General features: G+C 51.2%; 51 protein-coding genes (1 of these 51 only partly in view). 37 read left to right on the top strand and 14 right to left on the bottom strand.

Going from position 1 to position 57,671, the window contains the following annotated elements:
• On the bottom strand, positions 1-602 hold the start of the coding sequence (locus tag B2067_RS15070; protein ID WP_301388983.1) for an ABC transporter ATP-binding protein. Its footprint begins 1,240 nt before the window's first position; the window shows 602 of its 1,842 coding nt (coding positions 1-602); the start codon lies at positions 600-602; the stop codon falls past the left edge of the window.
• Between the two features lie 246 nt (positions 603-848).
• Here B2067_RS15070 and B2067_RS15065 point away from each other — a divergent pair, with 246 nt between their 5' ends.
• Complete coding sequence (locus B2067_RS15065) at positions 849-2,012, top strand: type III PLP-dependent enzyme (RefSeq protein WP_076513758.1); 1,164 nt, start codon at positions 849-851, stop codon at positions 2,010-2,012.
• Between the two features lie 348 nt (positions 2,013-2,360).
• Here B2067_RS15065 and B2067_RS15060 read toward each other — a convergent pair whose 3' ends face one another.
• Together B2067_RS15060 and B2067_RS15055 are read right to left on the bottom strand one after the other, a co-directional pair.
• Positions 2,361-3,671 (bottom strand): RsmB/NOP family class I SAM-dependent RNA methyltransferase, encoded by a 1,311-nt coding sequence (locus tag B2067_RS15060; protein WP_301388982.1) that lies wholly within the window; start codon positions 3,669-3,671, stop codon positions 2,361-2,363.
• A gap of 48 nt (positions 3,672-3,719) precedes the next feature.
• Positions 3,720-4,745: an AraC family transcriptional regulator gene (locus B2067_RS15055; RefSeq protein WP_297533252.1), complete on the bottom strand. Its 1,026-nt coding sequence runs from the start codon at positions 4,743-4,745 to the stop codon at positions 3,720-3,722.
• A 158-nt stretch (positions 4,746-4,903) separates the two neighbouring features.
• Between B2067_RS15055 and B2067_RS15050 the strand changes: the two genes are divergently transcribed.
• Both B2067_RS15050 and tmpT read left to right on the top strand, forming a co-directional pair.
• Complete coding sequence (locus tag B2067_RS15050; protein ID WP_068442415.1) at positions 4,904-5,746, top strand: metal-dependent hydrolase; 843 nt, start codon at positions 4,904-4,906, stop codon at positions 5,744-5,746.
• Positions 5,747-5,848: 102 nt separating this feature from the next.
• Positions 5,849-6,517, top strand: a complete 669-nt coding sequence (gene tmpT, locus B2067_RS15045) for a thiopurine S-methyltransferase (protein WP_301388981.1) — start codon at positions 5,849-5,851, stop codon at positions 6,515-6,517.
• Here the strand turns inward: tmpT and tsaA are convergent.
• The gene (gene tsaA / locus B2067_RS15040) at positions 6,501-7,193 is read right to left on the bottom strand and encodes a tRNA (N6-threonylcarbamoyladenosine(37)-N6)-methyltransferase TrmO (protein WP_301388980.1); all 693 of its coding nucleotides are present in this window, start codon (positions 7,191-7,193) and stop codon (positions 6,501-6,503) included. The genes tmpT and tsaA overlap by 17 nt on opposite strands.
• 175 nt (positions 7,194-7,368) lie before the next feature.
• Between tsaA and B2067_RS15035 the strand changes: the two genes are divergently transcribed.
• From B2067_RS15035 to B2067_RS14990, 10 genes are all read left to right on the top strand, one after another.
• Positions 7,369-8,409: a DUF2333 family protein gene (locus tag B2067_RS15035; protein ID WP_414716544.1), complete on the top strand. Its 1,041-nt coding sequence runs from the start codon at positions 7,369-7,371 to the stop codon at positions 8,407-8,409.
• A gap of 210 nt (positions 8,410-8,619) precedes the next feature.
• Complete coding sequence (locus tag B2067_RS15030) at positions 8,620-12,408, top strand: FG-GAP-like repeat-containing protein (protein WP_301388979.1); 3,789 nt, start codon at positions 8,620-8,622, stop codon at positions 12,406-12,408.
• A gap of 88 nt (positions 12,409-12,496) precedes the next feature.
• A complete protein-coding gene (locus B2067_RS15025; RefSeq protein WP_301388978.1) occupies positions 12,497-15,487 on the top strand; it encodes a TonB-dependent receptor domain-containing protein in 2,991 nt (996 codons plus the stop codon).
• Between the two features lie 129 nt (positions 15,488-15,616).
• Positions 15,617-17,044: a hypothetical protein gene (locus tag B2067_RS15020; RefSeq protein ID WP_301388977.1), complete on the top strand. Its 1,428-nt coding sequence runs from the start codon at positions 15,617-15,619 to the stop codon at positions 17,042-17,044.
• 180 nt (positions 17,045-17,224) lie between these two features.
• Complete coding sequence (locus tag B2067_RS15015) at positions 17,225-18,016, top strand: DUF3450 domain-containing protein (RefSeq protein WP_297533248.1); 792 nt, start codon at positions 17,225-17,227, stop codon at positions 18,014-18,016.
• Complete coding sequence (locus B2067_RS15010) at positions 18,016-19,386, top strand: MotA/TolQ/ExbB proton channel family protein (RefSeq protein ID WP_301388976.1); 1,371 nt, start codon at positions 18,016-18,018, stop codon at positions 19,384-19,386. The genes B2067_RS15015 and B2067_RS15010 overlap by 1 nt, the downstream gene beginning before the upstream one ends.
• 2 nt (positions 19,387-19,388) lie before the next feature.
• The gene (locus B2067_RS15005; protein WP_245820019.1) at positions 19,389-19,913 is read left to right on the top strand and encodes a MotA/TolQ/ExbB proton channel family protein; all 525 of its coding nucleotides are present in this window, start codon (positions 19,389-19,391) and stop codon (positions 19,911-19,913) included.
• A gap of 15 nt (positions 19,914-19,928) precedes the next feature.
• Positions 19,929-20,339, top strand: a complete 411-nt coding sequence (locus tag B2067_RS15000; protein ID WP_068435124.1) for an ExbD/TolR family protein — start codon at positions 19,929-19,931, stop codon at positions 20,337-20,339.
• Between the two features lies 1 nt (position 20,340).
• Positions 20,341-20,955, top strand: a complete 615-nt coding sequence (locus B2067_RS14995; protein ID WP_068440768.1) for an energy transducer TonB — start codon at positions 20,341-20,343, stop codon at positions 20,953-20,955.
• Between the two features lie 25 nt (positions 20,956-20,980).
• Positions 20,981-22,285 carry a tetratricopeptide repeat protein gene (locus B2067_RS14990; RefSeq protein ID WP_301376986.1) on the top strand — a complete coding sequence of 435 codons (1,305 nt, stop codon included), beginning with the start codon at positions 20,981-20,983 and terminating at the stop codon, positions 22,283-22,285.
• Positions 22,286-22,382: 97 nt separating this feature from the next.
• Here B2067_RS14990 and B2067_RS14985 read toward each other — a convergent pair whose 3' ends face one another.
• From B2067_RS14985 to B2067_RS14965, 6 genes are all read right to left on the bottom strand, one after another.
• Positions 22,383-22,862, bottom strand: coding sequence for a DUF4442 domain-containing protein (locus B2067_RS14985; protein ID WP_068440762.1), 480 nt, complete (start codon positions 22,860-22,862; stop codon positions 22,383-22,385).
• Between the two features lie 2 nt (positions 22,863-22,864).
• Complete coding sequence (locus B2067_RS16125; RefSeq protein WP_368043878.1) at positions 22,865-23,344, bottom strand: GNAT family N-acetyltransferase; 480 nt, start codon at positions 23,342-23,344, stop codon at positions 22,865-22,867.
• Positions 23,274-24,215: an alpha/beta fold hydrolase gene (locus B2067_RS14980; RefSeq protein WP_297533245.1), complete on the bottom strand. Its 942-nt coding sequence runs from the start codon at positions 24,213-24,215 to the stop codon at positions 23,274-23,276. Before B2067_RS14980 ends, B2067_RS16125 begins: the two co-directional genes overlap by 71 nt.
• Before the next feature lie 13 nt (positions 24,216-24,228).
• On the bottom strand, positions 24,229-24,867 hold the full coding sequence (locus B2067_RS14975; protein ID WP_068440754.1) for a hypothetical protein: 639 nt from the start codon (positions 24,865-24,867) through the stop codon (positions 24,229-24,231).
• A 37-nt stretch (positions 24,868-24,904) separates the two neighbouring features.
• Positions 24,905-25,753 (bottom strand): HDOD domain-containing protein, encoded by an 849-nt coding sequence (locus B2067_RS14970; RefSeq protein ID WP_068440751.1) that lies wholly within the window; start codon positions 25,751-25,753, stop codon positions 24,905-24,907.
• A 71-nt stretch (positions 25,754-25,824) separates the two neighbouring features.
• Positions 25,825-26,757, bottom strand: coding sequence for a YgfZ/GcvT domain-containing protein (locus B2067_RS14965; RefSeq protein WP_076513798.1), 933 nt, complete (start codon positions 26,755-26,757; stop codon positions 25,825-25,827).
• A gap of 130 nt (positions 26,758-26,887) precedes the next feature.
• Here B2067_RS14965 and B2067_RS14960 point away from each other — a divergent pair, with 130 nt between their 5' ends.
• Complete coding sequence (locus B2067_RS14960) at positions 26,888-27,151, top strand: succinate dehydrogenase assembly factor 2 (RefSeq protein ID WP_068440743.1); 264 nt, start codon at positions 26,888-26,890, stop codon at positions 27,149-27,151.
• On the top strand, positions 27,132-27,551 hold the full coding sequence (locus tag B2067_RS14955; protein ID WP_068440740.1) for a hypothetical protein: 420 nt from the start codon (positions 27,132-27,134) through the stop codon (positions 27,549-27,551). The genes B2067_RS14960 and B2067_RS14955 overlap by 20 nt, the downstream gene beginning before the upstream one ends.
• A 16-nt stretch (positions 27,552-27,567) precedes the next feature.
• On the opposite strand, the gene nadB is transcribed toward B2067_RS14955, so the two are convergent.
• Positions 27,568-29,175: an L-aspartate oxidase gene (gene nadB, locus B2067_RS14950; protein ID WP_068440736.1), complete on the bottom strand. Its 1,608-nt coding sequence runs from the start codon at positions 29,173-29,175 to the stop codon at positions 27,568-27,570.
• A gap of 276 nt (positions 29,176-29,451) precedes the next feature.
• On the opposite strand from nadB, the gene rpoE reads away from it, so the two are divergent.
• From rpoE to acpS, 12 genes are all read left to right on the top strand, one after another.
• The gene (gene rpoE / locus B2067_RS14945) at positions 29,452-30,039 is read left to right on the top strand and encodes an RNA polymerase sigma factor RpoE (RefSeq protein WP_301388991.1); all 588 of its coding nucleotides are present in this window, start codon (positions 29,452-29,454) and stop codon (positions 30,037-30,039) included.
• Between the two features lie 20 nt (positions 30,040-30,059).
• On the top strand, positions 30,060-30,761 hold the full coding sequence (locus tag B2067_RS14940; protein WP_301388975.1) for a sigma-E factor negative regulatory protein: 702 nt from the start codon (positions 30,060-30,062) through the stop codon (positions 30,759-30,761).
• A 3-nt stretch (positions 30,762-30,764) separates the two neighbouring features.
• Positions 30,765-31,754: a MucB/RseB C-terminal domain-containing protein gene (locus B2067_RS14935; protein WP_301378002.1), complete on the top strand. Its 990-nt coding sequence runs from the start codon at positions 30,765-30,767 to the stop codon at positions 31,752-31,754.
• A 67-nt stretch (positions 31,755-31,821) separates the two neighbouring features.
• Positions 31,822-32,271, top strand: coding sequence for a SoxR reducing system RseC family protein (locus tag B2067_RS14930; protein WP_068440729.1), 450 nt, complete (start codon positions 31,822-31,824; stop codon positions 32,269-32,271).
• 21 nt (positions 32,272-32,292) lie between these two features.
• On the top strand, positions 32,293-33,684 hold the full coding sequence (locus B2067_RS14925; RefSeq protein WP_273087579.1) for a DegQ family serine endoprotease: 1,392 nt from the start codon (positions 32,293-32,295) through the stop codon (positions 33,682-33,684).
• Positions 33,685-33,794: 110 nt separating this feature from the next.
• Complete coding sequence (gene lepA, locus B2067_RS14920; protein ID WP_068440724.1) at positions 33,795-35,594, top strand: translation elongation factor 4; 1,800 nt, start codon at positions 33,795-33,797, stop codon at positions 35,592-35,594.
• A gap of 2 nt (positions 35,595-35,596) precedes the next feature.
• Positions 35,597-35,965 (top strand): DUF4845 domain-containing protein, encoded by a 369-nt coding sequence (locus B2067_RS14915; protein WP_076513815.1) that lies wholly within the window; start codon positions 35,597-35,599, stop codon positions 35,963-35,965.
• On the top strand, positions 35,958-36,647 hold the full coding sequence (rnc, locus tag B2067_RS14910; RefSeq protein ID WP_068440721.1) for a ribonuclease III: 690 nt from the start codon (positions 35,958-35,960) through the stop codon (positions 36,645-36,647). The genes B2067_RS14915 and rnc overlap by 8 nt, the downstream gene beginning before the upstream one ends.
• Entirely contained in the window at positions 36,644-37,540 is an 897-nt protein-coding gene (era, locus tag B2067_RS14905; protein ID WP_068436972.1) for a GTPase Era, read from the top strand. Before rnc ends, era begins: the two co-directional genes overlap by 4 nt.
• Positions 37,541-37,620: 80 nt before the next feature.
• Positions 37,621-38,181: a DNA repair protein RecO gene (gene recO, locus B2067_RS14900; RefSeq protein ID WP_301388974.1), complete on the top strand. Its 561-nt coding sequence runs from the start codon at positions 37,621-37,623 to the stop codon at positions 38,179-38,181.
• A gap of 14 nt (positions 38,182-38,195) precedes the next feature.
• Positions 38,196-38,933: a pyridoxine 5'-phosphate synthase gene (pdxJ, locus tag B2067_RS14895; protein WP_297533242.1), complete on the top strand. Its 738-nt coding sequence runs from the start codon at positions 38,196-38,198 to the stop codon at positions 38,931-38,933.
• A complete protein-coding gene (gene acpS, locus B2067_RS14890) occupies positions 38,934-39,404 on the top strand; it encodes a holo-ACP synthase (RefSeq protein ID WP_301388973.1) in 471 nt (156 codons plus the stop codon).
• Here the strand turns inward: acpS and B2067_RS14885 are convergent.
• Positions 39,356-42,151, bottom strand: a complete 2,796-nt coding sequence (locus B2067_RS14885) for an ATP-binding protein (protein WP_297533240.1) — start codon at positions 42,149-42,151, stop codon at positions 39,356-39,358. The genes acpS and B2067_RS14885 overlap by 49 nt on opposite strands.
• 127 nt (positions 42,152-42,278) lie before the next feature.
• Here B2067_RS14885 and cysM point away from each other — a divergent pair, with 127 nt between their 5' ends.
• From cysM to mazG, 4 genes are all read left to right on the top strand, one after another.
• The gene (gene cysM / locus B2067_RS14880) at positions 42,279-43,184 is read left to right on the top strand and encodes a cysteine synthase CysM (RefSeq protein ID WP_301388972.1); all 906 of its coding nucleotides are present in this window, start codon (positions 42,279-42,281) and stop codon (positions 43,182-43,184) included.
• A gap of 96 nt (positions 43,185-43,280) precedes the next feature.
• The gene (locus tag B2067_RS14875; protein ID WP_301388971.1) at positions 43,281-44,606 is read left to right on the top strand and encodes an rRNA adenine N-6-methyltransferase family protein; all 1,326 of its coding nucleotides are present in this window, start codon (positions 43,281-43,283) and stop codon (positions 44,604-44,606) included.
• Entirely contained in the window at positions 44,606-46,849 is a 2,244-nt protein-coding gene (gene relA / locus B2067_RS14870; protein ID WP_301388970.1) for a GTP diphosphokinase, read from the top strand. Before B2067_RS14875 ends, relA begins: the two co-directional genes overlap by 1 nt.
• A gap of 1 nt (position 46,850) precedes the next feature.
• The gene (mazG, locus tag B2067_RS14865; RefSeq protein ID WP_301388969.1) at positions 46,851-47,669 is read left to right on the top strand and encodes a nucleoside triphosphate pyrophosphohydrolase; all 819 of its coding nucleotides are present in this window, start codon (positions 46,851-46,853) and stop codon (positions 47,667-47,669) included.
• 65 nt (positions 47,670-47,734) lie between these two features.
• Here mazG and B2067_RS14860 read toward each other — a convergent pair whose 3' ends face one another.
• A complete protein-coding gene (locus B2067_RS14860; RefSeq protein WP_301388968.1) occupies positions 47,735-48,067 on the bottom strand; it encodes a type 1 pili tip component in 333 nt (110 codons plus the stop codon).
• 246 nt (positions 48,068-48,313) lie between these two features.
• Here B2067_RS14860 and ppc point away from each other — a divergent pair, with 246 nt between their 5' ends.
• The 6 genes from ppc (at position 48,314) to B2067_RS14830 (ending at position 55,777) form a co-directional block, all read left to right on the top strand.
• The gene (ppc, locus tag B2067_RS14855) at positions 48,314-50,947 is read left to right on the top strand and encodes a phosphoenolpyruvate carboxylase (RefSeq protein WP_301388967.1); all 2,634 of its coding nucleotides are present in this window, start codon (positions 48,314-48,316) and stop codon (positions 50,945-50,947) included.
• 191 nt (positions 50,948-51,138) lie between these two features.
• The gene (gene adk, locus B2067_RS14850; protein WP_297533234.1) at positions 51,139-51,792 is read left to right on the top strand and encodes an adenylate kinase; all 654 of its coding nucleotides are present in this window, start codon (positions 51,139-51,141) and stop codon (positions 51,790-51,792) included.
• A gap of 536 nt (positions 51,793-52,328) precedes the next feature.
• On the top strand, positions 52,329-53,354 hold the full coding sequence (locus tag B2067_RS14845) for a hypothetical protein (RefSeq protein ID WP_301388966.1): 1,026 nt from the start codon (positions 52,329-52,331) through the stop codon (positions 53,352-53,354).
• A 135-nt stretch (positions 53,355-53,489) separates the two neighbouring features.
• Positions 53,490-54,185, top strand: a complete 696-nt coding sequence (gene tsaB, locus B2067_RS14840; protein ID WP_301388965.1) for a tRNA (adenosine(37)-N6)-threonylcarbamoyltransferase complex dimerization subunit type 1 TsaB — start codon at positions 53,490-53,492, stop codon at positions 54,183-54,185.
• 18 nt (positions 54,186-54,203) lie between these two features.
• Positions 54,204-55,001, top strand: coding sequence for an undecaprenyl-diphosphate phosphatase (locus B2067_RS14835; protein ID WP_301388964.1), 798 nt, complete (start codon positions 54,204-54,206; stop codon positions 54,999-55,001).
• A gap of 2 nt (positions 55,002-55,003) precedes the next feature.
• Positions 55,004-55,777 carry a class I SAM-dependent methyltransferase gene (locus B2067_RS14830; RefSeq protein WP_301388963.1) on the top strand — a complete coding sequence of 258 codons (774 nt, stop codon included), beginning with the start codon at positions 55,004-55,006 and terminating at the stop codon, positions 55,775-55,777.
• 12 nt (positions 55,778-55,789) lie between these two features.
• Here the strand turns inward: B2067_RS14830 and plsB are convergent.
• A partial coding sequence (gene plsB, locus B2067_RS14825) for a glycerol-3-phosphate 1-O-acyltransferase PlsB (protein ID WP_301388962.1) occupies positions 55,790-57,671 on the bottom strand: 1,882 nt, incomplete at its 5' end.

Raw genomic sequence — 57,671 nt, 5'->3', positions numbered from 1 at the left:
TAAAACTGAATACCTATGTAGGCCGCCAGCCAGACGACCATGGGCAGCATCAGTCGCCAGTCTGCTGTGCCAATCATCACCAGGGCTGAAATAAAGTAGACGAGGATATAGACCAGCACATCCAGCAGCTTCATTACAGTTTCCCGGACTCCCAGCGCCGTTTGCATCACTTTGGTGGCAAGGCGTCCGGCGAAGTCGTTTTCATAAAAGTTCAGACTTTGCTTGAGCAGATAGCGGTGCGCCTGCCAGCGAATGCGCATTGGGTAATTGCCGAGCAATGACTGATAGGTGATCAGGGCATGCAGTAATACGACGACAGGCATGGCGACCAGCACCACCAGGCTCATGAGCAGCAGTTTGGTGCCTTCGCTGGCAAATAAGGTGTCTGGGCTTTGCGTGGATAGCCAGTCGACCAGGTCACCCATAAAGCTGAAGAGGGTGACTTCAAGTATGGCGAGCATGGCGGTCAGACACGACATGGCCAGCAATGAGCCTTCCAGTCCTCGGGTGTAATGGCGGCAGAATGCATAGAGTCCCTGAGGAGGTTGCTCCGGATGTTCGGGAGGAAAGGGATTGATGCGTTTTTCAAAAAAGCTGAGCATAGATGTCCAGAGCCGGAGTGGAAGAGTAGTGCGAAGCAGGAACCTTAACGGTTTCTGGGAGTCATTTTAACCTGAATTGTGCTTGCAGGCTCTGGCAGAGTCTGTTGCACTGGAACGGACAATCCGCCCTACGTGATTTTCTCATCGTAAGGGTAAGAAAATTTCACTGTACTGTTATTATAAATCCTCTATCTTTGCGCGACTTCAAACGCACAGCAGTCTGACCCTAAGGAGGTAGCGAGCCTGATGTTGACCCAACCGGAAGCCTATTACGACGCCGATACTTTTGCCCGCATTAAAGCGGCTGCAGATCAGCAGGAAACGCCTGTTCTGATCGTGGATACCAAAACCTTCGGCGAGCAACTGGATCACCTGATGGCTTGCTTCCCTTATGCAAACACCTACTACGCGGTGAAAGCGAATCCTGAGGTAGCAGTGCTTGAAATCCTTCGTGACCGCGGCTGTAACTTTGACATTGCCAGCCGTTACGAGCTCGACAAGGTGTTGTCGCTGGGTGTGGGTGGTGACCGAGTCAGTTTCGGTAACACCATCAAGAAGATAAAAGACATTCGCTACGCCTATGAGAAGGGGGTTCGTCTGTTCGCATCGGACTCAGAAGCCGATCTTCGCAATATTGCAGAAGCTGCTCCAGGGTCGAAAGTGTTTGTACGCATTCTGACCGAAGGCTCTCAGACCGCAGACTGGCCACTGTCGCGTAAGTTTGGTTGTCATGTGGACATGGCCATTGAGCTTTGCATTATGGCGCGTGACCTGGGACTGAAACCTTATGGTATTTCGTTTCATGTTGGCTCTCAGCAACGTGACATTGGTGCCTGGGACTCTGCGATCGCTAAGGTTAAGTGGATCTTCGAGCGCCTGAAGGAAGAAGAAAATATTGAGATGAAAATGGTCAACCTCGGGGGCGGGTTCCCGGCGAACTACATCAGCCGCACCAACCCTCTGGAGACCTACGCAGAAGAGATTACCCGATTCCTGAAAGAGGATTTCGGCGACGAGCTGCCTGACGTTATTCTCGAGCCGGGTCGATCACTGGCTGCGAACGCAGGTATTCTGGTCAGCGAAGTGGTGCTGGTCAGCCGCAAGAACCGTACCGGTCTGGACCGCTGGGTCTACACCGATATCGGCAAATTTGGTGGCTTCGTAGAAACAATGGACGAGGCGATCAAGTATCCACTCTATGTGGAAAAAGACGGTGACACTGAAGAGGTAATTATTGCAGGCCCGACCTGTGATTCGGCTGACATCCTATACGAACAGTACAAGTATGAACTGCCACTCTCTCTCGAAGCCGGTGATCGTATGTACTGGTTCTCCACCGGCGCGTACACCACCACCTACAGTGCGATTGAATTTAACGGTTTCCCTCCGTTAAAAACGATCTGCATCTGATCTCTCCTGTAAAAAAAGAAGCCAGGCGCACAGCGTCTGGCTTTTTTTTATCACTCCGCTGACCCATATTCCGTTGTACTTCAGGGATTCGCAGAGAGTTGATCTTCGTTGACTGCGCTCCGCAGCACAGCCGGCTTATTTCCAGCCAATCTCAGTTACCGCGGCGACACGCAAAATAAATCGCCCTGAAAACATATCAGTTACGTGACGGTAGGTAGATTTCAGGGCTCGATTTTGCTCTGACGGTCGCGCGGCGCCTTTATTGTCTGGCGCCGCCTGAATGTCTGCTGAGCCCAGCAAACGAAGCTCTTATGCAGAAACGGATATGAGAGTCAGCTGGGCTATAAATCAGTTTTGACGACTCATTACAGCAACAAACATGGTATCGGAATCGACATCCGGTGCACCGAGCAGTCGCGAACTTTCCAGAGCAAAGTCAGCGTGATTTTTCAGAAAGGCTTCCACCGCATCTTCGTTTTCTTCGGTCAGCCAACTGCACGTCGCATAAATCAGCTTACCGCCATGTCGAACGGCCTCACTCGCATTGTTCAGTAGCTGTTGCTGTAAGCCAGTCAATTCCTTGAGGTAGGCTTCGCTCAGACGATTGCGCGCATCCGGGTTACGGCGCCAGGTACCGGTTGCCGTGCAGGGGGCATCAATCAGAACTTTATCGAAGCCTCTCTGACGGGCAATTTCTTTGGGCAGGCGTAACGGCGCTTCGCCATCCCAGACAAAGGTACGGATATTGGCAATGCCAGCGCGCTTCGCGCGTTTCTTCAGTTCGGTGAGTTTAAATTCTTTCAGGTCGGTTGCGACTACGGCGCCTTTACCACTCATGCCGTCGCCAATAGCCAGAGTCTTTCCACCGGCGCCTGCGCAAGCATCCCAGATCTTCTCGCCGGCTTGTGCATCAACGGCGGCAGCGATCTGTTGACTGGCAAAGTCCTGCACTTCAACACGACCTTCTTTATAGGCTTCGGTCTGTTGCACACCGAAACCGCCGGTGGCACACAGCCCGTGTTTGTTCAGGTTAACTTCTACGCCTGCTGCTTTGAGTTCATCGCGTAGGGTTTTCGCATCCTGCTCGGCTGCCGGGCGCAACCAGAGTGGTGGGCGGCTCTGCTGCATACGGATAAATTCCTGTCGCTGCTTGTCATTCCAGCCAGACAGTTCAGTGCGGTGTTCTATCGCACTGGCGAGCGAAGCGTCGATACCAAACCAGATGTAAGCCAGCGGCGAATCCGGATTCTTACGAACCCAGGCGGCGGTATCGTCGACGGTGGTTTTGCGGCTGCCAGCCTGCCAGTCTTTCGGGATGTACCACTGAGAATAGCTACGGCGCTGAATCCAGAACCAGAAGTTATTGCGGCTGAGGTTTTCGGCCTGTTCTGGATTCCATTGTTCAGTCCAGGCCTGCCAGTCCTGATCAAGGCCTCTTTCATGGATTAACTCCAGGGCGCAGGCGAGTTGCCGGAAACGCAGTGCATGCTGCATGGCACTGCCGAGTTCCAGAGGCATGGTTTCGCGGAAGCGCTTACGCCAGCCGGCTGCTTCATGCTTGAGCCAGCGATCAAAGTGCGCGTTAGCGGGTTGGCTTAACCATTTCAGCCAGAGCGTATGAAGCTGGTTGTAGTTGATCAGTAAGGGCTTGTCGATCATAGGTGTCTCCGGCCGGTGAGAATGGCGGCGCAGTATACCCGAAAGTGATCAGCCCGTACTGCCTTGTCTGTATTGGCTCGGGCTGGCGCCGGACCAGTTTTTAAATGCTTTGGCGAAGTTACTTGCGTCGCTATAGCCTAGCTGGTCTGCAATCTGATCCACCGACAGCGTAGTATCCTTCAGCAGGCGTTGCGCTTTGCTATAGCGCAGCTCATCTTTGATCTGCTGAAAACTGCGCTCTTCGGCTTTGAGTTTTCGGTTCAGGGTCGCGGCCGACATAAACAGCATATTCGCGACATCCTCCACGGTTGGCATCTCTGCCAGGTGATCGTTAAGTATCTCTCTGACTTTACCCGCCATGGTATTGGTCTCGGTCACCTGTGTCATCGCCTGGGTTAGTTCCTGCTGGGCAAGATCGGCCAGTTTTGGATCAAAGAAGGGCAGCATGCCGTCGAGTGCCTTGCGGGGCCAGGTCAGGCAATTAATAGGGGCGCCAGTGTATACGGCGCAATTGGGCAAGATATCCTGGCTGGATAGGTCACCACGGCAGGCAATCTGAATCATGCTGCGCGCGTTACGTGACTCGGCAGGTACAAGAGTACGGCAGATGGTCTCGACGCTGGCCAGAAACGCCAGAACCATAAAAAATCCGGCCCGGCTGTCGGGAATACGGGTGGTGATGTAAAGGTGACGACTACTTTTGTCGGTTTCGCGACGCAGTTCAAACAGCTGCACGCGGGTTTCGATGAACTGTTCTACTTTACCCGCTGCATCTTCCATGGTGGCACTGTATTGGGCCGCGTAGCCCAGTGCGCCATGCTTGGAGAGGGTCATACGCTTGCCGAACTCCAGAGCAGCGGACAGGTCCACGTGCTCGAGGAAGTTGTCGATCAGTAGCAAAGCGGACTCATGTCCGATCTGCACGCTGGGCATGAACATCAGGTTTTCAGGTAGTCCGGTGCCCTCCAGGAGCGCAGACATGGGGATGCCACGCTCAAAGGCCATCTCGCCAAGCAGTATAAGGTAATCAGACGAGAGTCTGTGCTCACCCGATCCGATGGTTTTAGTCGTCATAGATACCAGATGCCAGTTTTGAACCACAGGGTGAAAGCATTGCACCCCAAAATATCCGGATCAGTATGTCATAGTGATTGCATGTCAGGTATGTGAATTCTGGCCAACGATACAGAAATTAACAATTCGTGGACGGGCTTCCCTAAGAGGGGGATCGTATGACTAATATTAAGAATAAATCTGCACAGGTTGAGATCAAACCGCGTCGCATGGCGTTCGATACTGAATCGCCGATGAATAAATACGCTTTTAAAAATAATTCACTGATCAGCACCTTTTTCTATGCGCTATCGGCGCTTTTCCCTGATGGTGAACGGTTCTTTATTCACTCCGTGCGTAACTACCGCGACGACATCAAAGACGAGACTCTGAAGGAGCAGATCCGTGGTTTTATTGGTCAGGAAGCTCACCATGGCGTATCACATGAAGCGTTAAACCAGGCAATTACCGACATGGGCTTTCCCATGGATCGTATCGTCGGCCGCTTGCACAAGCGCGTTGATTTTCTGAAGAAATTCAGCCGCGAACGTCAGCTTGCTTTGACGGTTGCCATGGAGCACTTCACAGCGTCATTGGCGGAATTTTTGCTCAAGAATCCCGAAATACTCGAAGATGCAGATCCGACGGTTCGTAAGATGCTGCTGTGGCATGCTGTAGAAGAAATTGAACACAAGGCTGTCGCGTTTGATGTGTATCGTGAGCACGTAAATGATGAGTTTATGCGTAAGCGGGTGATGGTGATTTCTATGATCAGTCTGTTTTCTCGTTTGGCTATGTATCAGGTCTGGCTACTGCGTTCGCAGCGTCATTTTCCAAGCTGGAGAGAGTGGAAAGAAGCCGCGGTATTTTTCTGGGGTAAGAAGGGCGTTCTTCGCGATAACATGAAAGGATTAGCGAAGTTCTTCAAAACCGGTTTCCATCCATGGGATATTGATCAGAACTACCTGATTGAGAACTGGGAAGAGAGATACCCCGATATTGCTGCACTGCAGGTGAATTAATCTGCTGAACGATATTGTTTGACGACGCCCGGCAATGCCGGGCGTTTTCGTCTGTGAGCAGCTCAGGCATAATGCCGCCAGATTTAATTCTGTGGAGCCCTTATGAAGCACGATTTCTGGCACGAACGTTGGGAAAAACAGGAGATTGGTTTTCACTTGAGCGATACCAATCCCGCCCTTACCAGTCACTGGCATACCATTCCTGTCGATCTAGGCGAGCGTGTTCTGGTACCACTCTGTGGGAAGTCGGTAGATATCCTATGGCTGCTGCGTGAAGGCTATCAGGTAGTAGGCGTAGAGTTGAGTGAAATTGCGCTGGATGCACTGGCTGAGTCGATCGAAGAGACCTTCAGTCTGGCGGTCGATAAGCAGCAGGTGGGTAACCTCATCCTCTACCGGGCTGCAGGTATTCTGCTGATTTGCGGTGATTGGTTCAGTCTGACTTCTTTTGATACTGGGCCAATCGATGCGGTTTATGATCGTGCAGCACTGGTCGCAATGCCTGAAGAGATGAGGGCCGACTATGCCAGCCAGCTGCTGAAGGTGTCAGAAAATGCACCTCAGTTGCTGGTTACGTTTGAGTACGACCAGAACGAGATGTCGGGACCGCCGTTTGCTGTGGATCAGGCACAGGTTGAGTCGTTTTACGTAGATACGATGAACATTGATGTGATGGCTGATAAAGACTGCCTGGTTGATGAGCCCAAGTTTCGCGAGCGTGGCCTCTCTGCGTTGCGTGAAAAAGTGCTTCGCCTCACGCCAAAGGGCTGACCTCGGTAATTACAATGCTCTGGTCGGAGGGATAGCGCCAGCGGATGTTCAGATCCCATAGACGCACGCCGTATTCCCGTTCAGGATCATGCGACTGGTAGGCTGGGCGTGGGTCCTGAGCCAGGCACTCCTCAATAACAGCAATAACATTCTCGTTGAGTCTGGCGGCTTCTGTAGTCGCCTGTCGATGGGCTTCTTCGGACCAGCTCACAGTGAGCGGTTCTGGTGCTGAAGGCGCTATCGTATTCGTCGCATCAACCACAGAGTCGGTGTAGGGCACGTAAGGTTTTATATCGACAATGGGGGTGCCGTCGAGAAGGTCTGCGCCCGAAACCAACAACGTGGTGCCTTCTATTTTCTCAATTTTGACCAGTGACTGGCCCAGTCCGTTGGGGCGGTGCGTACTGCGTGTCGCGAATACCCCAATGCGCTGATTACCACCTAACCGTGGCGGACGGACACGCAGTGATTCCGGGCGGCTTCCAACACCATGAAAACAGAATATCAGCCAGATGTGCGACACCCGCTCCAACCCCTGTAGTGCTCCGGGGTCGTCAAACGGTGCCTGTAACTCTATCCGGGTGAGTACCGAAGGTGCCAGGCCGGGTTGACGAGGGATGGCAAACTTCTCTTTGTAAGGGGATCGGGCTAACGCCAGAATGTCTAAAGTGGGCATACAGGTCTCCGTTGGCGACTGGCAGTATACCGCTTTGGCGTGAGTGACGGGACTTCCCCCGGTAGCTGGCTCTTGTGGATACTCCTTTAATCGGTGAATTGCGTTATCATCAAGCCCGGACAGTAGTTTGTCCCTCTGAAATTTTTGTTGATTGAATAGTTAAGGATCAGAACCTATGAGTGGTTTGCAGGATCGAGTACAGGATACGAAAGAACGCTTTCAGGACTGGATGGCAGATCGAAAGGACGCCAAAGGTGGTTCCGGACGTCTGATCGTCTGGCTGGTGGTGTTATATCTTCTGGTTGCGCTGGTAGTGGGTATGTTCTGGTCGCAGGAGCCGGAGACATTTAACGTACAGGCGTCAGCGAATACGCGGGCAGAAGAAATGGGTGTTCAGCCAGTTCGTGGCTTCACCACTACCGCTACCCTGATGAAGATCACCGAAACCATGCTTTACAAGCCGGGTGGCTATCTGTCGAACGATATTTTCCCGCCGGGGGTGTGGCTGGATAACATTCCTAGCTGGGAGTTTGGTGTACTGGTTCAGGTACGAGACTTCTCCCGTGCACTGCGCAAAGACTTCAGCCGCTCGCAGAGTCAGTCGACGGAAGATAAAGATCTGGAAATTGCTGAGCCGCAGCTGCATTTCGACGGTAACAGCTGGTTGGTCCCTGATTCCGAGGGTGAATACAAGCGTGGCCTCGAAGCTCTGCAGTCTTACCTGACCCGCTTGTCTGATCCAAATGAGCCGACGGCGCAGTTCTACGCGCGTGCGGACAACCTGCGTCAGTGGTTGCTGGATGTTGAAACCCGCTTGGGTAGCCTCTCTCAGCGTCTGAGTGCATCGGTAGGCCAGCGTCGCCTCAATGAAGATGCAGGCGCGACTCCTCTCCCTTCAGAGGAAGAGGTAAGAACTCCGTGGACTGAGGTTGACGATGTGTTCTACGAAGCGCGTGGTACTTCATGGGCGCTTCTGCACCTGATGCGTGCGATTGAAGTGGACTTCCAGGACGTTCTGGAGAAGAAGAATGCACTGGTTGGTCTACGTCAAACCATCCGCGAACTGGAGGCTACTCAGGAAGCACTCTGGTCTCCAGTGGTACTGAATGGCAGTGGGTTCGGTGTTTTCGCTAACCACTCGCTGGTACTTGCATCCTATATTTCCCGCGCGAATGCCGCGATTCTTGACCTTCGTGAGCTGCTTGCTCAGGGTTAATTGCTGACCTCTACAGATGCCGCACGCCGGCGGCATCTGCTGTTCCCCTCTCAGAAGTAAGACTTCATCTACAATTTAATCAGACTGATGACGCATTTACGTTCTGTTGTCTGGTTTTGTTGGCCTGTTTGTGCATAACTATGGTGTATATGGCCCTTTCTGTCTTTGCAGTGAGGGGAGTACGATTGTCCCGGATTTGGACCCTCAACATTGAAAGCACTCATAATAATAATTACAAGCGCGTGTTTACTGGTTGCCTGTGGTGGTGGCTCTGGAACGTCAGACGATACTCCAGCTCCCCCGGATACCGCACCAGCTACGCCAGAAGAAACCGTAGATACCGACGATGATGGTATTCCTGATTCTCAGGATGACGACATCGATGGGGATGGCGTGCGCAACGCCGAAGACGCTTTTGTATTTGACGCCGGTGAATGGGCGGATAGAGACTTTGATGGCATAGGTAACAATGCCGACGCAGACGATGATAATGACGGTTACTCCGACAGTGACGAAGTCGCGGCTGGCTCTGCCCCCTTGGATGCGAGCGATACGCCGGCAGATCTCGACGGCGACTTTATCCCTGACGTTCTTGATGACGATATAGACGGCGACGGTGTTCTGAATGATTTAGACGCCTACCCTTACGATCCAGAAAGGAGTGAGCCTGATGTTGTTACTGAGCCTACCGAACTGGACACTGAACTTCTGGCGCTGATTACCGACATTGGGTTTGATCCTTCCGAGCTGACAGATCGTATAGTCCCTCAGCCGGGAGATGCGTTGGTCGAGCTGGGTAAGGAGCTGTTTTTCTCCAGATCTCTCAGCTTTGGTGATGATGTTGCCTGTGCGAGTTGCCACGACCCGAGACTTGCTGGAACCGATAATCTCAGTTTGCCCGTCGGCGTTGGCGCTCATAATCCGCTGATTGTCGGGCCTGGGCGCCGACATGATGGGAACTACTACATCGACCCTAAAGCTGACTTTGGTCCGAACGTACCTCGCAATAGTCCGACGACCTTTAATATTGCTTTCTATGACCGAGCTATGTTCTGGGATGGGCGTATTGAAACCATCGAGTACGATCCGGGAGACCTTTACTACGTAGGTGTCGATACTGGTGCCCCGAATGGTGAAGGTCAGTTGATGCGAACACCGGACAGCCAGTTCCGTGGACCAGATAACAAGGCTGGTCCCAACCTGACTGCTGCTCAGGCACGCTTTCCGGTAACTTCTGTGGTTGAAATGCGCGGCTTTGATCCTGCCGCAGGTCTTACCTCATACGATACTCGTGATCTGATCGCAGAAAAATTGCTTGATCGTGGTTGGGAAGGATACTTCCGCGATGCCTTCAACGATTACATTAGTCTTGATAGGAAGCTGATTACTTATGACCGCATAGCGATGGCACTTGGCGAGTATCAGCGCTCGCAGGTTGCACTGGATTATCCGTTCTCGCGTTATGTTGACGGTGACATTAATGCGATTTCTGAAGAGGCAAAAGAAGGTGCGCTACTCTTCTTTGGCGAGGGTAAATGTTTCGGCTGTCATGCAGGTGCTAAGTTTTCCGATGAGCAATTTTATCCCTTGGCAACGCCACAGATAGGGCGTGGTAAAAATGTCTTTTCTCAGGACTTTGGTCGCTATAACACGGTACCGGATGTATCAGATAAATTCGCTTTCCGTACTCCCAGTTTGATTAATGCCGAGCTCACATTCCCCTATATGCATGCCGGCTCTATCGCGACACTGGAAGAGGCCATACGTTGGCATTTCGATCCGGTAGCGCAACTTGAAGGGTATGATTATAGCCTTGATCATCTTGCCCAGTTTGCTGGCCTCAATATTAATACAAGCGGCCACCAGGCTCAGGTTCCGGCAATTTCTGCGGCTTATCAGCAATGGCGCTCCAATAAGTCACGTAGATACAATCGTGTACCCAGTGTCGTCTCGAGCGAGAAAGTCTCACAGTATGCGGCCTTTATTCGGAGCTTGACTGCAGATTGTTTGAAAAGCAGCGTTTGCGTCGAACAATGGATGCCAGATTACACATCGGTCGACCCCGATGGGTTCCGGCTTGAACCAGAGTTCTCCTTCTTCGATAACACTGCTGTTTTTGACGTATTTCCTCCTGCTCCAGGAGAATCAGTTGCCCCAGTCTTTCCTGATCTTTCTGAGATAGAGCCAGCTAATATATCGTCCTGTGTGGCAATGGATGTGGATAGTCGCCCGGAAATTGATCTTTCTGTTGGCTTCAGAAAAGTAGTCCTTTCCGGGTTGAATGAGTCACACAGAGTTGGGCCAGAAATACTCGACGATATTGTCAGTACTGCGGAAGTTGCCCTGGTGATAGGTTCTATCGCTTCCGCAGATATTGATGGTGATTGTGATTTTGATCTCGCCATTGGACTTGGTAAAGAGAAAGGTATTCAGATATATCTCAATGAGAACGGACGTTTTGAAAAAGCACCGGATAATATGGGCATCGATAGTAGAGGTGATATTGCTGCTTTCTCTATGACTGATATCAATGGTGATGGTTGGCCGGACCTGCTGGTCGGTCATGTATACGAGCCGGACAGTAAGTTATGGTTGAACAATGGTGGTGATGGTTTTCTTCGGGTAACTCAGTTTGGCCATGATACGGTGCGCACAACTCATAACTCGACTTTTGCTGATATCGATAACGATGGTGACCTGGATATATTCAGTCACAACTGGGACTTTATGCGCACGGCAGAAGAAATCCATATCTGGAAGAATGATGGCCGGGGCTTGTTTGAACCCTGGCAGGATGACGTTGTTTACGGCGCATTTGGCGATCGGGATTATACCTTTGCTGCTAACTTCGCGGATGTGAATAAAGACGGTAATCTGGATATCCTGGTTGCTGCGGATTTTCAGCGCTCTCAAGTCTTTCAAGGGGCTGATTCTGGGACATTTTTCAATGCGACCCGAGCCAGTGATATAAAAGACTACAATGCGATGGGGGCTGCTGTAGGAGATATTGACAACGATCAGGACCTTGACTGGTTTGTTACCAATATACAGTTTCCGATCGCGGGTTATGCTCCCTTTGTTAATCGGATGTATTTGAATGAGTCAACTGAAGGCGGTGATATTCAAATGAACGAGGTTGCTGCACATGTTGGTGTCGAGGATGGCCTTTGGGCATGGGGTACCTGCATGAAAGACTTCGACAATGATGGTTGGTTAGACATCTTCCATGTGAATGGTTTTGGCTATGCTAATAACACCTTTGAGCATCCTTTGTTCGAAGTACTCTCGTGGCTTGGAATTACCGGAGTCTATGACCTAGTGGATTCCAATGTTGGTGGGCTTGTCAGTTCTCTCTACGGCTATTTCGGTGGCTTTACCCAAGTGAACGAGATACTCGGCAATGGTTACCTCAATGAGAGTCAGTTCGTGTCAGAGCTGGAAGCACTTATCCAATCATCGAAAGAGCTCAATGAAAGGCTGGGTGAAGAGACTTACGCTCTTGAATATTTTTATGGCACGCCAGCCCGGTTGTTTATGAATAATCAGGATGGCACCTTCCGTGAGGAAGCTGCATTGCGTCATATTGATGATACTGGTGAAGGCCGGGGAATTGTCTGTAATGACTTTGATCGAGATGGCGATATCGACATCGTAATTATGAACCACAGTGGATTTCCATCGTATTATGAAAATCACTTCCGTCGTTTAATTACTGCGGACGACAACTTCCTGAATGTAAGACTTCGTGGTGTTGGAGGTAATCAGTCCGCTTACGGTGCCAAGGTCTATGCGACCAGTGAAACACTCAACCAGTACCGGGAAATGCGTTTTGAGAATAATTACATGTCCAATAATGCACCAGAACTCCACTTCGGCTTAGCAGGCGATAACGCTGTCAGCGAACTGCGAGTAGAGTGGCCAGATGGTGAAGTGACAATTGTCAGCGACGTTCCCGCCAATCAGTTTATGGTTATTGAGCACCCGTCGTACAACGACTGACATGTAACAAATCCTTCATAAAGCTGTAGTAAATTCGCCTCCGTTTCATTCTCGGGGGCGTGCGCCCCCAGTAATTACCGGGGGAATCATGAGTTTTAAGCGCCTCATCAGTACGGCTGCGATTACCAGTAGTTTCTGCTTTGCGACAGCGAATGCAGCAGAAGTAGTCTTTTACATCACTGAAGACGGTAGTGCCGCAGACGCCGTCTCTGTATCCGTTAATGGCCAGCGCCAGATAGTGAACCCTCAGGGTTTCGTCACCTTTGAATTACCAGCTGATAGCTATACAGCGGAGCTTTCGCAGTACGGCGCCTGGGTAGGCGAAGCTGAGTTTACCCTTGAAAATGCCGACTCCTCCGAAGACGTCTTTGTTGAAATTCTGGGTGGCGAAGCCATTGCTGAAATCAGTTCACCCGATGGCACTGCTGGCGTCATTAAAGGTCAGTTAATCTCTAACGAAACAGGTGGTCCTGTTTCGGGCGCACGCGTATCTGCCGCTGGCACCGACCTCGGTGTTATTACAGAAGACGATGGCAGCTTCTCTCTTGAACTCCCCCGTGGTAACTACACCCTCACTGTGGCTCATCCGAGTTACCAGAGAACCGAGCTTAGCGTTAACAGCATGCCAGGTGTTCCAGTAGAACTGGACGTTGAAGTTGGTATGTCTGGGAATGGCGTGATCGAAGAGGTCGTTGCCGTTGGCACGTATGTAGCGGATTCTGCAACCAGCCAGGAACGTGATGCCAGCGCTGTCCTGGATTCGATTGGCGGTGAGCAGATGTCCCGCTTTGGTGATTCAAATGCAGCTTCTGCGTTGAAGCGTGTGGCGGGTGTGACCATTGCGGACGGTAAATATGTCGTAGCCCGTGGCCTGAATGAGCGCCACACATCGATTCTACTGAATGGTGCTTCATTACCTAGCCCTGACCCATCCCGCCGTGTCGTACCTCTTGATTTATTTCCATCCAGTGTGATTGATGGAATCGACGTTCAGAAAACGGCTACTCCGGATGTATATGCAGATTCAACAGGTAGCACAGTCTCTTTGAGTACTAAAAAATTTCCTCTGGAGTTTGAAGGGAAGTTGTCCCTATCTTTGGGGTATAACGATAGCGCTACCTTCACTGAACAGGAATTTATGCAGGAAGAGGGTGGAGACTTTTTCGGCTTTGGTGCAGATGGCGACAGGGCGCTGAATCAGGATGCTAAAGAGTTTAGTAGTGAGAGCCTGCTTTTTAATCCTGAACTCGGTAAGAACCTGGCTGCAGAGCTACCCGATAACCTGAACACAGAAGAACGAAACATTTTGCCTGATGTTTCTGCAGAGCTCTCTATTGGGGATACATTTTACGACAACGGAAATACGGCATTCGGTTACCAGGCATCTGTCAAATTCTCTAACGAGTGGCAGGTTCAGGAGAGAGATTCTGATACAAACCTATTGAGTGACGATGGATCACTTAACGTTGATGACTCATACGATGAAATACGAACGACTAACGACGTGAACCTCGGATTTGGATTCAGTCTCGGCATGTTGTCAGGTATTCATGAAGTTACCAGTAATACTCTACTTCTTCGCCAAACACATTCTGAGACCAGTGTTAAACGCGGTACTGGTGGAGATCAGGATCGTGAAGGCATTCTGTATAATATGGATTGGCTAGAGCGTCAGCTCTCTATGCAACAGTTTACGGGGGAGCACTATTTTGATCGTTTTCTTAAAACGACAGCGAATTGGCAAGTCAGTTTCTCTGAAGCAGAGTTGGATAACCCGGACCGACGTCGCTATACCTATGAAATTCCGGCCTTTGATGAGGGGCTTGATGATTACTACCTTTATTGGAGCGAGGTGAAGCGAGAGTACAATACGCTCTCTGATACCATTACCGATTACAGTGTCAGTTTCGACTCTTCTCTCTTCGAGTCTTCTACAAATTACCTGACGGCAGACTATGGGTTCTCTGCGTTCAATCGAGAGCGTGAAGCCGATGGCACGACACTCGGTTACGATGCGGATAGTGGTCTTGCAGGTGATTACATAAATAACTTCGATATAGACCAGATTGTAAGGGAAACTATTGAAGCTGATGAACTGAGCCTTCTCAATCAGACCGCTGGTTCCGCAGACTACAATGCGTCATGGGATATGACGGCATTTTTTGGTGGTCTTGAATATGAACGTCTTGATGTTTTCCGTGTTAATGCAGGTTTGCGCAGCGAGTCTTCGGATATATTTGTTCAAACTTACGAGTCGAGTGCACAGGATCAAAGTAATCCCGTTTTCGCTGAAATTTCTGATTCCAATGTATATCCATCAGCTGGGCTGACTGTATTCCTCGGTGATAGTGTTCAGCTCCGTGGAGCCTGGTACCAGACTATTAATCGTCCAGATTTCCGAGAGCTTGCAAATGCGCAATATGTTGATCCAGATACTGGAGACAGTATTCGAGGCTACCCTCTTCTCGAGAGTGCAGAAATCACGAATATCGACATTCGTGCTGAGTGGTATATGAGTGATAGTGAAAGTATCAGCCTTGCTTATTTCACAAAGGACTTCGACAAGCCTATTGAGAAAACCTTGCTAACTGGTGGCTCGGTATTCTCATACCGTAATGGTGATACTGGTACGATCAATGGCATTGAAATTGACTTCAGGTCTGAATTTGATCTGAGCAGTTACCTTATGTTTGTTTCTGGAAATCTCTCTTTGATTGATTCTGAGGTAGACATTGCATTCCGCACTCGCGCCATGCAGGGGCAGCCTGATAGTCTTGCTAATATACAGGTAGGTCTTGACGACTACGACAGCCAACAGAAATTCACATTAGTATACAACTATCACGGTGAACTTCTGTATTCAGCGACTCAGGCTAATAGTAATTCCCCAGACATTATGGAGGATCCAAGAGGCGAACTAAGTGCTAATTACTCCACTGAAATTGTTCCGGATCTGACGTTCAAGCTTGCTTTGAAAAATCTTACTGATGAACCCGTAAGCCTAACTCAGAAAGGTGAAAACTATCGTTCTTATCACAAGGGACGTGAGCTCTCTGCTGGTATTTCATTGGTCTTCTGAAATATCAATATAGGTAGAAAAATCCCGCTAAATGCGGGATTTTTTTTATCTTTCATAAAAGTGTCACACATTGACCATAGCATGTCTCCCGTCAAGTTCTTAACCAGATTAACTAACCAAGGAATTACCATGGAACTTAAGAAACTTCTTGTTGCTATGACTGCTGCTTCTGCAGCAATGTTGACAGCTTGTGGTGGCGACAGCTCATCATCAAACAGTACATCTACTCCAACTACGCCTAGCGTTACTGATAACACTTGTAGTGTTGGTGTTGGTAAAGAACTGGATACTACTTACTCTGTTGATGGTGTAGATATGCCAGTTTGTCTGTTGAGTGGCAGCATTTTGACTGACGCTAGGCTGACCACTGATTACGTCTACAGCATGACTGACTACGTAACTGTTGGTGATGGCGCTGGCGAACTGACCTCATATGATGCTCCAAGCGAAGTAACCCTGACTATCGACCCAGGTGTTGCTTTCCGCTCGACTTCTAAGGGTACTCTGATTATCTCTCGTGGCTCTAAGATCCTTGCAAATGGTACTGCAGCGGCACCAATCGTTATGTCTTCCATTGATGACAACTACGAAGGTAATAAAGAGTGGGGTGGCCTGGTTGTACAGGGCTTCGCTAAGAACAACCAGTGTGCGAATGAATATGCAGCGACTCCAGAAGAAATCTGTAACACGGCTGACGAAGCCGATACCGGTTTTCACGGCGGTAACGATGACGCAGACAACAGCGGTTCTATTTCTTATCTGATCGTTGCTGAAGGTGGTTACGAAGTAGTCGCTGATAGCGAAATTAACGGTATCACTATGCACTCTGTAGGTTATGGTACTACCGTAGAAAACGTTATGGTTTATAACAACTACGATGACGGTATCGAGTTCTTCGGCGGTTCAGTAAACGTTAAGAACCTGATCCTGGTAGACAACGGTGACGAGTCAATTGACTGGGATGACGGCTACCGCGGTAACATTCAGTTCTCTCTGGTTCGCCAAGGCGTTACTAATGCTGGTGACAATGGTATCGAAGCTGACAATGCTGGTCTGAGCAACACTGCCGAACCAGTTTCTAATCCGACTCTGTCTAACATCACTTTCCAGACCGCTTCTGAAGGTTCTGCATACCTGATGCGTGCGAAGGTCGGTACTTACGGTACTCTGACTAAGATTGCTGCAGACAATTACGCGAAAGCATTCCGTATCGCTGATACAGAGACTACTGTTGTGTTAACTGATTCTCTGGTTGAGTACACTGGCATGGATGCAGCGGACACTCTACGTCTGGACAATGGCGCTGCAGAAAGCCAGATCACTGGTTGGGGGGCAAGCTCAACTTCTGACAATGTTGCTCTGGGTAATGCTTTTGAAGTAACCGGTGGTAATGGTTCAGTAACTGCGAGCACAGCGACTAGCGCTAATGCTTCTACAGGCTTCTTCGAAGAAACTGATTACATTGGTGCGGTTGATCCGACTGTTACTGCTGCTGAAAGCGCTTGGTGGGCATGGGCAGCTGACGTAATTCCAGCAGCCTTCGAAACTGAAGAATAAGTCTCTTATTCTTGCGAGAAAAACGGCACCTTCGGGTGCCGTTTTTCGTTATACGACAGTGGTATGTAATTTTCTTGTAGCAATTCTGCAATGTCACAGAATTGTCATCTTTTCTTCGTATTCTTCTCGCGAATTCAGAAACGCCGGTTTCCGGCCATTCTTTTTAATTGGGTATTTAACATGGCAACAACCAAACGCCAGACGTCGCGCCTTCTGAGCGCTATCGCTATTGCTGGTATGAGTTTTACAGGCGTCGCCTCTGCTGCAACGCTGGATGATGCAGTTGAGCAGGGTGTCGAGCGTGTAGAGCAGGCACAGGCTTCTCAGCAGACCATCGATTCTATCGACAAAGACATTCGTGCTACCGAGCGTGATTACCGTGCGCTGATGAAGGAAATCGAAGGCCTGAATGTCTATATCTCTCAGCTGGATCGTCAGCTGGACGCACAGGCAAAAGACCTGGCAAGCATCGATAAAAGCATGAGTCAGGCAGCGCTGGTTGAACGCCAGATCACTCCTCTGATGCTGCGCATGATTGATGCTGTTAATCAGTTTGTAGCAGCGGATGTCCCTTTCCTGAAAGAAGAGCGTATGGCGCGTGTTTCCAAACTGAATGATCTGATGGGGCGTTCTGACGTTACCGCGGCTGAGAAATACCGCAAAGTAATGGAAGCCTATCAGGCAGAGATCGAATACGGCCGTACTATCGAGTCATACCGTGGTGAGCTGGAAGGCGAAACCCCACGTGAAGTCGACTTCCTGCGTATAGGTCGTATCGCTCTGGTGTACCAGTCTCTGGACGGACAGGAGTTGGGTATCTGGAATACGAATACCAACAGCTGGCAGCCTCTGGCGCCAGAGTATAAGAGCAAAGTGATGGCGGGCATCCGTATTGCTCGTGAACAGGCTGCGCCAGACCTGATTAAAGTTCCGGTGGCTGCTCCTATGATGGCTCAACAGGAGGCGAACTGATGAAACTCCGTAATGTAATTTTAAGCGGTGTGTTTGCACTGGCGATGCCGATGGTATCTGTTGCTGAGACAGCAAACCTTGATCAGCTCCTGAACCTGGTAAAAGAAGGTCAGGCGCGTGATAACGCAGCTTTCGAACAGCGTATTGCTGAATTTCAGGGCTCAAAAGCGAAGCAGGAACAGCTGGTTCGTGATGCGATGGTAGAGCGCGATCGTCTTGAAGCACTGAGTGCTGATAAAGAAGAGCAGTTCCGTGATAACGAACTGATCGTTGCCGAAAAGCAAGCGCAGTTAAATGATCGTCTGGGTAGCCTGAAAGAACTCTTCGGTGTGCTGCAGCAGGTTGCTGGCGATACCAAGAGTGTTTTCGAAGGCTCTGTTATCAGCTCTGAACTGCCAGGTCGTGAAGCATTTTTGACCGACCTTATCCGTGTTGCAGGCGCCACCTCTGAACTGCCATCCATTGAGCAGCTTGAGCGCCTCTGGTTTGAGATGCAGCGTGAAGCGACTTATAGCGGCCGCATTGCAAGCTACAGCGCGGATGTTGTGACGCCAAGTGGTGAAACCACTGAGCAGCAGGTTGTTCGTATCGGTGGATTCAACGCGGTTTCTGACGGTAAATACCTGAACTGGGACATTGAATCAGCGCGACTGATTGAGATGGATAAGCAGCCGGGTGCACGTTACACCGATGGAATTACAGCTCTCGAATCTGCGAGTGGAAGTGAATTGACCGGTTTCTGGATTGACCCTTCACGTGGTCAGTTGCTGAAAATTATGGGCCAGTCCCCAGAACTGGGTGACCGTGTCGATCAGGGTGGTGTGGTTGGTTACATCATTCTCGCATTGGGTGCCGTGGGTATTCTGCTGGCTATCTGGCGCATGATTGTTCTGAACATCGAAGCAGGTCGTATCAACAAGCAGATGAAAACTGAAACTGTTGATGAAAAGAATGCGCTTGGTCGTGTGATGGCTGTATTTAATGCAAATAAGAAAAGCGATACAGAAACGCTCGAATTGCATCTGGGTGAAGCCATTGCCGCAGAGATTCCTCGTCTTACACGTGGTATCGGCTGGATCAAAATCATCTCGGTGGTTGCTCCGCTGCTCGGTCTTCTGGGTACGGTGACCGGTATGATCGATGTGTTCGAAACCATGTCGCTGTTCGGTACGGGTGACCCGAAACTGATGGCGGGTGGTATTTCTCAGGCGCTGGTGACTACGGTATTGGGTCTCGTTGCGGCAATTCCATGTGTCTTCCTGCACACCCTGACCAACAACCGCAGCCGTGCACTGATCATGATTCTGGAAGAGCGCGCCACCGGTATTCTGGCTCGCCAGTCTGAACAGCAACAAGCGAAAGCAGCCTGATCATGATGTTTGGTGAAGTATACGAACCGGTATATCTGTTCATGGAGCGTGGAGGCGACGTCCTCTACGCCATCTTCGGACTGATTCTGCTGCTCTGGTTGTTTGTACTGGAGCGTGCCGGGTACTTCGCATTTTCTCACCGCAACGCGATGCAGCGTGCGGTGAATGAATGGGAAGCTCGTACCGAGCGTAAATCCTGGGCAGCACATCAGATTCGTGAAGACCTGATTGCCTCTCTACGCTCAGACCTCGAAGCGAACATGACCACGATCAAAATGCTGATCGGCATGGCGCCTCTGTTTGGTCTGCTCGGTACGGTTACCGGCATGATTGAAGTATTTGACGTTATGGCATTTTTTGGCAACGGCAGCCCTAAAGCAATGGCTTCCGGTATTTCTAAAGCCACGATTCCAACCATGGCTGGAATGGTAGGTGCCCTGACGGGAGTGTTCGCTCAGTCGATGCTTGAGCGATACATCAAACGAGAAAAAATCCGTATCGAAGATCGTCTGACCTTTGATCATTAATTCGGGAAAAAGATTATGAGACGCAGTTTTTCTGCCAGTCAGCAAGTAGAAGCCGAGGGCGAGATTGATATCACCCCGATGCTGGACGTTGTATTTATTATGCTGATCTTCTTTATCGTGACCGCGTCGTTCGTTAAAGAATCAGGTATTGAAGTTAATCGTCCTGATGCGAGTACCGCGCAAGCGAAGCCACGCGCAAACATTCTGATCGCCATTAATGAAAATGACGAGATCTGGATTAATAAACGCCGCGTTGATGAGAGTCAGGTTCGCGCAAATATCGAGCGTCTGCATGCTGAAAATCCGCAGGGAACCGTTGTGATCCAGGCGGATGAAGAAGCGAAGACCCGTAAGCTGGTGGCAGTGATGGATGCTGCACGTCAGGCCGGAGTCTATGACGTCTCACTGGCTACAGAGGCGATGTAAGATGCCGGTTGTTGTCCGTTTTGGTGGCGCCCTTGCTGTCGCATTCGTCGCCACCATCGCTGTCTTCTGGATGATGCAGAGCCTCATCAGTACCGGTGGCTCAGTCACCATGCCGACTGATTATGGCCGTATTCAGAGCTTTGTGATGAATGAGCCAGACGATGAAGTACAGACGAAAGATCGTCAGCCTGAAAAGCCACCTGCACCGCCGCAGGAGCCGCCACAGCCAGACATGGTGAAGCCTGAGTTTAATTCTCAGAATGCGGCTGATTTAGCACTCGGTGCACTGGATATCTCTGCAGATCTTGCTCTGGATGCAGGTTTGAGTGGCGCAGGCAGTGACGGTGAGTTTATGCCGATTGTTAAGGTGGCCCCGACTTACCCTCGCCGTGCTGCCCAGCGCGGAATAGAAGGCTATGTTGTTGTCGAGTTTACCGTGACCTCACTGGGTACAGTGACCAATCCGGTAGTGCTCGAAGCTGAGCCTCCAGGTGTATTCGATAAGGCTGCGTTGGATGCAGTTAAGAAATTTAAATATAAACCCCAGGTAGTTGAGGGAAGTGCAGTAGATGTACCCGGGGTTCGTAACATTATCCGCTTCGAGCTGGATAAGTAACGTATAAAACTGGAGTGAGTGTTTTATGAGAAAGTTACCGATAGCATTAGTAATGAGTGCATTGTTAGGGGGCGTCCCCCTCCTGGCCGTGCAGTCTGTATCCGCCGCTGAAGAAAGCGCAGAAAATTCGCAGGAAGAAGCCTCAGCAGGCCCTCGCGTGCGCAGAACTATGACGCTGCGTGAGATCGTATTTGAGAAGCTCGAAGAAGCGCAGCAGGCCGCTGATGCCGGTAACTTTGACGAAGCCTTGCAGACACTCGAACGATTGGAAAAGCGGAAGCGTAATTCATACGAGCGTGCAATGACGCACAATATGTATGCCTACGTTTACTCGACTCAGGAAAATTACGCTGCGGCCATCCCTGAGTACGCAAAAGTAATTGAAATCGACAACGCGCCAGACAGTCTGAAGCAGACGACCCGTTACACGCTGGCAAAACTGTACATGTTGCAGGAGCGTTATGCAGAATCTCTGGCGACCATTAATGAGTGGATGTCACAGTCAGACAAAGTGAATGCAGACGCCTATATGTTCCGCGCACAGGTCCAGTACCAGCAGGAGAAGTATGAACTGGCCGGTGATGATATTGCGACTGCGATTTCAATGCGCGAAGAAGCAGGGTCTCGCGTCACCGAAAGCTGGTTGCTGTTGCAACGTGCGGTGATGTTCCAGCTGAAAGACTATAAAGGCCTGGCAGTCACTCTTGAGAAATTGGTTGCGACCTATTCGAAGTCTGAATACTGGATGCAACTGGCTGCGGTCTATAATGAGCTGGGTCGCGAAGACGAGGAGCTGGCGACGCTTGAAACCGCCTATGATCAGAAGCTTTTTACTAAAGAGTCCGAATATCTGAATTTTGCTCAGGCACTGCTGAGCCGAGAAATTCCGTATAAAGCTGCGCATGTGCTGGAAGCCGGCATGGAGGCTGATGTCGTCGAGAAAAGCGCGCGAAACCTGTCGTTGTTGGGCGATGCCTGGATGCTGGCTAAAGAATACGACAATGCGATTGTTGTGATGACACAGGCAGCGGATGCATCTGGTGAAGGACGCGATTATTTCAAGCTCGCGCAGATCTATACTGAGCGTCAGGAATGGAGTAAGTCACTTGAATTCAGTAATAAAGCGCTGAACGCGGGTGATCTGAAGGCACCTTATCAGGCATTAATTATCAAAGGGCTTGCTCAGTACAATCTGGATGAACTGGAGTCTGCATCTATTACTTTCTTTAAAGCTGCATCGTATCCGGCGGCAGAGAAAGTCGCTCATCAGTGGCAGGAATATATTGAGAGCGAGCAGCAGCGCCGGGAGTACATTGCTAACGCTGGCTAAGACTGAAAAGTAAGCTTAAAAAGTCATGAAAAAAGGGAGCCGGCAGGCTCCCTTTTTTATAACTATTTTTAATGACTATTAAGGCTGGTTTCTTACGTTAACGCTTTGGCGTCCAGGCCCAGATCATCTCAGCAGTCACGCTTTCAGTTCCTTCGGCATCTTTCAGGACGACAGGTACACTGATGTCGCCTCTTTCTTCATTCCTGAGTCTTTCAAGGTCTGCATCACTGAGCGTGGCAGTGGCTGTAAGATCACCCTTAGTGCGCTTAAGGTAGGTGAGATTCATATTGCGAATCACCAGTACGCGGCTGTCTGGCACGTTCATGGCTGTTACAAAACCTGTCGCTGATTCGGCAGCAAGCGCCATCGCAGCGGCATGCAGAGTGCCGATGTGGTTGCCTACCTTACGACGCTTTTTGATCTTAACGACACATTCATTATTAGTCAGTTTTTCTACGCGACACGATGCTGTTCCTGCGAACGGAATGATTTTTCCGATGATAAAAGAGCGTGCGCCGGTTCTCCAGCCAGCGGGCAGGCTATCAAGTTTATTCATCACTCGGTTCAGACGGTTCATAGTTATCTCCTGTCGGGCACAGCCATCATTGGGTATGACTGCGGATGCTTTTTTTTACTCGATCGCCATATCTGATCCAGGCAATCGGGCAGTTCATCTTCGCTCACTCTATTAAAGCCAGCGTTTTCATAAAACGGAATTAATTCGGGTAAAGGGAACAACCAGACCGGCTTCTCTGTGGTACGCAGTATGTAGCAGCAGAGCTCTGACGCCATTCCTTGATGGCGATAAGCAGGCAGCGTGCACAGATTGCGGAGAAGCCAGACCTCTGAATGGTCCTGAAGCCGGGTCACACAGCAGCATCGACCGGCTCTGAAGCTGGCATACAAAGTGTCATCTGGGCTTGCCCGGCCACTGTATTGCGCCGCCTTGTACAAAGCATTGGCTTCCGCGACAGTGGCCTGTCTGAAGTCAGTCAAGCTTGCTGATAAATGAACTGATGGTCTCTGCACTGGCAGATGGATCTTCAAGCATAGGCACATGGCCTAGGTCCGGATAGATTTTCACTTCTGCCTGTGGAATTACCTTTTTGAATTCCGCCACTGCTGATACATCCAGAACGCGGTCTTTCTCTCCCCACATAATTAATGCTGGCATATTTACGTTGGATGAGATCATTCGCTTCATTTCGTTCTGGTCCATGCGCTCACGGGTTGCCAGCATATCGTCGAAGATTTCTCTGTTCAGAGGCGCTCGCTCTACGGTTTCACGTATAAGTGCCGGGCGGATAGGCCAGGGCAGGGGCGGCTGCTTTTCCAGAATAAGGTCCATACGGTACTCGAACGATGCTTCATCGGTAGCAATTAGCGGATTATCACCAGCTTCGAGTTCAGCAAAAAACTGGCTCTGGTTTTCACCGTCCAGACCAGCAGAATCTATCAGGATGAGACTGGCAATATCTTCTGGAAAACGTGCTGAGTAAATAGCACTGATAGCACCACCCATGGAGTTGCCGATGATATGGAATGGCCCGAGGTTGAGGTGTTCGGCCAGTGCCTTCAGGCGCTCGGCCTGACGTTCCAGGTCATAGCTGTCTGCCTCGCTCGATTTGCCATGACCTGCGAGGTCTGGTGCGATCAGGTAATAGTTATCCGGTAACTTATCCGCAAATTGTAACCAGGTACTGTTGTTGGCAGAAAAGCCATGCACCAGCATCAGGATAGGGCCATCGCCCTTGCGGATCAGATAATTCATCTCGATGTCTGCAATGTCAGACTTTTGCTCATCCAGCCCGGCTTTCCATTCGCCCAGGTCCAGAGCTTTCTGATAGAGCGAGTCCTGCTGTGTTGCGGTACACGCGATTAATACGTAAGCGGCAGCAACAAGCGTTGCTGCTCGAAGAATATTGAACAAAGGAGTACTCCGGTCAGTGTGATGCTAAAGCGTTTGCCAGTGAACGAACGTCGTCGATGACGTCCTCCAGTTCGTCGCCAGCGATCTGATAGCCAGGCTGGCAGACAAGGAGCATGCCAGCTGCCCATTCGATGTGAAGGTGCGGATGGGCCAAAAGCCAGTTTTGGACATTTTCGGTCAGAAGCGGCCGTATTTTGTGAACAGGAAGTCCGTAGATTGGCTGCTCGGCAAGAGTGTTGGGTAGGTCCTCATGCTCAAGCCGGCTAATGGGCTTACCCTTGTCAAAGCAGTGGGTGCTTTCCCGGGCCAAGGGGCTGACCATGAGTCGGGCGTCTGTACTGATAGGGCAGGGCATAATGATCAGTGTTTGGACGGTGGGTGCTCGTCCGGTCAGACGAGTGAAATCAAACAGTAGGACAGTTTCGTCTTCGATATAGTTGGGGACGTAGCGGGGGTCTCCGGTAGACAGAATCTGAAATCCGGCTTGCCGAATGCCTGTGCTCAGCATGCGCCAGGGCTCGAAGCTCATATTCAGTCGGTCTGCGGCTCCTGCGAGTTCGGCCCGTCGACCGGGCTTGGCGAGACTGAACAGCCAGATCAGTATCCCGGCAAATGAAAGCAGAAGAACGAGCGCAGCAAATATCGTAGTCATGGGGGCAGTGTACCCCAATGTCAGCCTGAGTTCGTGATCAAAAACCGGAGGATAGGGCTGCCTGCGTCTCTGATTGTTCAGTCGCGATGTCGTCCAGCTCGAGGGTTTCAGTGTCTGCTGCAAGACCAAGTCGCACAAAAGCGCCCACCTGGCTGGTATCTGTATTGGCCAGAGGGTGATTGGTGCCCGCGTAGCTTTGCAGGGTAGCGACCTGAATCAGGTCAATCAGGTCAGGCTCGTCACGTTCGCGTTCGAAGTTGAGGTAGTCGGTAGTCACTGCGATCAGTTCGGGTGGAAAGTCCCAGGATTGAAGTACTTTCTGACCCAGCTCCTGATGCAGTTCGGCAATGGCATGATCCAGTGAAGGACCACCATGAATCAGGGAGCCAGATTGTTCTGCGTAGGATAGTAAAGGCAGTGTACCAATCTGATGAACCAGTCCTGCGAGGAGCGCCTGATCGGGAGGCAATTTAGTGAAGTGGCGCGCCAATACCTGAGCCGAAGCAGCAATTTCTGTTGCGTGTGACCAGCATGCGCGCATGCGGCGGTCGATGGCATCATTGGTTGCCTGGAACATCTGCTCCATGGCGATACCGACGACCAGGTTGCTGGTAAAGTCGATCCCCAGGCGTGAGATCGCCGTTGTAACATCCGTGATGGGCACCATAGTTCTCACCATGGGGCTGTTGGTAACCCGCAGCAGTCTTGCACTTAATGCAGGGTCTTTTGTCAGGGCTCGGGCCATGTCCTGAATGCTGGCATTTTCATCTTCAGCGATGTCCCGCACCTTCAGAGCAATTTCTGGCAGTGTTGGGAGAATCAGCTCGTCTCTGGCAATCATTCCCTCGATATCTTCTCGGGTCTGCTGGATCAGTTGGCCAGTCATGCGGGTACCTCTGCGTATGTTAAATGGTGAAACGCAGAGGACGCCGGTGCACCTGTTTGTCTGGGGCTCGCTTATCCGCGTTCGTCTTCAGTATAGAAGACTCTGCGCAGAGTGATTTTCCGGTCCCCACATTCGCCCTCGAGTGTTTCCTCGTCACTGCTTACCACGGCCAAACCGATGAATTTGCCATCACGGCATACGCGGGTGGCCAGCTCACCTTTGGCTTTACCATTGATGAGAACATCCGCCATGATGTCAGGAAGATCAGTGGCTGGTTCCACCCGATACAGGTGACGCTTACTCTTCCCTAAGTATTGCAGGCGAGCGACCACTTCCTGCCCGGTATAGCACCCCTTACTGAAGCTGATGCCGTCATGGGCCTGCCAGTCGCAATACTGTGGTATCCAGGCTGCGGATGATAAAGGTTGTACCCAGAGCCAGCCTGAGCTTACGTCTGCCGCGTGCCAGGCCGATTCAGAGACAAGCGGATAATTGCTGAGGTAATCGTCGGTCAGTGCATCGGGCAGCCAATATTCGCAACGACCGTCTGGCCAGTTCAGTTGGCGTACATCCCCCTGACGCACCGATTTGTCGCCTGAAGCAGTGTTCAATTCGCCAATGATTCTGAGATTCTCTGTGACACTCATAGTTGCTTTGAAAAAGACGGCGTACTTTTTCAGGTGATTCACCAGAACCTCTGCCTGAAACGAAGGAAGCCGTAAAATAAATCCGGTGTCGGATCGCGCAGCGATGAAGTTAGCGATCATGCGCCCTTTTGCGTCGCAACAGGCGCCCGCCTGCCACTGCTCGCTGGTGACACTTTGCATGTCGCAGGTGAGTTGCCCCTGTAGGAATTTTTCACTGTCTGGCCCGTCTATCTGTAGCAGCGTAAACTGGCTGAGCACGGTTCTCGCCTCGCCCTGATCACTTGGGGATGGGCTTCCATTAGCAGGAATAAATCCCTGATCGGTGATCTGGCCGAATGTGGCGATGGTCTGAGACATGATGACTCCTTGCGGGTGGGGTAGGGACTACTGCATATGGAGGCAGAGTGTATGTGATTTCAAGGGCTGGTGTGAGACTTCGTACTGACCTTTGTTATAATGCGTCCCCCTGACAGAGGTGAATCAGAAGATGACTGAAGAAAAAGAAATTCAGGCAAAGCGGGCTATCTGGCATAGTCGCCGTGGCATGCTGGAGCTTGATGTATTGCTCTTACCTTTTGCTCAGCAACAATATGCGCAGCTGAGTGATGATGATCAGTTACGATACCGCAACCTTCTCGACAAGGAAGATCCGGATCTCTTCACCTGGTTTATGGAACATGCCGAACCTGAAGATCCCGACATGAAACGTATCGTTGATCTGGTGCTGGCGTTTGCACGCCAACCGCGCTGAGTGGATCATACGGCCGTCCGGGCTTCAGCAGCGTGTTGAAGTCCTGACCTGGCTGTCAGCAACGTTATTGCTGGTCTTTGCTCTTTTGGGAACGGCTTTCTGGGGCTCGACAATCTATACCTTGGGGTTGCTGGCCGTTGTTCCCCTGGCGCTCGCGGTCCGGGCGTTGCTGGCGAAGCGTGAGCCTGTCCTGATTGGTAAAAACACCGACGGCTGGTGGCTGTTACGGGACAATACGAAAGTCCCTGTCAGTTTTCATTCAGGCAGTATTCGTCGACGAAAATTGATTGTACTGGTTTGGGGGTTCTGGCCCTGGCAGGTGCTTATCATAAGGCCGGACTGTTTTCTGAGTCGCGAGCCATTCAACCACCTTAAATACGAGTTGTATGGCAGTATCTGAACGCCCAGGGTTCAGATTACAGGCTACCCAGTTCGCTGATGTATTTGGACATCAGTACGGTATCAAATGCTCTCGGCAGTGCCTCAGGGTAGTCCCGACTGTAGTGCAGGCCACGGCTCTCTTTACGCATCAGTGCTGAGCGGATAATTACGTCGGCCACGTCAACCAGGTTACGCAGCTCCAACAGATCGTTGGTCACTTTGTGGTTGGAGTAAAACTCCTGAATTTCCTGACGCAGAAGTTTTACGCGGTGCTTGGCTCTGACCAGCCGTTTGGTCGTACGGACAATGCCTACGTAGTCCCACATAAAGCGGCGCAGCTCATCCCAGTTGTGCGAGATCACAACGTCTTCGTCAGAATCTGTGACCTGGCTTGAATCCCAGTGAGGAACAGGGTCGGGGGCAGGGATCTGAGCAATCTGAGCTTCAATATCTGCCGCAGCAGCCCGGGCGTACACGAGACATTCCAGCAAAGAGTTGCTGGCCAGACGGTTTGCACCATGCAGACCGGTACAGGCGGTTTCACCGATGGCGTAAAGGCGATCAATGTCAGTCCGCCCAGCATTGTCAGAAACTACGCCGCCACAGGTATAGTGAGCCGCGGGAACAACCGGAATAGGGTCTTTCGTGATATCAATGCCCAGTTGCAGGCAGCGATCATAGATAGTCGGGAAGTGCTCGCGTATAAACTCAGCGGGCTTATGCGAGATATCCAGAAACAGGCAATCGGCGCCCAGGCGTTTCATCTCATGGTCGATAGCGCGTGCGACGATATCCCGCGGAGCCAGCTCGGCCCGTTCATCGAATTTATCCATAAAACGCTTACCGTTTGGCAGCAGTAGTTTGCCGCCTTCGCCGCGCACGGCTTCGGTGATCAGGAATGAACCTGCCTGGGGGTGATAGAGGCAGGTTGGATGGAACTGATTGAACTCCATATTGGCAACACGGCAGCCCGCTCGCCATGCCATGGCAATGCCGTCGCCTGAGGCACCGTCGGGGTTGCTGGTGTAGAGATAGACTTTGCTGGCACCGCCCGTAGCCAGCGCGGTTGCTTTGGCGGTGACTGCATCGACTTCGCCGGTTTTCTTATTCAGAAAGTAGCCGCCGATACAGGCGTGATGTTCAAGCCCTAGTTTGTCCCCGGTTATCAGATCAACCGCGATGTAATCATGCAACAGAGTAAGGTTCTTTCTCTCTTCTGCCTTCTGCAGAAGCGTATCAGAGATTGCATGGCCGGTAGCATCGGCAGCGTGGATAATCCGGCGCGCACTGTGCCCACCTTCCCGGGTCAGATGAAACTGATCCTCGCCATCCTTGGTAAACGGAACCCCGAGGTCGATTAACCATTGTATAGCTTCTGTAGAATTACCGACGGTGAAGCGCACGGCGGCTTCGTTACACAATCCTGCACCAGCTGTGAGCGTGTCAGCAACGTGCGCGTCGACACTGTCCTCTTCGTCGAGTACGGCAGCGACGCCGCCCTGCGCCCAACGTGTTGAACCGGCATCCATGGAGTCTTTACTGATGATCGCGACTTTCAGGTGCTCGGGCAGTGACAAGCCCAGTGTCAGGCCCGCGGCGCCGCTACCTATAATCAAAACATCAAAAGTCAGTGTCTGGCTCATGCACAAAGGCTCCAGTGGTGGTAATCTAACAGAGCTTGCTCTCAGGCTCTGAATAACAGGCCGCACTATAAAGCGCAGGAGTATGATTGACAAAGAATCTCCTCGCCAGACAGCGGCCTGGTTCCGGTCGATTTTCGGTAGTTATGTCATGAAGTGTCAAGATAATGAACTATCTCCGAATTAGTGTACCGAACTTATACAGCCACTAACGGAGGGCATGGTATGACTCGTTCAACTAATGTTGCAGAGAAGCAACCGACAGATGCAGGTAACCAGATGACCGACCAACCAGCTTCAGACCAACAATTGGTCTCGCGGGTTCAGAAGGGTGACCGGCGGGCTTTCGACCTGCTGGTGGTGAAGTACCAGCATCGTATCCTCTCTTTGGTAGGACGGTTTATTTCCGATCATGCTGAAGCTCAGGATGTGACGCAGGAGGCATTTATAAAAGCGTATCGTGCGCTACCCTCTTTCCGTGGAGATAGCCAGTTCTATACCTGGATGTACCGGATTGCGGTGAATACCGCTAAGAATCACCTGATCAGTCGCGGTCGTAAGACGCCGACACAGGACATTGACCTCGATGATGCTGCTTATTTCGCAGACGAGGCCAATATGAAAGACGTAGAGACGCCGGATGGTCTCCTTCAGAGAGATCAGCTGCGCAAGGTCGTATTTGATGCGATCGAAGATCTGCCAGACGAATTACGTCGTGCAGTGACCCTACGTGAGCTCGAAGGGCTCAGTTACGAAGAGATTGCAGAGGCAATGAATTGCCCGATAGGGACGGTAAGATCCCGAATTTTCCGAGCGCGGGAAGCAATTGAAAAGAAAATGCGGCCGTTGCTCAGTGCGACTGCATAAATGCTTGATGGGTGTAGTTTATGAAAAACCGGATAAGGGAGTCTCTGTCAGCTCTCTGTGATGGCGAGTGTGACGAGCTTGAACTGAGACGTGTATTGAATCACGTCGAAAATGATGCTGAATTCCGTGAGCAGTGGGCAAACTTCCACCTGATCGGGGCAGCTATGCGCGGGGAATCCGTTGACACCGTTGATCTCTCAAAAGGGATTATGCAGGCCATAGAAGGTGAGCCAATGGACGAAGTTCCGGGGGCTGGTCAGGCGAGTGCTTCAACAAGTGCAGCGGCGCCTGACGTTGAAACCTCTGACGCCACGCAGCCCAAAGCGTCCGTTTTGCCGGGCTGGATGGTATCAGGTGCGGTTGCTGCTTCGGTGACCATGGCGGTTCTGTTGGGTGCGCGAGTGCTTTCCGTGCCTGACGTTACGGTTGGTTCTGCTGATATGACGCTTGCCAAGGCGGAAGCTGTTCAGTCAGTGCCTGCGGTGATGCCTCAGTCTTCTGTTGCGGCTGCTTCAGTGGCTGCTGACACTCAGATGTCTGCTGCAGAACTGGCAGAAGCTCAGGAACGCCTGAAGCAATATGTGCTCGAGCACGAAGACCAGGCCTTTGGTATGGAAACGCATCAGGCTGTGCCATATGCACGTGTCGCAAACTTTGGCCAGGACAGCGGCATCCGCGAGCGCGTCCGGGCTGAAGTCAGCGCTGGACCTGCGCCAGAGTAATTTATGCTCGAGTCGTTAAGCACCCGATGTTCCACCGCGCTTTTGGCGGTGGGGCTGACGTTCGGGGTGTCTGCAAGCGCAGGCGACCAGAAAGCGTTAAGCTTAATGTCAGACATGAGTGAGGCTGTTCGCTCTCAGAGTTATTCAGGCAGCGTAATGTTTGGGTCTCCCGCTCGCTGGGAGTCGGCCCGAATCCAGCAAACCTATCGGAACCAGGGATTGGTGCAAAGGACAGACTATCTGACTGGCCTCGAGCGCTCTCAGATTCTTGCCCACGATGAAATCGTATGTATTCACGAGGGCCAGCATCAATCGGGTATGACGCCCGACGTCATGAAGCCGTTCGGTCATAATTTCCCTTCATCTCTTTCAGCGCTCGATCAGAGCTACGATTTTGCCCTCGCCGATCTTCAATCAGAGCGTGTCGCGGGTCGCCAGACGGTTTCTATCTGGATAACCCCTGAGCGTCCTGACCGTTATGCTTACCAGATCTGGTTGGACAAGGCCTCTAAGCTGCCGTTAAAAGCTGAAATGACGAATGAACAGGGTAGAGTGCTGCGACGCTATCAGTTTGTGAGTCTGGATACAGAATTTACCATGCCAGACAACGAGTCTAGGGCTGCTGATGTCGGGCACACCCTCCAATTCAGTAAGAAAAATAGCGTTGATGTGAGTCCTGAGTCGGACTGGTTCCCATCCTGGTTGCCCAAGGGGTTTCACATCCAGCAGGCGATCGAGTCTGATGATAATATTCGCATGACCTTCTCTGACGGGCTGGCTTCATTCTCTCTGTTCGTTGATCGTGTCGGGCAAGGCAGGTCGTCCTCATCCCGTGTCAGTCGACAGTGGGGCCCGGTTTCGGCTACCGTAGAAGATATTCTTACGCAGGATGGACAGCGCGTTCGCCTGAGCGTCGTTGGGGAGCTCCCTCCTATGACGCTCGATAAAGTATTGGATTCTGCGATTCCTTCGTACTCTCTCAGTATGAAGTGAAACACGCGACTGCGGCCTCGTCCGGCGTCCTCCCGATTGTAGAAAGCTGTAAAGTAAGGTCATAAATGTGAGTCAGGAAGTTGTTCAGGTCGTAGGAACAGGTGACGATGGTATCTGGGTAGAAGGTGTTCAGCAGAGCGCCTGTGGTGCGTGCAGTGCGCGCGCTGGATGCGGACAGCATACGCTCAGTAAAATGGGCAAGCCTGTTCGCTTGTGGGTGCGTACGAACGACTCTTTCAAGGTCGGAGATCAGGTCACGGTTGTGCTTCCCTCCGGGTCTCTCGCCATCAGCGCTCTGGCTATGTACGGATTACCACTATTGGGACTTATTCTGGGGGCCGTTATCGGATTTCAGGGTGGTTCTGAGCCGCAGTCGCTTCTCGCCGGGGGGTTGGGGCTGATCCTTGGGTTGCTCGCCGCACGCCAGCTTGGCAGGAAAATGCAATCTGAGTGGCAGCCAACCGTATTGAAAAAAACACACTCTACCGCAATAAATATAAACGGAGTTTCTGAATAGCGGAGATAGCCCTCGATGAAAATGACATTGGCGATTAAACATTCGCTGAGCCTTCTGACTTTCTTTTTAGCGGTGTCGTGGACTTCGGCACATGCAGACCTTCCGGATTTCCGTGATCTGGTGAAGGAGACCTCGCCCGCGGTGGTCAACATCAGCACCGTCCAACATGCCCAACAGAAAAGTGCGTTATCCGGGCAATATGGTATGCCAGACGATATGCCAGAAATATTCAGGCATTTTTTCGGACGTCAGTTCCCTCAGGGGCCTGTGCCGCGCCGTGACAGCAACTCCCTGGGGTCTGGCTTTATCGTCTCTGAGGACGGTTATATCCTCACCAACAACCATGTTGTCCAGGGTGCCGATGAAATCATCGTACGCCTGAATGACCGTCGAGAACTTGAGGCCGTACTAATTGGTGCTGACCCAAGCTCTGATCTCGCTGTGCTGAAAGTAGATGCCGATGATCTGCCGACGGTAGAGCTTGGTGATTCCGATAAGCTTGATGTCGGTGAATGGGTTGTCGCCATCGGTTCACCTTTTGGGTTTGATTATTCTGTGACTGCCGGCATTGTCAGTGCCAAAGGGCGAAGCTTGCCCAACGAAAACTACGTGCCCTTTATTCAGACTGACGTTGCCATTAATCCGGGGAACTCTGGTGGTCCTCTCTTTAATCTTGAGGGGCAGGTCGTAGGCATTAACTCCCAGATATACACGCGCTCGGGCGGCTTTATGGGTGTGTCATTTGCGATCCCGATTAATGTTGCAATGGATGTCGCAGAGCAGCTCAAGAGCAAAGGTAAGGTCAGTCGCGGTTGGCTCGGTGTGGTCATTCAGGAGGTCAATAAGGACCTGGCTGAATCGTTCGGACTTGATCGTGCTGCTGGTGCTCTCGTCGTTCAGGTAGTGGACGGTAGTCCGGCCGAGAGTTCGGGCCTGGTCAGTGGCGATATTATCGTGAAGGTGAACGGTAAGGACGTTCAGCTTTCGTCAGACCTGCCACATCTTATCGGCCGTTTACGGGCCGGTGATACCGCGAAGCTCTCGGTGGTTCGAGCAGGAAAGAGAAAGACCATTGATGTTGAAATTGGTGCGCTACCGGAGTCTGATGATATTCAATTGTCATCGAATACCCCACCTGCAGAGCGCAAGAGCAACCGGTTAGGGCTCGTCGTCAGTGACATTCCTGCCGGTAAGAGTAACGAGCAGGGCGTTGTCGTCACTGATGTGAATCGTGGTCCGGCGTCCATGTCGGGCGTGGTCCGCGGTGATGTTATTACCATGATCAATGGTCAACGCATCAGTTCGGTGGCGGATTTTGAGCGTGTCGTTAAAGACCTGCCAAGCAATCGCAGCGTGCCGATGCGTATTGTTCGCCGGGGTCAGGCCTCCTTCATACCGCTTCGGGTGAACTGACCCGCGCATGATAGACAGGGCAGGGGCTGACAGGCCCCCGTCATTCATAGCCTTAACCCGGTCCTTCAGGTAAAATCATCCGATTGAATTCACAACCGGATGATTATTCTGTGAGCCAGCTGGACCACATTCGCAACTTCTCCATCATTGCCCACATCGACCACGGCAAATCTACTCTGTCTGACCGCTTTATTCAGGTATGCGGCGGCCTCTCCGATCGCGAAATGCAGGAGCAGGTTCTGGACTCCATGGATATTGAGCGCGAACGTGGCATCACTATTAAGGCACAGAGCGTCACCCTGAACTACACCGCACGGAACGGTGAGACGTATCAGCTCAACTTTATCGATACCCCAGGACACGTCGACTTCAGTTATGAAGTGAGCCGCTCACTGTCTGCCTGTGAAGGTGCTCTTCTGGTGGTTGATGCAGCACAGGGTGTTGAGGCTCAGTCCGTTGCCAACTGTTATACCGCGATTGAGCAGGGGCTGGAGGTTCGTCCAGTACTGAACAAGATGGATCTTCCGCAGGCCGACCCGGATGCCGTGGCTCAGGAAATCGAAGACATTATCGGTATTGATGCGACCGACGCAGTGCGTTGTTCCGCTAAGAGTGGTCTTAACGTCGAAGACGTGCTCGAAGACCTGGTCGCCAACATCCCTGCTCCCGAAGGGGATCCGGATGCACCGCTGCAGGCTTTGATCATCGACTCATGGTTTGACCCATACCTGGGCGTTGTATCGCTTATCCGTGTCAAGAATGGCTCAATCAAGAAAGGTGACAAAATTCGCCTGAAGTCGACCGGTAAAGACCATATTGTTGATGATGTAGGTTACTTTACGCCGAAGATGACCAAGCGCCCCGAGCTGAATACCGGTGAGGTGGGTTACCTCTGCGCCAGCATTAAAGATATTCATGGGGCGCCCGTCGGTGACACGATTGTGTCTACCAAAAACCCGGACGTTGATGCCCTTCCGGGTTTCCAGAAGGTTAAGCCGCAGGTATATGCGGGTCTATTCCCTGTGTCGTCGGACGACTACGAAGCCTTCCGTGTTGCGCTTGATAAGCTCTCACTGAATGACGCTTCGCTGTTCTTTGAACCTGAAAATTCTGATGCGCTGGGCTTCGGTTTCCGCTGTGGCTTCCTGGGTATGCTGCACATGGAAATTATTCAGGAGCGCCTCGAACGTGAGTACGATCTGGACCTTATCACTACTGCGCCGACGGTAATCTACGAAGTCGTTACCCGTAAGGGCGACGTCGTCAATGTGGATAACCCATCGAAACTACCTGATATTGGCTCCATCGATGAAATGCGTGAGCCGATCGCCGAGTGTAATATTCTTGTGCCTCAGGAATACTTGGGGAATGTTATTTCTCTGTGTGTCGACAAGCGCGGCGTACAGGTCGATATGCAGTACACCGGGAGTCAGGTGTCATTACGTTACGAAATTCCTATGGCTGAAGTGGTCATGGATTTCTTTGATCGTCTTAAATCAGCGAGCCGTGGTTTTGCTTCTCTGGATTACAGTTTCCTGCGTTTTCAGGAAGCACCACTGGTTCGTCTGGACGTTCTGGTAAACGGTGATCGTGTGGATGCACTGGCAGTGATTATGCACAAAGACAGCGTTCGTCGCCGTGGTAACCTCCTGACTGAGAAAATGAAAGAACTGATCCCTCGTCAGATGTTCGACGTAGCGATTCAGGCCGCTGTAGGTAACCAGGTGGTTGCACGTACGACTGTAAAAGCACTGAGAAAGAACGTGACGGCCAAGTGTTACGGTGGTGACGTGAGTCGTAAGAAAAAACTGCTGCAGAAGCAGAAAGAAGGTAAAAAACGGATGAAACAGATCGGCAGTGTAGAGATTCCGCAATCGGCGTTTCTTGCTGTCCTCAAAGTGGATGATTAAATATGAAACGAAACCAGCACGGTATGACAACAGCGACTGCGCTGCTATTAATTCTGATTGGCATCGTATTGCTGCGTGCCGTGATGGTCATCGTTCCTATCTATTTTGATGATACCGAAGTTGGTATCGTTCTGGACAATATGGAAGAGAGCGGCAAAGTGAACGCGCGCAGCTCTGAGCGCTCAGTGAAAGATGAACTTGAGCGACGCCTCCGTAATAATAATATTCAGGTTACGACGGACAAACTGATCGTTAAACGTGACCGGAATACTCTGACCATCGACTGGACTTACGAAAACCGAGGCCACTTCCTGGCGAATATCGATTTCGTACTTACCTTCCAGCACCAGAAAGTTATCACCAGTGAATAATCCCCTGTTAAAACTCTCTCAGCGCCTCGGCTATACCTTCAGTGACGAGGCGCTGATTAACTTAGCGTTAACCCACAGAAGCCTGTCGGGAACCAACAACGAACGTCTGGAATTCCTCGGTGATTCCATCCTGAATTTTGTTATTGCCGAAGCACTGTTCCGTAAATTTCCTCATGCGAAAGAAGGCAAGTTGAGCCGCCTGCGAGCGAGACTGGTAAAAGGTGACACGCTGGCGGAGATCGCGAAAGAATTCGACCTTGGTGAATTTTTACTTCTGGGTTCTGGCGAAATGAAAAGTGGTGGGCACCGCCGTGATTCGATTCTGGCCGATGCAGTGGAGGCAATTATTGGCGCTATTTATCTGGATTCAGGGCAGACGTCTGCATCAGAACGTATTCTGGCGTGGTATGAGTCGCGGCTGAATGCACTGACTCTCGAAGACCCGATTAAAGACCCTAAGACCCGCCTTCAGGAGCATCAGCAGGCCAACCGTCTGAGTTTGCCGAAGTACACTGTAGTCAGTGTCGGTGGGCCCGGTAATGAACAGGTATTCACGGTCAGCTGTCGCATTCCACAGCAGGAAGATGTTGTCACGGCAGAAGGCTCAAGTCGCCGGGCTGCTGAGCAGGCTGCTGCTCAGGTATTTCTGAAACGTCTTGGGCTTGAGGAGTCAGCATCATGAGTACACGCACTGGTTTTGTGGCGATTGTTGGTCGTCCGAATGTTGGCAAATCAACGCTGATGAACCGTATTCTCGGCCAGAAGCTTTCTATTACATCCCGTAAGCCGCAAACGACTCGTCACCAGATTCTGGGTATTCTCACAGAAGAAGATACTCAGATCGTTTTTGTTGATACTCCCGGGATTCATAAAGCGCACGATAAGGCGATTAACCGCTACATGAACCGTGCGGCTACAACCGCGGTAAAAGACGTTGATTTAGTGGTGATGGTTGTCGACCGGATGCGCTGGACGGATGAAGATGAAATGGTGCTCCAGACCATTAAGCAGCAGCGTGCGCCGGTGATTCTGGTCGTGAATAAAATCGATTTTGTACGAGATAAAGACGAGCTGCTTCCTTACCTCGAAGAGCTTGCTGGCAGGCACCCGTTTGATCAGATCATTCCTCTGAGCGCGAAGACAGGCCATAACGTCGAACGTATTGAACACCTTATTCGCAGCTATCTGCCTGAAAATCCATATTTTTACCCTGAAGATCAGATTACTGACCGCAGTTCACGTTTTCTTGCCGCCGAATTGGTTCGCGAGAAAATCATGCGACAACTGGGTGATGAGTTACCGTACGAAATGACAGTCGAGATTGAAGAATTTGCGCACACAGGAACGCTGATCGAAATCAGTGCGCTGATCATGGTCGAGCGTCAGTCGCAGAAGCGCATTGTGATTGGTGATGCAGGTTACCGCATAAAACAGATTGGCATCGAAGCACGCAAAGATATGGAATCACTGTTTGACTGTAAGGTCATGCTGAATCTTTGGGTAAAAGTGAAATCAAACTGGTCTGACGATGAGCGGGCCTTGCGAAGTCTGGGGTACGACGACAGGGAAATATGAGGCACTGGTGGCTACTGAGACGCGAGCCGCTCGGTGGTGGCTCGGACTGGCTTTGTACCTTATTCACGAGACATAGTGGGTTGGTCAAGGTCGTTTGCCGTGATGCGCAGTTACCGGAAATACACCAGCCATGCCGTGGTGAGTGGCCTGCCAGTGGTGATCTTCCCAAACTGAAGACCTGCGAAGCAGATCCTGCGCTTGGGTTGTCCGGTGAGGCACTTGTCTGTGCTCTCTATATGGATGAGCTGCTGACGACCATTCTCCCTTTAAATGACCCTTCCAATGAGTTATTCGATTTATACTCAACCATACTTTCGAATTTAAGTAACAACGAGAGGATCGACATCTGGTTGCGTATGTTCGAACAGTGTCTTCTCAGTCATTGCGGACAGGGTATACACTGGACACAGACGACTCATGGTGCTCCCGTCATCGCCGGAACCCGTTATCTTTTCCGTGCCGGAGAGGGGCTGATTGAAGACCCCGATGGTTGGAATGGTGAAATCCTGCTTGCCATTGCTGAGGGTGAGTTCCGTCAGCAGGGCGCTCTGGCCGTCGCTCGTCAGGTATTGCGTATTGCAATTGATTGCGCAGTTTCCAGACCGCTTATCAGTCGTGAATTATTAATACATCGTTCCTGAAACAGGATAGAAATATGACCAACACACGCGTTTTGCTTGGCGTTAATATCGATCACGTTGCGACACTCAGACAGGCTCGGGGAACCCGCTACCCAGACCCGGTTCAGGCCGCTTTTATAGCTGAGCAGGCGGGCGCGGATGGTATTACGATTCATCCTCGAGAAGATGCCCGTCATATTCAGGTTCGTGATGTCAGGATGCTCGCGGGTACGCTTCAGACCCGGATGAATCTTGAGATGGCGGTTACCGAAGCCATGATTCAGCTGGCAGAAGAAGTAAAGCCCGAAGCCTGTTGTCTGGTGCCAGAGAAGCGGGAAGAACTGACCACCGAGGGTGGGCTGGACGTTCTTGCCCAGGAAGACACGATCAAGGATGCGGTCGCGCGCCTCGCCGCCGTGGGGGCTGAAGTTTCGCTCTTTATTGATGCTGACTACGAACAGATTGATGCGACGATCCGCACCGGTGCTCCGGTGATCGAATTGCACACTGGCGGGTATGCCGATGCTGAGACTCCTGCGGAGCAGGCCCGGGAGCTTGAACGTATCCGCGATGCAGCGGCGTACGCTGCAGGTAAGGGGCTGATCGTTAATGCCGGGCATGGATTGCATTATCACAATGTCGAAGCCATTGCGCAGATTCCGCAGATGAATGAGCTGAATATTGGCCACGCGATCATCGCTCAGGCGCTTTTCAGCGGTCTGGAAGGTGCGGTGCGCGACATGAAGCAACTGCTCATTGAGGCGCGTGTCTGAGTGGTTGATCGCCCTGTAACCGGTTGTACTGCGCCCGGATTTTCTGTAGCAGGGAGAGATACTCTGCTTACAGCCGCTGGCGTAGGTACTGATTTACTCGCTGTGGGCCGAATTAAAGAGGCCTATGAACGACACTCCGAGCGGCTTGTAAAACGGTTATTGACGCCTGCCGAACAGCAGGTATTTTCAGAACATCCTGATCCCATAAATTATCTGGCTAAAGCGTTCTCTGCAAAGGAAGCATTGGCCAAGGCATTGGGAACGGGTATTGCCTCTGGTGTCAGTTTTCAGGATTTTTCTATTCAGCGTGATCGCGCTGGCAAACCACTGGTACACGTCAGCGGTCGTGCTGAAGAGATTATGCGATCAGTCGACGAACGGGCCCAGTTATTATTGAGTCTGAGTGACGACGATGGCTGGGTTCAGGCATTTTCAGTATTGGCTTTGGTACCAGACGCATCTTCAAACTGAGCTTGCCAGTCATTGTCTCCGGCCCATTTTAATAAGCGTTCCGTTTCGGTCATCAGCACCCTGAGAAGTTCTGGATACGCTTCAGAGTTCTGTTCTTTCAGACAGGTTTCAAATGCTTCCAGTGCTGATCTCAATGCGGGGACGCCACAGTAGCGTGCTGCACCGTGTAGCTTGTGAGTTGCCTCCAGAAGCTCGGGCATTTTTTCTTCTTCCCATAGCTCCAGAATCACGTCTTTTTCTTTACGCAGCATATCGATCAGCATACTGAACATATCGGTTGCTAATCCGGGGTTTCCGTTAGCCTGATGCAAGGCCAGTTCTGTATTGAAAATGCCGGTTGCTGCCGGAGCTTCATGTCGAAGTGGCGGGCTCTCTTCGCTGTCTGCTTTAAAACCGGTCCAGCGCTCAATAATCCGTGCCAGTTGTTCCATGGATACTGGTTTCGTCTGGTAATCGCTGAAGCCGTTCGCAATTAATGCCTGACGTTCGTCGGACATCGCGTGGGCGGTGAGCGCAACGATAGGTAGATTGCGTTTACCCGGCAGCTTCCGGATGCGGGCGGTTGCTTCATTGCCTGACATCCCTGGCATCTGAATGTCCATCAGAATCAAATCCGGACAGTCACGGGTTGCCATGGCTACCGCATCAAAACCGGAGGGTGCCTGAAGAGTATTTACGCCGAGCTCATTCAGTAGTGTCACTGCTAGTTTGAGGTTGGCTTCGTTGTCATCGACGGCCAGCACTGTCGGAACTTCTTGAGGTGCTGGTGTATCGGGCGCCGCCAGTGGCTCGACATTATGCCCGCATAACTGCAACACCTGTCTGACCAGTTGTGTCTGGGTGTAGGGTGCAGTGAGCAGAGGTGTCGTTACTGTGGCGCGCATACGTTCAGGCAGAGCGTTCCTGCTGATATTCAGAACGGGAATCCCCTTACCGGAACAAATTGTCAACCACTCGTCCATTCCTCCCTGGCTGATCATATGGCGATCGCAAAAAATGATCGCGACATCCGTCTTTTTTTCACCACAGGTAACAGGAACTTCGGCAGGACTATGATATTCCTTCAGGGTTGCACCGCGTTTTTCCAGCAGCTCAATCGTATCTCGTGATGGTGCGCCGTTCGGGTTGATCAGGGCAATTTTGCAATCGGCCAGCGATTGAGGAAGTTGGGCATTTTCTTCATCAATTTCGGCTTCGATAGTAAATGAGAAGGTCGAGCCTGCACCTTCGTCACTGTGTACCCGTATATCGCCGCCCATAGCTTCGACCAGAGCGCGTGAGATAATCAGCCCAAGACCTGTTCCGCCATACTGACGGGCAATGCCAGGGTCCGCCTGAGAAAATGCCTGAAACAGGCGCGCCTGTTGTTCTGAGCTGATACCAATACCTGTATCTGCAACATCGAACTGGATACTGATATGACCGTTTTTCTGTTGAATCGGAACGACACTGATCGACACGCCGCCTTCGTGAGTAAATTTCACGGCGTTACTGCAAAGGTTGGTGAGTACCTGCTTGAGACGTAACCGGTCAGAAACGATCAGGTCAGGCATATCTGGCGAAATATACTGGTAAACCTCAATGCCTTTCGAATAAGCATTCGGTGTTAGAACCTGAAGTACCTCTTCTACAAGATCGCGGAGGTCGAAGTTTTCTGCCTCCAGAATCAATTTTCCGGCATCAATTTTGGAGAGGTCGAGAATATCGTTAATGATGTTGAGCAGGTCTTCTGAGGATCGACGAATCGTATCAACGTACTCGCCCTGGCGCTCATTTACCTGAGTTCGGGCAAGCAGGTCGGAGAAGCCAATGATGCCGTTAAGTGGCGTTCTGATTTCATGGGATACGTTGGCCAGAAACTCGGATTTTGTGCGGCTTGATTCAAGCGCATTGCGGTGCTCAATCATCAATTCGTGGTTGCGGATTTCCAGCTCATCAATGGTTTCCTGACTTTCGCGTGCAGACTGCTCCATCGAGTGTTGGTGCTCAATATTGGCTCGCTGAATGGCGGCAGCCATCGCATTGACGCCTGCGGCGAGATCCTGCAGTTCACCGGTAGAGTTAACGTGAATTCGGGTATCGAGTTTACCGCCTCGAATTTCGTTCAGGGCGTTCAGGATGTCCTGTACCGGGCCTGAGATATTACGGCTGATCCGTATGGCGAAAAACGATCCTAACAGCAGAACAACCGCGATAATTGAAAACGAGGATGCAAGGAGCTGGTATTGCATCAACCGGGTATTGCTGTTCGACAGTTCTATTTCTGCCCAGCCCAGAAGGCGCAATTCGGTATCCTGAGCCTGAGCATAAAATTGCTCTGTGAGCTGATCTGAGATCACCAGATTCTGGGCAAATATGGGAGCTTTTACCCTGACAGAGCCTGTTGTTCTGGCAAGCTGTAGCTGATTTTCCTTCAGCTCTGTGGCACTTATCCGGTCAGTTATCATACGTGGCCCCGAGTGAGCCAGTAGGTTCATCTCTTGGTCAAACATATTGACGGCACGTACGTCCCTTTCTTCGAGCATATTGTTAGCAATGTTCTGAAGAATCCCCGTGTTTCCGGTCATAACGCCGTACTCACAGGTGGGCGCCAGTTGTTTGCCCATGGCCAGGGCGCGCGCCTCGAGAAGGTCACTAAGGTCGGAAGTCCGACCAACGATAAAGAACATCCCGAGTACCAGCGATACCATGACACCGGGCAGGAGTGCCATCAGAAGGATGCGATTGCGGATGCTCCAGTTATTCATACGGGCGTGTCTGATAAAAATCCCAGAATATAGGGCAGACTGTCATGGTGCAAATCTGACATGCACTACCTCCGGCTCTTCGTTAGAATAGCGCGCCATATGCATACGCCTGATTTCCGGAGTACCTATGACTGATCCTGTTTATCCTACCATCGCAGACTGTGTTGGTCAGACTCCGCTGGTACGTTTGCAGCGGATGCTCGAAATCGATAACGGTAGTCAGGTTTTGCTGAAACTTGAAGGGAACAACCCCGCGGGCTCAGTCAAAGACCGACCGGCGCTGTCGATGATCCAGCAGGCGCAGGCGCGTGGGGATATTAGCCCGGGCGATACCCTGATTGAAGCAACAAGCGGCAACACTGGTATTGCGCTGGCCATGGCTGCCGCCATCATGGGATATCGGATGATTCTTATCATGCCCGATAACGCCACGATGGAACGTCGTTGGTCGATGGAGGCGTATGGCGCTGAGCTGATACTGGTGTCGAAAGAGGAGGGTATGGAAGGTGCCCGGGATCTTGCTCTCAGGATGGAGAGCGACGGTAAAGGCGTGGTGTTGAACCAATTTGGTAATCTGGATAACCCTGAAGCGCACTATCGGGGTACCGGCCCTGAAATCTGGCAGCAGACGCATGGGCGTGTCACCCACTTCGTCAGTTCCATGGGTACAACCGGAACGATCATGGGGGCATCACGTTACCTCAAGGAACAGAATCCTGATATCCAGATCATCGGCCTGCAACCATCGGATGGTGCGGCGATTCCGGGAATACGTCGCTGGCCTCAGGAATATCTGCCGACGATTTTTGACAGTCAGCGCGTCGATACCGTGAAAGACATCAGTCAGGATCTCGCTGAAAATACGATGCGTGAGCTGGCGCGTCGCGAAGGTATCTTCTGTGGCGTTTCATCAGGCGGCGCGGTAGCTGCCGCGATAGATATTGCGCGTTCAAACTCAGGGGCAACCGTGGTGGCGATTGTCTGTGATCGCGGTGATCGTTATCTGTCATCCGGTGTCTTTGCGACATCTTGAATCGAAGAAAAATGCCCCAATTTAGTGCTTCACGAGATTATTTGCCTCAGGCATTGATGCGGTTTTACTGAATAAATAATAACGGATGGAAGACGCGTGAAGCAGTCAGGAAAAGGCCGTGAACTCAGCCTGATCATCGACAACCTGAATTCTGAAGGGCAGGGAGTTGCCCGCTCTGGGCGCGATGTCTATTTTGTGCCGGGTGCACTGGTCGGGGAAAAAGTCCGGGTGCGAATGCTCGAGCGCAGTAAGAAAATCTGGCATACCCAACTACTGGGGATTGAGGACAATGAGTCTGAAGCCCGTCGCACTCCAGACTGCCCTCACTACCAGCGTTGTGGCGGATGTGATCTTCAGCATATGCAGTACGACGCTCAGGTTCTTTTCAAACAGAGCCGGGTTGAGCGCGAGTTCGGACGCCAGAAGGTCCTGGTCGATAGCTGGGTAGCTCCCCTTACCAGTGAGGAGTGGCACTACCGGCGTAAAGCGCGTCTGGGCGTACGCTTCAGCAAAGAGCAGCAGAAGAACTTTATTGGTTTCCGCGAGGCTGCGAGTTCTCACCTCACCGACATCAATCGTTGCATTGTGCTGCCTGATCACCCTGCACTGGGCTGGTCCGAGTGGCGTCAGGTGATCAATTCACTTGAGGCTGCTTCACTGATTACGCAGATTGAGCCGCTCTGGGCAGACAGTGCATTGGTATTTATCCTTCGGGCGCTGAAGCCGCTCTCTGGAAATGATCATCAGGTTCTGACTCAGACCTTTGAGCGTTGGCAGGCAGGCTCTGATTTGCCTCTGCAATTATGGGTACGCACAGAGAAGCATGCTTCACCTGTGGCTTTGTGGCCGGATAACCCCGACGAAATATGGCACGAAGTTGATGGTCTGAAGCTGCGTATTCAGGCCGACGACTTTATTCAGGTTAACCGCAGCATCAACCAAAGCATGGTGGCTCAGGCGCTGAAGTGGTTGGAGCCAGCGGAAAATGAACAGATCTGGGACTTATTTGCCGGGCACGGAAACTTCTCTATGCCCCTGGCAAAGCGCTGCAAACAGGTTGTTGCCGTCGAGGGCCAGCAGGCTATGACGGACAGCCTTCAGGCGCAGGCAGAGAAACTGGCCCTTTCTTTGCAGACTAAGTGTGCTGATTTATCGGCATCGGGCACCCTTGAATCACTACCTGAGCCTGATGCTGTGTTGCTCGATCCGCCACGGGCTGGTGCCGAAACGGTTATGACGGAGCGGATTCGCAGGAAAGTTGGCAGGATTCTTTATGTCTCCTGTGACCCGGCGACTCTGGCACGGGATCTCGCACAACTGGTGCCCGCGGGTTATGAGGTTATTAAGGCAGGAATTATGGATATGTTCCCGCAGACGCATCATGTCGAAACCATGGTGCTACTGAAGTATCGGGGAAAATAATGGTTAAGGTACGCGAAGATCATCCACTGTTGCATGACGGTTCACTGGATATAGATCGCTGGTTAGAGGAAATTTCTCATACCTCTGATCTGCACAATCCCGAGGAATTGCGTGAAGCGCTGGAGCTGGCAAAGAAATTGTCAGACGAAGCGATTGCAAACCGCACATACTGGTCGATTGACAGCGTCCAGATGGGGATCGAAATGGCGCAGACATTAATTGATCTGCGCCTCGATAATGCGTCGATCATTGCGGCGATTCTTTATCGTGCTGTCCGTGAAGGTCGTCTTGCACTTCAGAAAGTAGAGCGACAGTTTGGCCAGGAGGTCGCGAAATTAATTGAGGGTGTGCTACGGATGGCTGCTATCAGCGCTATCCAGAATTCCAGCGATGAAGTGGTACTCGGTCAGCGTCAGGCGCAGGTAGACAATCTGCGTAAGATGCTGGTGGCTATGATTGATGATGTCCGTGTCGCACTGATTAAACTGGCAGAAAGAACATCAGCCATTCGTGCAGTAAAAGATGCGCCTGAAGAGAAGCGACGCAAAGTTGCAGAAGAAGTTTTCAATATATACGCACCTCTCGCACACCGCCTTGGTATTGGTCATTTAAAGTGGGAGCTCGAAGATCTTTCTTTTCGTTACTTACAGCCGGACGCCTATAAAAAAATTGCCTCTCTAATTGATGAAAAGCGACTCGCGCGCCAGGACTACATCGATAGTGTTGTTAAGACATTGCGCGATGAACTGACTGCCGCAGATATTCACTGTGATGTCTACGGCCGGGCTAAGCACATCTACAGTATCTGGCGGAAGATGAGCCGGAAGAATCTCGATTTTTCGAAGATTTATGATATTCGGGCAGTGCGGATTCTGGTGCCAGAACTCAGGGACTGCTATGCAACCCTGGGGATCGTACACTCACTATGGCGGCATATTCCGAACGAATTTGACGACTACATTGCGAACCCCAAAGAGAACGGATATCGCTCCTTGCATACTGCGGTGATCGGCCCTGAAGGCAAAGTCCTTGAAGTCCAGATCCGCACGAATGCGATGCACGAAGATGCAGAATTGGGTGTTTGTGCGCACTGGTTATATAAGGGCACAGACATCAGTGCAAAAGATCAGGGCTACGAGCAGAAAATTGCTTGGCTGAGACAGGTGCTCGAGTGGCAGGAAGATCTGGATGACTTACCGCGATTCTTTGGTGAATTGCGCAGTGATATTAACCCTGACCGTATATACGTGTTTACCCCAGACGGTCACGTCGTTGACTTACCGACTGAGGCTACCCCGGTCGATTTCGCCTATCGGGTTCATACTGAAGTCGGTAACAAATGTCGGGGCGCGAAGGTCGATGGCCGTATCGTTCCTCTCACGTATCGACTGAATACGGGCGAGCAGGTAGAAATTCTTACACATCCAGCTGCACATCCAAGCCGGGATTGGTTATATCCGGACTCAGGGTATATTCATACTGCGAGAGCCCGGGCAAAAGTAGCGCACTGGTTCAAGCTTCAGGACCGCGACAAAAATATCGAAGAAGGGCGCCAGCTTGTCCTGCATGAAATGGACCGTCTGGATCTCGTCGATGAACCGCTTCACGATGTCGCACGCCAACTTAATATGAAAGCGGTTGAAGACATGTTTGCCGCAGTCGGTGCGGGTGATCTGCGTCTTGGTCAGATTATTCATCAGTTGCTCAAACAAGCGGACACCAATACGCATCGCCAGCAGGAGTTACCACTGCTGCGTCGTCACGAAGTCTCAAAGTCAGATGCAGCCGATGATGTATTTATTGAAGGGGTTGGTAACCTCATGACGCAGATGGCGCAATGCTGCCACCCCGTGCCGGGCGATGATATCCGAGGTTATGTGACTATCGGTCGTGGGGTCACGGTCCACCGTAGTGACTGCGAAAACCTGCTGCATCTTGCAGCGGTAGAATCGCGTCGCGTACTGCAGGTGAGCTGGGGGCGCCGCCCTGGCAAATTGTATCCGGTAGAGATGGTCATCAGTGCCTATGACCGGACTGGCCTGCTCAGTGATGTCAGTGCGTTGCTTGCAAACGAAAAAGTGAATGTTGTTGCGGTGAATACGCGCTCGGATCAGGGGGACAATACTGCCTCCATGAGCCTGACTGTCGAAGTGGATAGTCTTGAGCGACTCGCACGGGTCATGAATAAAATTGAGCAACTTCCGAATGTCGTAAAAACCCGTCGCGTCCGGGCAGGGAGTTGAAATGGCTTTCTCCGTAAAGGACCTGACTTACGTAATGAGTCGTCTGCGTGATCCTGATACGGGTTGTCCCTGGGATATTAAGCAGGATTTCGCTTCCATCCTTCCGCATACATTAGAGGAAGCGTATGAAGTGGCTGATGCCATTGAACGTGAAGATTGGCCGCATCTCGAAGAAGAGTTAGGGGACCTACTGTTTCAGGTCATCTTTTATGGTCAGATGGGCAGTGAAAAACGATACTTCAGTCTGGAAAGTATTGTTGATCGTCTTGTTGCTAAGTTAATCCGTCGCCACCCGCATGTTTTCCCAGAGGGAACCATCGATAGTCATCGAGCGCCCAGCGAGGACCCGGACGAAGAATGGATTAATCAGCGTTGGGATGAAATAAAAGCGGAAGAAAAGGCTCTGGCACCGCAGAATACAGAGAAGACTTTGCTATCAGACGTACCTGTCACTCTGCCCGCAATCACGCGCGCTGTTAAACTTCAGAAGAAAGCATCGTCTGTTGGATTTGACTGGCCTCAGAAAGATCCCGGGGTTGTCGATAAAATCCGGGAAGAGCTTGATGAAGTTATCGTCGAATTAGATGCGGGTAATGATGCATTACTGGAGAAAGAAATCGGGGATCTTCTTTTTGCCGTTGTGAATCTTGCACGGCATCACAAAATAAACCCTGAGGTGGCGCTGCGTGGCACTAACGAGCGATTCCAGAAACGATTTGATGTTGTTGAGGAGGCCTCGACCATCGCCGGTGGTTGGGAGAACATGACCCCCGACAGCATGGAATCCGCCTGGAAGAAGGCCAAGCGACTTACTGATTGAATTTACTCAGAGCACAGAAAGCAGCCTTAAGCTGCTCTCTTCTCTGGGCTGAATTTCAACCTTGATTAGTGTCTGTCTTCAGACAGCACTTCCCGGTACTTGCGAGCCAACTCCAGAAAACGAGGGGTCAGCCCAACGTCTTCGTACAGTGGAAAACCGTCTTCATCTTCAGCAACGACCTTGTCGCCAGCGACGTATGGAAAACCTGAGGCCATGTCATCCAGTGCGGCGCTGATCAGGTCCCGTAGAATCTGCTCCTTCGACATCGAAGGAAACATTTCAGCCAGCGCCTCAATACGGGCAGCGTCATTAACACTCAATGGTAATGAGTAGCTTTCTTCAGTGAGTTCAGCTCCAAACTCAGAAGCCCAGTGTTGCATCAGTTCATTAACTTTCACGTCGTACTCCTTACGCTGTTGCCTATACTGTTAAGGCAATAAAGTTATGGCAAAAGTTTCTGCTTTTTTCATCCTCTTCTGGAAACTTTGGCAGAGAAATAAATCTGAGCTGGGGCAGGCGACCGCAGTGGCCTTGAGTTTCCGCGGATTTAGCGCACACTGAAGTATCCACTTTTACAATCTACTTACGCCGTCAGGGCAAATCAGAACCGGTCTGCATACTTTGGAGACCATAGGGAGATGATAATGAAAGAACTCGACGCGCTGCTTCGCGATAAAGTAAGAATGCTGGGAAACGCGCTGGGCAACACCATTCGTAACGATCTTGGTGAAGATACGCTGGCGCAGATCGAGACGATCCGTAAGCAGGCCAAACGCGCACGCACTGGAGATGAAAACGAGCGCGATAAACTGCTCGATCTTCTTAAAGGATTGGCCGATGATTCTCTGGTGCCGGTAGTTCGGGGCTTTAATCAGTTTCTTAACCTGGCTAACCTTGCTGAGCAGCAGCACGGGATTAGCTGGCGGCGGGAGGATGTCGGTGAAGATAGCACCGATACCATGTTCCCTGACCTTATTAAACGCCTTGTTGAGGCCGGAATCGAAGGCGAAGATCTTACCTCGAAAGTGGCAGCGGCTAATGTCGAGCTGGTACTCACCGCGCACCCGACGGAAGTCACACGCCGTACCCTGATCCAGAAATACGATGAGCTGTCGCACCTCCTGCAGCAGCGTGATGATCTTCATGACGAACATCCATCACTGGCCTCGATTGAAGAACGTATCTCCCGATTGATTAACGAAATCTGGCACACCGATGAAATTCGAAAAGTTCGCCCGACGGCGGTTGATGAAGCCAAATGGGGCTTCGCGGTTATAGAAAACTCTCTCTGGTATGCCATTCCCGAAATGTTACGCAGCATGAATATAGATTTGATGGAAAGAGGCGCTCCCGCCTTACCGTTGGATGCTGTGCCCGTGCGTTTTTCGTCATGGATGGGGGGAGACAGGGACGGGAACCCGAACGTTACTTCGACCGTCACTGAAGAGGTTCTGTACCTGGCCCGCTGGATGGCTGCTGATCTTTATCTGAGAGATATCGAGCACTTGGGTAGTCAGCTCTCTATGTATGCTGGTACTCCTGAATTCAAAGCAAAGTATCCGAGTCATGAGCCGTATCGTGAATGTCTGCATGGTTTGAGAACTCGCCTGGAAAATACCCGGGAATGGGCGCAGGCAAATGTTGATGGTGAAGTCTGCGAGCTTAAACCTCTGCTTGACGACGCTGAATTGGTCGAACCGCTACTGGCCTGCTACGACAGCCTTGTAGGTAGCGGGCTGAAATCCATCGCCGATGGTGACCTGCTCGATACTTTGCGCCGTTGTGCCTGTTTTGGACTTGCACTTGTTCGTCTTGATGTCCGCCAGGAATCAACCCGCCACAGTGCCGTACTCGCAGAAATCTGTGATTTTTATGGTTGGGGTGATTACCTTGAATGGTCTGAAGAAAAAAAGCAGGAGTTTTTATTAAAAGAGCTGACTTCCCGGCGCCCATTGATCCCCGAGTTCTGGGAGCCATCTGATGAGGTTGCGGAAGTATTGGCGACGACACGCATTCTGGCGCAGCCGATTGGTCGAGGGGTGTCCTGCTATATCATTTCGATGGCCAGTGAACCGTCTGATATTTTATCCGTAGCACTGTTGTTACAGGCCTCTGGTGTCCGTCACAAATTACCTGTAGTGCCTTTATTTGAAACCTTGTCTGATCTTGAGCAGTCAGGTCCGCGAATGGAAAAGCTGTGGCAGGTACCCTGGTATAGGGAATACAGCGAATGCCGTCAGCAAGTCATGATTGGGTACTCAGATTCTTCCAAAGACGCAGGTCAGCTAGCGGCGGTCTGGGCTCAGTATCAGGCACAGGAGATTCTTTCCCGCGTCGCCGACGAACAAGGATATTCACTGCGATTATTTCATGGTCGGGGTGGTACGGTCGGTCGTGGAGGTGGCCCTGCTCACCGGGCAATTCTGGCTCAGCCTCCCGGATCTGTGCGCGGAGGGCTGCGGGTAACTGAACAGGGTGAAATGATACGTTTTAAATTCGGTTTGCCCGAAATTGCCGAGAGAAATCTTAAAATTTATATATCTGCTGTGCTTGAGGCTAACCTTTTACCCCCTCAGGCACCTGTCAAAGAATGGCGGGATACCATGAGCGAGTTAGCAGAGGTTGGTGTGGGGTCGTACCGAGCTATGGTACGGGACAATCCAGACTTCGTGAGTTATTTCCGTGCTGCTACCCCTGAGCAGGAACTGGGGAAATTATCGCTTGGAAGTCGCCCTGCAAGAAGACGTTCCGGTGGTGGAATTGAAACCCTGCGTGCGATTCCATGGATCTTTGCCTGGACTCAGATCCGTTTAATGTTGCCGGCATGGCTAGGTGCAGACAGCGCACTGGAAGATCAGATACAGCGTGGCAAACTCACGACTTTAAGGCAGATGTATTGTGAGTGGCCATTTTTCAGAACCTACATAGATATGTTGGAAATGGTGCTCTCGAAAGCAGATACGGCGATTGCGGGATATTACGAAGCGCTACTGGTTGAACCCGATATGCAGCCCCTCGGCAGTCTGCTGCGACAGCGCCTGGGTAATGTGACCGCACTGGTATTACAGGTTAAAGAGCAGAGCGAATTGCTGGAGCATAATCAGAGTCTTCAACAGTCGATGCAGGTTCGTGATCCCTACACTGACCCGCTTCACTATCTACAGGCTGAGCTGCTGTATCGCGAGCGCCAGTCTGCCGATGTAGTCAGTACTGAAGTCGAGAAAGCGCTCATGGTTACCATGGCGGGCATTGCTGCTGGGATGCGTAATACGGGCTGATTGCCCGTGTTCTCTGGCTCTCAGAAGGCCCCGACCAAGGTTGTGCTGGTTGTACAGGTGATTTCATCTAGAATCACTTGAGCAATAGCTGGCTAAAGAGTAAGGTTAGGCCTATTTTTCTCTCTGGCTGATCAAATATTAAACAATAATGAACAGTCCAGTACCGATTTTGTTTATCGAGGAGCAGGCTCATGCGCGTCATTCTTCTAGGGGCTCCGGGTGCGGGTAAAGGTACCCAGGCCCAGTTCATCTGTGAAAAATTCTCAATTCCCCAGATTTCAACCGGGGATATGCTGCGAGCTGCAGTAAAGGCAGGCAGTGAGCTTGGCCTTAAAGTGAAAGAAATTATGGAAACAGGTGGCCTGGTATCTGACGAGATTATTATTGATCTGGTTAAAGAGCGTATCCAATCTGACGATTGCGCCAATGGTTTCCTGTTTGATGGCTTCCCGCGTACGATTCCTCAGGCTGAAGCCATGATCGAAGCCGGTGTTGATATCGACTACGTTGTCGAGATCGATGTCGATGACGAAGAAATTGTTAAGCGTCTGAGCGGCCGTCGCGTTCACCCGAATTCAGGTCGTGTGTACCACGTGATTTATAACCCTCCAGTAAATGAAGGGAAAGATGACGAAACTGGTGAAGATCTGATTCAGCGCGATGACGATCAGGAAGACACTGTGCGTAAGCGTTTATCAATCTATCATGAGCAGACCGCTCCATTGGTAAGCTTCTACAAGAAGCTGCGTGAAGAGAAGGGCGAATCAGCTCCAGAATACGTTCATGTTCCAGGTGTAGGTTCTTTGTCTGACATCACTGAAAAAGTTACGAGCGCTTTAAGTTAAGTTCTCAAATAACTCTAATGAAAGGAGCCGCAAGGCTCCTTTTTTGTTTCTATAAGTTAATACCCGAATAAGAAATAAAGTTCAGCCGGTGTTCCTGTTGCGCTTAATTCGCTCTTCCTCTTACCGACTTCCTTCCAGAAATTTTCAATTCATATGGCCATTATTGATCCATCAACCATGTGTTAATGATTCATAGTCTCCGGGATAAATCTCGATTAGCCGAAGATTCATTGAAACTGACACCCGATAGATGGCGTCGGGAACTCAGCCGGATTTTGTTCTCTAATTAACGGTATGGGCCCTGAAATTTCACTCATTTGGGCCAGATATGCATTCTGCATTTAAAAAATCGAGGATTTTTTTGTTTTTTTTATGAAAAATACTATTATTCCGTCGGTTACTTTATATACTGTATTGAAGTATGAAGATTTACTTATGTGAATTATCACTACTAAGTAAGTCCACAACGAATCGGGGATTCACTGATTATCAGCCCCACCGCTTTTATAAACAGGTAAGTAAAAGAGGAAATACCTATGGCTAAAACTAAAGCACCTGCCAAGCGCGGCCGGAAGCCTGCGGCGAAAAAGCCGGTTGAGTCTGCGGTACCTGCTGCTGTTGCAAAGGCAACGAACGCCGTTGAAAAAGCGGTGGCAGCTCAGTCCAAGCAGAAAGAACGTGTCACTGCCGCTGAAACCAAGCTGAAGCAAGCAAAAGTGAAAGCTGCTGGTCCAAAGGCCACTGCCGCGACTAAGCGCTCAGTAGCGACTGCTACTAAGGCGGTCAAAACTCAGAAAGAGAAACTCTCTGAATTGACGCAGAAGGTTGCTGAAGCCAAGAAAGACCTCAAAATTGCAGAACTGAAAGCCCGCATTGAAGCGACTGCTGCGAAGGCTGAAGAAACTGTTAAAAGTTATGCTAAGACACTGGCTGATAAAGCAGAGGCCGATCTCGAGAAAGCTCTGACTAAATTTGCTACTCAATGGCGTAGCAAGCGCGATAAACAGGACGCCCGTAAAGTTAAAGCTCGCACTACTGCAGAGAACAAAAAAGTAGCTACTGCTTCTAAGAAAATAGAATCTTCGATTAAAGCACTTGAAGCTAAGCCAGCGGCCAAACGTGGTCGCCCTGCAAAAGCGGCTGCACCAGCGAAAGCAACGACTGCTCCGAAGAAGCGCGGTCGTCCTGCTAAGGCGACAGCACCAGCAAAAGCTGCACCGAAAAAGCGCGGTCGCCCAGCTAAAGCGGCTACAGCAACTAAGGCAGCTACCACCGCAGCGCCAAAGAAGCGCGGTCGTCCAGCTAAGGCGACTACAGCCAAAGCGGCACCTAAAAAAGCAGCTGCTAAGAAAACAGCAGCCGCTAAGCCGGCGGCAGCACCTAAGAAACGGGGTCGTCCAGCTAAGGCAGCGACGACAGCAGCGAAAGCACCTGCTAAGCCAGCGGCAGCAAAGGCAGCGCCAAAGAAGCGTGGTCGTCCACCTAAGGCAGCAGCTTCGAAGCCAGCAGCGCCAGCACCAGCCCCAGCTGCTGAAGAGAAGAAAGATTCTTCAGAATCTTAATTCTCCGCTTTGTGAAAGAACCCGGCTCGTCCGGGTTTTTTTATGCCTGACGTTCCTCGCTGTCCGACAGTGAGCTGCGGCATTCTCCCGCTGAATCCTGATATACTCCCCGCATCATTGATCGGTGGTATTCAAATGTCTGTAATTCTCACAATCGACGCATCTTCCTTACTCTGCTCTGTTGCGCTGAATATCAACGGCGAACTGGTCTGGAATACAGAAGAACAGCCAAGACGTCACGCCCAGCGTCTGCTCCCGATGATAGACGATATTCTGGCTGATTCAGGTATTTCCAGGCATCAGCTTGATGGTCTGGCGTTTGGTCGTGGCCCAGGGTCATTTACCGGAATACGGATTGCCGTATCTGTGGCACAGGGGCTTGCTTTAGGATTAGATCTTCCTGTCTGTGGTGTATCGTCTCTTGAGACTGTAGCACTCGCTGCTGCTTCAAATGATGAGACTGCAAGCAAGGTGCTTGCGATTATGGATGCACACATGGGAGAGGTGTTCTGGGGGCAGTTCGACGTTATAGATGGAATGACTCAGGCCGGTGGTGTTGAGCAGGTGGGGTCACCGGAATTATGCCTGACGCAGGCAAGTGAATTCGGAGGGCTGCTTGCTGGTGATGGCCTCAGCTTAGCGCCTTTTAGTGAGTTGAATTCAGCATACGCAACGATTCAGCCGGAAGCTCGCATCATGGCAGCACTGGCGGACCGGGAATGGAATAATGGCAATTTCGGCTCACCCGATAATCAATTACCGGTATATCTGCGTAACTCTGTTGCATGGAAAAAGCTGGATGAACAGCCAAGCCTTCTGAAGCGAAATTAACATAGGAAGTTGTTACCCGTGGATCTACTCGAAATTATTGTCCTTGCAGTATTACAGGGCCTGACCGAATTTCTTCCAATCAGTAGCTCTGCGCATCTGATTCTGCCTTCCCGCATGTTGGGTTGGGAGGATCAGGGGCTCGCATTTGATGTGGCTGTTCATGTTGGAACACTCGCGGCTGTTATTGTCTATTTCCGTGCAGAGATTATACGTCTGTTACAGGGCTGGTTAACGACCGGCTTTACCCGACACCCCAATGCCGATGGGCGGCTGGCGTGGTACGTCGCGTTGGCAACTATTCCGGCAGGGCTTGCTGGTTTATTGCTGAACGACTGGATTGAGGTGAATCTTCGTTCTACGGCGGTAATAGCAGCGACTACCATAGGCTTTGGCATTCTTTTGGGGGTTGCGGACCGGGTCCGGCACGGCCGAGCAGGCTTAGGGGAGATGACACTCCTGATGGCGATGGTGATCGGCGTAGCTCAGATGTTCGCATTGATACCTGGCACATCCCGATCGGGTATTACCATTACTGCGGCGCTTCTGATTGGCATGCAGCGTGTCGATGCCGCGAAGTTTTCATTCCTTCTGTCGATTCCATTAATTCTTGCAGCGGGTGGTTTAAAGACGTTGGAGTTGGCAGAGCAGTCGACCGCTGTTGACTGGCAGTCGCTGATATTAGGTATTGTTATCTCTGCGGTCAGTGCGTGGATTTGTATCTATTACTTCCTCGCCTTCATTAACCGCATTGGCATGATGCCATTTGTAGTTTATCGATTAATTCTTGGCGCTGTTCTGCTTCTGTTTTTCGTATAAATATGACCGAATTATACTGCGCTTCTGATTTTGCTCCTCACCTGCACGAGTTCGCCGACGCGTTTGGATTAGGTGTCTCAACAGCGAACATGCCTCAGAATGCGGAGTATCACCTTCATCATGATGGGCATGCTTTGGGGCTGGTCCGTGGTGATGCGCCCAGGGCCAGAGTGATTGTTGATTTCTGTGCCGGTGCTACAGCGCACAGACGTAAGTTTGGCGGCGGAAAAGGGCAGGATATCGCGAAAGCGGTCGGCGTCAGCTCTGCGTATTTACCGACGGTCGTCGATGCGACGGCTGGCCTCGGTCGTGACTCGTTCGTACTCGCGACACTGGGCTGCCAGGTGACCGCTATTGAACGTCAGTCTGTCGTCGCAGCGCTGCTTCAGGATGGCCTGGAGCGTGCCCGTCTCGATAGTGAAGTTGGGGATATTGTTGACCGTATCCGCTTAGTTCACACGTCTGCACATCAGTGGCTTGCTGCACAGGCCGAGAACTCAGTTGATGTCGTGTATCTGGACCCTATGTTTGATCATGACCCTAAGCAGAAGGCGGCTGTCAAAAAAGACATGCAGGCGTTTCGTGAGGTTGTTGGTCAGGATGTCGATTCCGATGACCTGTTAGGTCCGGCGTTAGATGCAGCGCGATGCAGGGTGGTTGTAAAGCGTGCGCGCAAAGCGCAGCCGCTTGCAGGGCGTGCGCCTTCTTACAGCATTACGGGTAAGTCGAATCGGTTTGATGTGTACGCTCTGGCCAGAGTAGAAGCTCCGGCCTGAGAGGTATCAGCCTTACAGGCTGATCAGAATGGTTTGCCTCAGGTTGGCATCCAACAGATTTTCAAGGATGCTCATGAGAGGGTTCAGGTCTTCGTCGAAAGACAACACGTCATCTTCACCGCAGCTGATCATTCCACTATCAATCAATTGACGTATAAGTGCACGAAATAATGCTTTGTCGAAGAATTCTGGTGCATTAATTCCATAAAGTAAGCTCAGGCGCTGGGCCAGCAGTGTCGATTGCTCTTCCAGCTGTTGAGCGGTCAGGTTTCCACTGCCCTGATGCTTCAGGCGGGAAATCGACAGGAAGTAACGCTGGAGTGTCTGAGAGATCGGATCAGCGAGGCTCTGCAACATCGGTAGATTGTTGCCATCAATGCGGCAATGATAACAACCGTCACTCACTTCCAGATAGCCGCGCTGCTCCAGTACATCCAGCCAGCTGTTAACAGCTTGTTCGAGAGTGTCTTCTGTCCAGTGAAGGAAGAGTTCTGCTTTCAGGAATGGATACAGGGCCTGACAACTTTCGAGGATATCCGCCTGAGTGCAGCGACGATTATTGAGTAGCAGGCATGCAATCAAAGATGGTAGTGCAATGATGTGGAGAACATTGTTGCGGTAGTACGTCAGGGTAACCGCCTGGCGCTCATTCGTCTGAATCAGGTCGCCCATGTCGTGCTTGCTACGGGAAACCGATCCAAGCTCTTCGGCGTGGGCAAGCCAGTCGCTCGCATGTCCGTCAGGTAAAACCGTCATATCGGAATACGGAACCATGGCCAGCAGGTCACGATAGGCTTCCATATGACGCATCAGCTGATTTTCATCCATGGCCTGGCGGGGCGACGCAAGAATAGCGAGTGCGATCAGGTTGATAGGGTTAACCGAGGCTGCGCGGTTGATTTCGGTGACAACGGTAGTGGCCAGCTCATCAACCAGTTCCGGTGCCCAATCAGGGCGATAGTTACATGCTTCGTAGTCCTGATTACTCCAGCCTGGGTGACGCTCTTCAAGGTATGGTGAGAGATGTATCGGTTCGCCAAAGGTAACGTTGACCTTACCAAACGACTTCTTGAAAGAACGCAATGTGCCCAGTACGTCGAGAAGGCTTTCCTTCTTTTTCGCTTTTCCGCGCAACTCACCAAGATAGCTCTTTTCTTCGAATACTTTTTCATAACCCGTATACACAGGCACGAACACCATTGGCTTTTTTGAGTCGCGCAGGTATGAGCGAACCGTCATTGCAAGCATCCCGGCTTTCGGGCTGAGGGTACGGCCGGTACGGGAGCGGCCACCTTCGACGAAATATTCTGACGAATATCCATGGGTAAATACCGAGTGCAGATATTCATCAAAGACGGCTGCATACAGCGGATTACCACGGAAAGTTCTGCGCATAAAAAATGCACCGCCGCGGCGGAGTATCGAGCCAACCACTGGCATATTGAGGTTAATACCCGCAGCAATTTGTGGAAGCTGTAGGCCATGGTGGTAAAGAACGTAAGACAGTAATAGATAATCGATGTGGCTTCGGTGGCAAGGAACATAGACGACAGTGTTGTCTTTGCCGACTTCTTTTACCTGTTCGATATTGTGGATAGCCGTGCCGTTGTAGATTTTGTTCCACACCCAAGTCAACAAAATATCCAGGAAACGAACGTTGGTATACGAAATGTTTGAGGCAATTTCATCCGCGTATTTAAGAGCCCGCTTTCTCAGCTTCTCGCGTTTTAAGCCGTTCTCTTTCATTTCACTTTCAATGGCGTGACGGACCATTGGGCGATTCGGGATCTGATGAACCAGTGTGCGTCGGTGAGACAGTTCTGGGCCCAGTACCGATTTTGTTACCTTGCGATTGTGAACACGCAAAACACGGGCGAGTTTACGGGCGACCAGC

The sequence above is a fragment of the Thalassolituus sp. UBA2590 genome, from assembly GCF_002339775.1.
Lineage (GTDB): Bacteria > Pseudomonadota > Gammaproteobacteria > Pseudomonadales > Oceanobacteraceae > Thalassolituus.
This window is presented reverse-complemented; position numbering and strand designations above follow the sequence as displayed.

What these genes read in the sequence shown, in the direction of transcription:
- B2067_RS15065 (WP_076513758.1), top strand. Translation starts at nt 849, where the DNA reads ATGTTGACCCAACCGGAAGCCTATTACGACGCCGATACTTTTGCCCGC.
- B2067_RS15060 (WP_301388982.1), bottom strand. Translation starts at nt 3,671, where the DNA reads ATGATCGACAAGCCCTTACTGATCAACTACAACCAGCTTCATACGCTC.
- B2067_RS15055 (WP_297533252.1), bottom strand. Translation starts at nt 4,745, where the DNA reads ATGACGACTAAAACCATCGGATCGGGTGAGCACAGACTCTCGTCTGAT.
- B2067_RS15050 (WP_068442415.1), top strand. Translation starts at nt 4,904, where the DNA reads ATGACTAATATTAAGAATAAATCTGCACAGGTTGAGATCAAACCGCGT.
- tmpT (WP_301388981.1), top strand. Translation starts at nt 5,849, where the DNA reads ATGAAGCACGATTTCTGGCACGAACGTTGGGAAAAACAGGAGATTGGT.
- tsaA (WP_301388980.1), bottom strand. Translation starts at nt 7,193, where the DNA reads ATGCCCACTTTAGACATTCTGGCGTTAGCCCGATCCCCTTACAAAGAG.
- B2067_RS15035 (WP_414716544.1), top strand. Translation starts at nt 7,369, where the DNA reads ATGAGTGGTTTGCAGGATCGAGTACAGGATACGAAAGAACGCTTTCAG.
- B2067_RS15025 (WP_301388978.1), top strand. Translation starts at nt 12,497, where the DNA reads ATGAGTTTTAAGCGCCTCATCAGTACGGCTGCGATTACCAGTAGTTTC.
- B2067_RS15020 (WP_301388977.1), top strand. Translation starts at nt 15,617, where the DNA reads ATGGAACTTAAGAAACTTCTTGTTGCTATGACTGCTGCTTCTGCAGCA.
- B2067_RS15015 (WP_297533248.1), top strand. Translation starts at nt 17,225, where the DNA reads ATGGCAACAACCAAACGCCAGACGTCGCGCCTTCTGAGCGCTATCGCT.
- B2067_RS15010 (WP_301388976.1), top strand. Translation starts at nt 18,016, where the DNA reads ATGAAACTCCGTAATGTAATTTTAAGCGGTGTGTTTGCACTGGCGATG.
- B2067_RS15005 (WP_245820019.1), top strand. Translation starts at nt 19,389, where the DNA reads ATGATGTTTGGTGAAGTATACGAACCGGTATATCTGTTCATGGAGCGT.
- B2067_RS15000 (WP_068435124.1), top strand. Translation starts at nt 19,929, where the DNA reads ATGAGACGCAGTTTTTCTGCCAGTCAGCAAGTAGAAGCCGAGGGCGAG.
- B2067_RS14995 (WP_068440768.1), top strand. Translation starts at nt 20,341, where the DNA reads ATGCCGGTTGTTGTCCGTTTTGGTGGCGCCCTTGCTGTCGCATTCGTC.
- B2067_RS14990 (WP_301376986.1), top strand. Translation starts at nt 20,981, where the DNA reads ATGAGAAAGTTACCGATAGCATTAGTAATGAGTGCATTGTTAGGGGGC.
- B2067_RS14985 (WP_068440762.1), bottom strand. Translation starts at nt 22,862, where the DNA reads ATGAACCGTCTGAACCGAGTGATGAATAAACTTGATAGCCTGCCCGCT.
- B2067_RS16125 (WP_368043878.1), bottom strand. Translation starts at nt 23,344, where the DNA reads ATGTGCCTATGCTTGAAGATCCATCTGCCAGTGCAGAGACCATCAGTT.
- B2067_RS14975 (WP_068440754.1), bottom strand. Translation starts at nt 24,867, where the DNA reads ATGACTACGATATTTGCTGCGCTCGTTCTTCTGCTTTCATTTGCCGGG.
- B2067_RS14970 (WP_068440751.1), bottom strand. Translation starts at nt 25,753, where the DNA reads ATGACTGGCCAACTGATCCAGCAGACCCGAGAAGATATCGAGGGAATG.
- B2067_RS14965 (WP_076513798.1), bottom strand. Translation starts at nt 26,757, where the DNA reads ATGTCTCAGACCATCGCCACATTCGGCCAGATCACCGATCAGGGATTT.
- B2067_RS14960 (WP_068440743.1), top strand. Translation starts at nt 26,888, where the DNA reads ATGACTGAAGAAAAAGAAATTCAGGCAAAGCGGGCTATCTGGCATAGT.
- nadB (WP_068440736.1), bottom strand. Translation starts at nt 29,175, where the DNA reads ATGAGCCAGACACTGACTTTTGATGTTTTGATTATAGGTAGCGGCGCC.
- rpoE (WP_301388991.1), top strand. Translation starts at nt 29,452, where the DNA reads ATGACCGACCAACCAGCTTCAGACCAACAATTGGTCTCGCGGGTTCAG.
- B2067_RS14940 (WP_301388975.1), top strand. Translation starts at nt 30,060, where the DNA reads ATGAAAAACCGGATAAGGGAGTCTCTGTCAGCTCTCTGTGATGGCGAG.
- B2067_RS14935 (WP_301378002.1), top strand. Translation starts at nt 30,765, where the DNA reads ATGCTCGAGTCGTTAAGCACCCGATGTTCCACCGCGCTTTTGGCGGTG.
- B2067_RS14925 (WP_273087579.1), top strand. Translation starts at nt 32,293, where the DNA reads ATGACATTGGCGATTAAACATTCGCTGAGCCTTCTGACTTTCTTTTTA.
- B2067_RS14915 (WP_076513815.1), top strand. Translation starts at nt 35,597, where the DNA reads ATGAAACGAAACCAGCACGGTATGACAACAGCGACTGCGCTGCTATTA.
- era (WP_068436972.1), top strand. Translation starts at nt 36,644, where the DNA reads ATGAGTACACGCACTGGTTTTGTGGCGATTGTTGGTCGTCCGAATGTT.
- pdxJ (WP_297533242.1), top strand. Translation starts at nt 38,196, where the DNA reads ATGACCAACACACGCGTTTTGCTTGGCGTTAATATCGATCACGTTGCG.
- B2067_RS14885 (WP_297533240.1), bottom strand. Translation starts at nt 42,151, where the DNA reads ATGAATAACTGGAGCATCCGCAATCGCATCCTTCTGATGGCACTCCTG.
- cysM (WP_301388972.1), top strand. Translation starts at nt 42,279, where the DNA reads ATGACTGATCCTGTTTATCCTACCATCGCAGACTGTGTTGGTCAGACT.
- relA (WP_301388970.1), top strand. Translation starts at nt 44,606, where the DNA reads ATGGTTAAGGTACGCGAAGATCATCCACTGTTGCATGACGGTTCACTG.
- mazG (WP_301388969.1), top strand. Translation starts at nt 46,851, where the DNA reads ATGGCTTTCTCCGTAAAGGACCTGACTTACGTAATGAGTCGTCTGCGT.
- ppc (WP_301388967.1), top strand. Translation starts at nt 48,314, where the DNA reads ATGAAAGAACTCGACGCGCTGCTTCGCGATAAAGTAAGAATGCTGGGA.
- adk (WP_297533234.1), top strand. Translation starts at nt 51,139, where the DNA reads ATGCGCGTCATTCTTCTAGGGGCTCCGGGTGCGGGTAAAGGTACCCAG.
- B2067_RS14845 (WP_301388966.1), top strand. Translation starts at nt 52,329, where the DNA reads ATGGCTAAAACTAAAGCACCTGCCAAGCGCGGCCGGAAGCCTGCGGCG.
- tsaB (WP_301388965.1), top strand. Translation starts at nt 53,490, where the DNA reads ATGTCTGTAATTCTCACAATCGACGCATCTTCCTTACTCTGCTCTGTT.
- B2067_RS14830 (WP_301388963.1), top strand. Translation starts at nt 55,004, where the DNA reads ATGACCGAATTATACTGCGCTTCTGATTTTGCTCCTCACCTGCACGAG.